Below are 46,110 nucleotides of genomic sequence, written 5' to 3' on the forward strand. Positions count from 1 at the left end.
TCGCCCGGAACAACAACAAGATCTTCGTGGCGGGCAGGGCCGCCGACGACATCGGCATCCAGAGCGGCGGCTGGACGATCACCTGGCAGGGCTCGCCGGGGAACATCACGCCCGGCACCACGATCCTGCAGGGCATCCGGCAGACGGCCGGGCCGTCCACCACCGTGGACTACAGCCGGGACGGCTCGGGCATCGACGGCTCCTACCGGGCGGCGGTCGCCGTCGTCGGCGAGCTGCCGTACGCCGAGGGCGAGGGCGACCGTCCCGACGGCATGGGGCTGGACGCCGGCGACCTGGCGACGATCGAGCGGCTGCGCGCCTCCGGCGTCCCGGTGATCGTCGTGCTGGTGTCCGGACGGCCGCTGGACGTCGCCGCGCAGCTGCCGGGCTGGAACGCGCTGGTGGCGTCCTGGCTGCCGGGCACCGAGGGACGCGGCGTCGCCGACGTGCTGTTCGGCGTCACCAGGCCGACCGGCAGGCTTCCGATGACGTGGATGCGAAGTGCCGACCAGCAGCCGATCAACCACGGGGACGGCAAGAAGCCGCTGTTCCCGTACGGCTACGGCCTCACCTACCGACGGTAACGTGGGCGGGTGCCGCCCGCAGCCTTCCTGCCGAGCCGCCGCGGCGTCCTGCGTCTGGGCGCCGCGGCGGCCGCGGCCGCGCTGGCGGCGGGCTGCTCGGACGGCTCCGGCGGCGGACGGCGGCGGCTGGTCCTGGCGGGCGGCCCGACCGACGGCCAGTACGAGCCGTTCGCGCGGCGGCTGGCCCAGGAGCTGCGGCGCCGCGTCAGCGGCCTGACCGTCGACGTGCTGACCACCTCGGCCAGCGTGGAGAACCTGCGGATGCTCGCGGCGGGCCGCGCCGACCTGGCGCTCGCGCTGAGCGACAGCGCCGCCGACGCCGTGGCGGGGCACGGCGCGTTCCGCGCGCCCCTGCCGGTGACCGCGCTGGCCCGCATCTACCTCAACTACACGCACCTGGTGGTGGCCGAGGACTCGCCGGTGCGGCGCGTCACCGACCTGGCGGGACGCCGCGTGTCGCTGGGCGCGGAGGGGTCGGGCACGGCCGTGGTGGGGGAGCGGGTGCTGGAGGCGGCCAAGCCGCCGCGTCCCGTCCGGGCCGTCAGGCTGGGCCTGGCCGAGTCGTGCGCGGCGCTGGCGGGCGGCGACGTGGAGGCCTTCTTCTGGTCCGGGGGCGTGCCGACCAAGGCGATCGCCGACCTGGCCGCCCGCACGCCGGTGCGGCTGGTGCCGCTGGACGGGCTGATCCTGGCGCTGCGCCGTGCGCACGGCCCGACGTACGTGGGGGTGTCGGTGCCCGCGGGGACGTACCGGCAGGCCGCGGAGGTGCCGACGGTGGGGGTGCCGAGCTATCTGGTGGCGCGCCGCGACCTGTCGCCCGGCCTGGCCGAGACGGTGACGCGCGTGATGTTCCACGCCCGCGACCGCCTGCCGGGGCCCGAGGTGCCCGGCAGCTACCTGGACGAGCGGTACGCGATCGGCACCGGCACCGTGCCGCTGCACCCGGGCGCCGTCCGTTACTACCGCTCCGTCTACGGCTGACCGAACGCGTCGAGCGGCAGGCGCAGCTCGACGACCAGGCCGTGCGGGTCGGCGGGCCGCAGCGCGAGGGTTCCGCCGCCCGCGCGGGCCAGCTCGTCGGCGATGGCGAGGCCGAGTCCGCTGCCCTCGACGTTGCCGTGGCGGGGCGACCGCCAGAACCGGCGCCGCGCGGCCTCCAGTTCGTCCGGGTCCAGGCCGGGGCCGTCGTCGGCGACGCGCAGCACGGCCGCGCCGTCGCAGGCCGACAGCGACACGGTGACGTGCCCGCCGTCCGGCACGAACTTGATCGCGTTGTCGATGGCGATGTCGGCGACGCGTCCGGCGGTGTCGGGCGGGCAGTGCGCCGTGAGGCGTTCCGGCAGGTCGGCGCGCAGGCCGACGGTACGGGCCGCGGCGACCTCGCCCCAGGCGTCGAGCCGGGGCGCCAGCTCGGCGACCAGGTCGACCGGCCCGGCCGCCGCCGCGCCCCTGCCGGACTCCAGGCGGGCCAGGGTGAGCAGGTCCTCCAGCATCGCGTCCAGCCGGTCGACCTCCTCCAGGGCCTGCCGGTGCTCGTCCGCGCCGGTGTCGCGCAGGTGCGGCTGCAGGTTCTCCAGCCGCAGCGACAGCACGGCCAGCGGTGTGCGCAGCTCGTGGGAGGCGTCGGCGACGAAGGCGCGCTGGCGTTCCAGCGCCGCCGACACCGCGTCGGCCATGGCGTTGAACCGCTCCTCCAGGCGGCGCAGCTCCGACGGGCCCGGCCCGCCGACGGCGGCGCGGGCGTGCATGCGGCCCGCCGCGATCGCCTCGGTGGCGGCGTCCAGTTCGGCCACCGGACGCAGCGTCCAGCGGGTCAGCCGCCGTGCCGCCACCACGGCGAGGGTGAACGCGGCGGCAGCGGCGGCGGCCAGGGTCAGCCACACCAGCGCGATGTCGCGGCGGGCGTCGATGGTCGGCGCCTCGACCAGCACCATGCCGACGACCTGGGCGTCGCGCCCGGCGGGCTCGGCCACCACCACGCGGTCGGGGCCGAACGGGGTGACCAGCGGCAGCCGCTCGGTCGTGCGCCCGGCCAGGGCGCGCCGCACCGCCACGGCGGCGGGCGGGTCCACGGTGCCGGAGCGGATCAGCACGGCGCGCGAGTCGTCGCGGACCTCCACGCCCGCCCCGTACAGGGAGGCGTACCGGCGCACCTCGCTGACGAGCACGGAGGTGTCGCCCTCGCGGACGGCCTGGTCGGTCAGCTCGGCCAGGCGGGTGGCGTCGGCGCGCCGGTCCAGCAGCAGCACGCCCGTGCGCTGCTGGGCGTACGCCCAGGCCAGCGGCAGTGCCAGCGCGAGCACCAGCCCGCCGATCAGCGCCAGGTAGGTCAGCAGCAGACGGCGGCGCATCAGTCCTCGACGCCCAGCCGGTAGCCGGTGCCGCGCAGCGTGCGCACCAGCCCCGGCCGGCCGGTCTTGGCCCGGATTCCGGCGATGTGCACGTCCAGCGACCGGGACGCCGCCAGGAACGCGTCGCCCCACACCGCGTCCAGGATCTCCTCGCGGCTGCGCACCACGCCCGGCTCGCGCGCCAGCAGCGCCAGCACGTCGAACTCGCGGCGGGTCAGGGTGACGGGGGCGCCGGCCACGGTGATCTCGCGGGCACGCAGGTCGATCCGCACGTCCCCGGCCTGGACGATCTCGGGTGCGGAGGCGGCCGGGTCGGCGGGCGCGGGGGGCCGGCCGGGCGGCGGGACGGAGCGGCGGGCCACCGCGTCCATCCGCGCCAGCAGCTCCATGATCCGGAACGGTTTGATCAGGTAGTCGTCGGCCCCGGCGCGCAGGCCGCGCAGCACGGCCCGCTCCTCGGTGCGCGCGGTGATCACGATGACCGGCACGGCCGACACCCGGCGCAGCCGCCGCAGCATGTCCAGGCCGTCCATGTCGGGCAGGCCGAGGTCCAGCAGGACGAAGTCGCAGCGGTCCTTCAGCCGCAGCCCGTCGTCGGCCCGCACGACCCGCTCGACGCGGTGGCCGCGCCCGGCCAGGGCCGTGGTGAGCGCGTCGGCGAGCCGGTCGTCGTCCTCGACCAACAGCACCCGCATGCCCACCCCGTCCGGCACAGACCTACCCTTGCCCCTTCCCGGAGCAAGGGTAGGTGCTCGCAGGCCGGCTTCGCGCCAGGTCAGCCGCGGCCCGCCAGTTCGGCGGCAGGGGCCTTGTCGGCGCGGGACAGGACGGCGTGCCGCGTCTCGCGCATCGTCACGTACACGACCAGCGACACCGCCGCGCAGCCCGAGACGTACCAGTAGAACCCGGACTCGATGCCGCCCTGCTTGAACCACAGCGCCACGTACTCGGCGGTCCCGCCGAACATGGCGTTGGCCAGCGCGTACGGCAGCGCCACGCCGAGCGCCCGCACGTGGGTGGGGAACAGTTCGGCCTTGACCACCGCGTTGATCGAGGTGTAGCCGGTGACGATGACCAGGCCGCCCAGCATCAGCGCCAGCGCGGGCCAGAACCCGCTGACGTCCCGCAGCGCCGTCATGATCGGCACGGTGCCCAGCATGGACCCCACGCCGAAGGAGATCAGCAGCGGCCGGCGGCCGATCCGGTCCGACAGCGCTCCGGCGGCGGGCTGCAGGAGCATGAACACCGTCAGCGCGCAGAAGCTGACCAGCGTGGCGTCGTCCTTGCTCATGCCCGCGGTGTTGGACAGGTACTTGGTCAGGTAGGTGGTGTAGGTGTAGTACGCCACCGTGCCGCCCATGGTCAGGGCGATGACCAGCGCGAACTCCCGGCGGTGCCGGAACAGGCCGCGCAGCGTGCCGCGTTCGGCGGGTTCGGCGGCGTCCTCCTCGGCCTCGTAGGCCTCGGTCTCCAGCAGGTTGCGGCGCAGGTAGAACACCACCGCCGCGCCCAGCGCGCCGACGATGAACGGGATCCGCCAGCCCCAGGAGTGCAGCGTGTCCTCCGACATGGTCCGCTGCAGCAGGATCTGCAGGCCGAGCCCGCAGAGCTGGCCGGCGGTCATCGACACGTACTGGAAGCTGGAGAAGAAGCCGCGCCGCCCGGGGGTGGACGCCTCGGTCAGGTACGTGGCGCTGGCCGCGTACTCGCCGCCGACCGACAGGCCCTGCAGCAGCCGCGCCACCAGCAGCACCACGGCGCCGAAGTAGCCGACGGTGTCGTAGGTGGGCGCGATGGCGATCAGCAGCGCGCTGACCGACATCAGCGTGACCGTGGCGGTCAGCGCGGCCTTGCGGCCGCGCCGGTCGCCGAGGCGCCCCAGCAGCCAGCCGCCGACCGGGCGCATGAAGAACCCGACGGCGAAGATGCCCATCGTGTTGAGCAGCTGCGCGGTCGAGTTCCCCTTGGGGAAGAACGAGGCCGCGAAGTAGACGGCGAAGCTGGAGTAGACGAACCAGTCGTACCACTCGACCAGGTTGCCGATCGAACCGCCGACCAGCGCCTTCCACGGGCGCCGAACGGGCCGGGACGGCGTGCCGCCGGACAACGTCGTCGTCACCGGGCACCTCCTCGCATCACGGGACGGGAACGGGGTGACCTGCGTCACCGCAGGCCCCCGAAGCGTCACCGATCCGCCGAACCCCGTTCAAGAACGAAGCCCCAGATCTAACGTCCGCTTAACAAAGAGGACATCCGCGCCGCCCTGGGCAGGCTCACGCGGGCTCAGGCCGCGCCCAGAGTCTGGGACAGGACGTCGTCCAGGGGCGTGGGCTTGAGCCCGAACGCCTCCTCCATCGCCGACGAGTCGACCAGGAACGGGCGGTGCGACATGTGCGTCGTCTCCCACAGCTCGTTCCAGAACGGGTCGCCCAGCCCGAGCAGGGCCAGCTCCCGGTCGGTCATCTGCTCCAGGTGCGGCGCGGGCGCCCCGGCGAGCTCGGCCAGCCGGGCGGCGACCTCGCGCACCGGGTGGTGGATTGCTCGGGCCCGGCGCCGCTGCGGCTGACGATCCGCACGCGGTCCCCGGACTCGGCGAGGCGGCGGGCGGTGGCGACGGCGGTTCCGCCGCGGCCGACGATGACGTGCAAGGACACGTGACTCCTCCGGAACACGGTCGGCGGCCGGGAAGATCCGGCCGCGTCGATCACTTGTCCTTCACGATGCGGCCTGCGCGGACGGTCCGGCAGGCATGCGATCGCCGACGATCCGGAGGTTCTGGCCATGCCCGACGGCCCTCACCGCATCGTGTTCGTGCTCGTACCGCCCGTGATGGCGTTCGACGTGTCGATCGCGCGGATGGTGTTCGGCGCCCTTCCCGATCGCTACCGCGTCGTGCAGAGCGCGGCCGAGCCGGGGCCGGTGGAGGACGCGCACGCCCGGATCAGCCCCCGGACCCTGACCCGGCGCTTCCACGCCGAGACGGGACAGAGCCCCTTGCAGTGGCTGCTGCACCACCAGATCGAACGGGCCCGGGAGCTGCTGGAGACCACCGACCTGGGCATGGACCAGGTCGCGTACCGCAGCGGGCTCGGCAGCGCCGACTCGCTGCGGGCGCACTTCGTCAGGCGCGTGGGGACGACCCCGCGCGCCTACCGCCTGCGCAGTCAGCGGGTGAAGACGCCCAGCGCGTCGTAGACGTGCCAGGAGCCGACCTGCTTGTCGATGGTCAGCGCGTTCTCGCCCGTGCGCAGCGCGGAGCGGGGCAGTTCCAGCTCCACGTAGGACGGCTTGAGCGGGGTGCCGGGCAGCGTCGCGTCGCCTTCCAGGGAGCCGCGGGTGCCGCCGTTCTCCAGCTTGACGTCCCGCACGGGGGTGCCGTTCAGCCCGAGGTTGATCGTGCCGGGGATGGACGCGTGCGTGTCCAGCAGCCAGATCGCCAGCCACACCTCGCCGTCCGGCACCGCGTCCAGCGCGAAGCGGAACGTGGTGCGGGTCGACTTGGGGTTGCCCGCCCAGGAGTCGGACGGCCCCGGCTGGATGTACGACCAGTCGGTCTTCGGGTCGCTCCTGCCGTGGGTGAAGTCCACGCCGCCCGGGAAGCGGGTGCGGTACTGGGCGTAGCCGTTGGGCGCCAGGGCCAGTTCCAGCGACTTGTGGTCGAACGTCCCGACGGTCGCCAGCGGCGTGCCCGACACGGTGACGGATTCGGTGCTGTGCGCGGCGATCTCCTCGGAGGGGCGGCTGCGGTTCCCGGCCGCGTCCACCACCACGACGCGGTAGTACCAGTCCTGGCGCCGGCCGCCCATGCGGTCGTGCAGGAAGCTGGTGTAGACGGTCTTACCGAGCAGAGTGTCGGGCCCGATCGCGAAGCCCTTGGTCCGCGACCCGTAGACGGCGTAGTGGTCGACGAGCGGCTTGTACGCCTCGCCCTCCCAGGTCAGGCGGATCCGGCCGATCTCGCCGGCGGCGCGCGGGCGGCGCACCGGCTTCGGCCGGGGGCCGGACGCGGCGGAGGCCTCGGCGGCGGACGGGGCGAACACGAGCGCGGCGGGGACGGCGGCGGCGCCGATGCCGAGCGCGGTGCGTCGAGCGACGTTTCCCTGGCTGCTCACGGGCTCACACCTCCCGGTTCAGGCCGGGACGTCCGGCCTCGGTGACGAATCGGGCCGCGGTCGCGACGGGCGCGCCGGGGCGGCTGACGTAGGCGACGGTCCTGTACTCCGACGTCAGCGTCTTCGGGGTCAGGGTGCAGCTCACGTAGCCGCGGCGGGCGTTGTAGAGCTTGACGTGCGGGTTGCTCAGCCACAGCGGGCCGGTGGAGTCGGTCTCGCCGCCGTCGCCGTCGGAGCCGATGGACCCGGTCACCAGCTCGGTGCCGATCGTGGCCGACCCCGGGTCCTTCCAGTCGGCCTTCAGCTCGGCGGCCACGTGCCGGTGGATGTCGCCGGACAGCACCACCGGGTTGGCGATGCCGTGCCGCCGGAACGCGGCGAACAGCCGGTCCCGGTTGGCGGGGAAGCCGTCCCACATGTCGTTGCTGTAGAGCTCGCCGGCACCGGTGTCGCGGTCGATCTGGGCCATGACGACGCCGCTGCCCAGCAGGTTCCACACCGCGTCGGAGCGGCGCAGCCCGTCGTACAGCCACCTCTCCTGCTCGGCGCCCAGGATGGAGCGGCGCGGGTCCAGGCGTTCGGGGGAGTTGTCGATGACGGCCCCGGCCGGATAGGTGTCGCGGTACTGCCGGTTGTCCAGCATGTCGATCTGCGCGAGCCGTCCCCAGTGCCGCCGGTGGTAGAGCGCCATGGCGGGGCCGTCCGGCAGCATCGCGCCGCGCAGCGGCAGGTGCTCGTAGAACGCCCGGTAGGCCACGGCGCGGCGGCGCAGGAAGTCGGCGGGCGGCACGCCGGTCTCCGACCAGTCGCCGGCGTGGTTGTTCTGCACCTCGTGGTCGTCGGTGGTGAACAGCCACGGGGCGAGGGCGTGCACGGCCTGCAGGTGCTCGTCGGTCTTGAACAGCGCGTACCGCAGCCGGTGCTGCTCCAGCGTGTTGATCTCCACGCCGTGTTCGGGGCCGAGCGGCAGCGGCTCCTGGCGCCACCAGTTGCTCTTGGTGATGCCGTACTCGTAGATGTAGTCGCCGAGGAACAGGACCAGGTCCAGGTCCTCGGCGGCCATGTGCTGGTAGGCGGTGAAATGCCCGTGGTACCACGCCTGGCAGGACGCGGTGGCGAACCGCAGCCGCGCGGGGGTGGAGCGCGGGTCGGGCGCGGTGCGGGTCCGGCCGGCCGGGCTCAGCTCGCCACCCGCCCGGAACCGGTAGAAGTACTCGCGGCCGGGGCGCAGCCCGTGCACCTCGACGTGCACCGAGTGCGCCAGCTCGGGCGTGGCGATGGCCTGGCCGCGCTTGACCACGCGGGTGAACGCCTCGTCCTCGGCGACCTCGTACCGCACCGTGTAGGGGCGCGGCGGCATGCCGCCGTGGCCGTCGGCCTCCAGCGGCCGGGGCGCCAGGCGCGTCCACAGCACGAACCCGTCCGGCTGCGGGTCGCCGGACGCGATGCCGAGGCCGAACGGGTCGGCGGGGACCTTGCCGCCGACGGTCTCGTCGGCGGCGGCGTGGCCGGTGCCGACCGCGAACGCGGCGGCGCTCACGCCGGTGAGCGTCAGGAACGACCGGCGCCCGGCGGCGGGCAGGGATGAGCTCATGCGCGGCTCCAGAGTGGGGGGATGGCCGTGAACGGCCTGACCAGGCACGATTAATGAAAGAGGGTTGCGAATGAAGGGCGATCGGGAGATGACGTCCCGCTCAACGGGAGGTGATCACTTGAGGCCGCCGGAGGTGAGCCCGGCCACGATGCGGCGCTGGAACAGCAGGACCACGACCACCAGCGGGACGGTCACGATCACCCCGGCCGCCATCTGGGTGCCGAACGGCTGGTCGTAGCCGTGCTGGCCGGTGAACTGGGCGACGATCACGTTGGCGGTCTTCATCCGCTGCTCGTTGACCATGCTCACCGCGATCAGGTACTCGTTCCAGGCCACCACGAACGTTATGATCGCGGTGGTGAACACGCCCGGCGCGGCCAGCGGCATGATGATCTTGCGGAACGCCTGGCCGGGGGTGCAGCCGTCCACCATGGCCGCCTTCTCCAGTTCGAACGGCAGCCGGCGGAAGAACGAGGTCAGGTTCCACACCGCCAGCGGCAGCGCGAACGACAGGTTCGGCACCACCATGGCCTGGTAGGTGTTGATCCAGCCGATGTCGGTGAACAGCCGCAGCAGCGGGACGATCAGCAGGCTGCCGGGGAACATCGAGGTCGACACCACCAGCGCCAGCACCAGCCGCTTGAACCGGAACCGCAGCCGGGCCAGCGCGTACGCCGCCGACACCCCGACGACCAGGGTGAGCACGGTGGTCGTCCCGGCGACGATCACGCTGTTGCCCAGCGCCCGCCAGAACCCGTTGCCCGGCTCGAACGCCGCCCGGTAGTTCTCCAGCGACACCGGGCTCGGGATCGGCGACCTGTCCAGGATGTCGCCGCTGCGGCGCAGGCTGGACACCACCATCCAGTAGAACGGGGCCAGGCAGAACACCGCCACCAGCACCGGCGACAGCCGGTCGGCGAGCCGCCTCATCGCGCCTCCTCCCCGTCGTCGCCGATCACGTCCGCGCCCAGCAGCCGCACGAACACGTACGCGGCCACCGCGATGTACAGGAACAGGACGGTCGCGACCGCCGCCGCGGGCCCGTACCGCAGGTTCATCGCCTCGTCCCAGGCCAGCTGCGACAGCGTCTCCACCGACGGCTTGCGGGTGCCGACCAGCACCTGCGGCAGGTCGAACATGCGCAGCGCGTCCATCATCCGGAACATCACCGCCACCAGCAGCGTCGGCTTGACCAGCGGCAGCGTGATCGACACGAACCGCTGCCAGGCCCCGGCGCCGTCCACCCGGGCCGCCTCGTACACCTCGTCGGGGACGATCTGCAGCCCGGCCAGCACCAGCAGCGCCACGAACGGCGCGGTCTTCCAGGTGTCGGCGACGATCACGGCGAGGCGGGCGGCGCCGCCGTCGGCGGTCCACAGCACCTCCCGGCCGAGCACCGCGTTGGCCACCCCGTCCGCGGAGAAGATCCACCGCCACAGCAGCGCGGAGATCGCGGTGGGGATCGCCCACGGCACCAGCACGCTGGCGCGGAACAGCCCGCGGCCGCGGAACGCCCGGTGCATCAGCAGCGCCATCGCCAGGCCCAGCACGGTCTCGATCGCCACGGTGACGACGGTGAACAGCGTGGTGTTGGCCATCGCGGTCCAGAACCGGTCGCTCAGCGGGCCGGTCAGCAGCGCGGTGTAGTTGTCCAGTCCGCTGAACCGCTCGGCCTCCACCACGAGCCCGTCGGCGTCCAGTTCCTCGCGGGTGGTGTGCAGGGAGTCCCACACGGCGGCCACGATCGGGAAGGCGATGACGACGGCCAGCACCGCGAAGGTGGGGGAGAGCAGGAGCGCGGCGAGCCGCCCCTGCCCGTCTCCCGTACGGCGGCGCGGGCGGCGCCGGCCCCGGCCGGGCCCCTCGTGGCCTTGGGGAGAAGGCCCGGCCGGAGACGTGCCCGACGGCGGCGCCGCCTGCCCGCGGCGCGCGTCGGTGGTGGTGTGGCCCATGGTGCTCAGTCGGCGAGGCCGGACAGGGCGTTCTGCAGGTCGGCCGCGGCCTGGTCGACCGTCTTCTTACCGGTGACGGCGGCGGTGACCTGGTCCTGGATCGCGGCGGTCACCTCGCTGTAGCGGACCGCGACGGGCCGCGGCCTGGCCGCGTCCAGGCTCTTCTTCAGCACCGGCAGGTACGGGTACTGCTTGATCATCGCGGCGTCGTCGTACAGCGCCGAGCGCGACAGCGGGAACGACTGCTCCTTGCCGTACTCGCGCTGCACGTCCAGGCTCACGATGTAGGCGATGAAGTCGCGCGCGGTGGCCTGGTGCTTGGAGAACGCCGACACCGCCAGGTTGTTGCCGCCCAGCGTGCCCGAGCCGAGCCCGTCCTTGCCGGGCAGCGGCGCCACGTCGAACTTGCCGTTCACCTTGGACGTGCCGTCCTCGGCGGACGCCAGCGCGTACACGTACGCCCAGTTGCGGTGGAAGACCAGCTTGCCGTCCTGGAACGCGCGCCGCCCCTCCTCCTCCTTGAACGTGACGGCCTTGGAGGGGATCACGCCCTGCTTGTAGGAGTCCACCAGGAACCGCAGCCCGTCCTTGGCCTGCGGGGTGTTCACCTGCGGCTTGCCGTTGGCGTCGAACACCTGCCCGCCCGCCGACTGCACGGCCTCGGAGTAGTTGACGGTCAGGCCCTCGAACTTGTCGAGCTGGCCCGCGTAACAGTCGACGCCCTTGCCCTCGGGCGTGCGGCCGACCTTGTCGCAGGCGTCCCGCAGCTGCGCCCAGGTGGTCGGCGGCTCCTTCACGCCCGCCGCCGACAGCAGGTCCTTGCGGTAGTAGAGGATGCCGGTGCCGGTCAGCCACGGCGCCGCGTACAGCTTCCCCCGGTACATCCCGGTCTGCAGCGCGGCCGGGACGAACGAGCCGGTGTCCAGCTTCTCCTGCGCCAGCGGCAGCACCCAGCGGCGCGCGGCGAACTCGGCGGTCCACACCGCGTCCAGCCGGATCACGTCGTAGGCGTCCGACTTGATCTGCGCGTTCTGCACCAGCTGCTGGCGCGTCTGGTCGCCGTCCTCCGGAAGCTCGATGATGCGCACCTGCTCCTTGGGGTGCGCGGCGTTCCACTTGCCGACCAGCTTCTGGATCGTTCCGGTGAGGTCCTTGCCGGTGGCGAACGTGATGTTCCCCCGGCCCTCGTTGGTGGACGGCGCCGACGACCCGCCGTCGCCGTCCCCGCCGCACGCGCCCAGCGCCAGGGTCAGGGACAGCGCCCCCGCCACACCGCCCGCCCAGCGTCGTCTCGTCGTCATCGGTTCGCTCTCCCTAGATCACGTTCCACACGTCACGTTCCACAGGTCACGTCGCACGCGGGTCGATCTCCACGACGGTCCCGGTGCGCCGCGCCCGCTCGGCCGCCCACACCACCCGGTGCGACGCCAGGCTCTCGCGGGCGTCGCTGGTGAGCGGGGTGTGGTCGCCGTCGGCGAGCGCGGCGATGAACGCGTCGGCCAGCGCGGCGTCGGCCTCGTCGTGCCGTCCGTCCTCGGCCCGGTTCGCCTCGCCGGTGTCGTAGGTCTCCACCTCGCCGGTGACGAAGTCGCGCAGCGAGATCCGAACGCCGTCGCCCTCGATGCAGCCGGCGGTGCCGAAGATCCGGGTCTGCCGCTGGGCGTACGGGGAGAAGGCGGTCACCGTGAACGAGGCGGTCGCCCCGGAGGGGAACTCCATGTTCACCACCTGGTGGTCGACCACGTCGTTGTCGCAGGCGTACACGCAGCGCCCGTAGGGGCCCTCGCGCAGCGCCCGCAGGACGCCCTGCTCGGTGAGGTCCTGCGTCACCGCGCCGAGCGGCCAGGTCTCCCGGTCGGGGTCGCCGAGGCAGGAGAGGTACAGGCGGGTCGCCGAGTAGGGGCACCGCTTCTCCACGGGGCAGTCCACGCAGCGGTCCGCGGCGCCCTCGGGCCGGTTCTCGGGACGGAAGTGCGACAGCCGCCCGAACGAACCCACCCGGGACGGGATCTCGCCCATCACGTGGACGAGCCAGTCGACGTCGTGGCAGGACTTGGTCAGCAGCATGGGGCCGGACTCGTCCTCGCGCCGCCAGTTGCCGCGCACGTAGGAGTGGGCGTGGTGCCACCAGCCGACCGGCTCCAGGTGCTGCACGCTGATCGGGGTGCCGATCCGGCCGCTCTCGACCAGCTCTCTGATCATCCGGGTGTAGGGCGTATAACGGAGCACGTGACACACGGCCAGCATCGAGCCGCTCCGCTCGACGGCCTCCAGCACCCGGACCGCGTCGGCCTCGCTGGTGGCCATCGGCTTCTCCAGCAGGATGTGGTAGCCCAGTGCGGCGAACCGCACCGCGGGCTCGGCGTGCTCGGCGTCCTGCGTCGCGATGATCACGCCGTCGGCGACGCGGCCGGCGGCGGCCAGGTCCCGCCAGTCGGCGAAGGCGCGCTCGGGCGGGATGCCGTGCCGCTCGGCGAACCGGCGGCGGCGCTCCGGGTCCGGCTCGGCCACCGCGACCACCCGGGCCCGCCCGGTCTCCAGGGCCCGCCGGGCGTAGGTGGCGCCCCGCAGACCCGCCCCCGCAACCGCGAGCGTGGGCCCCGTCCTCTGCATGCCTCGTGCCTCCTGACCTGGACCCGCGCCGCGCACGGCGCACGCCGGCGGCCGCCCGTCCGGACCGTCCCGGCCGCGCTCCGCGACTTACGCAAGGTCATTTCGTAAGAAGTTTTGCAATAATGTCCTCGGTCCGCCGACCCCTGTCAAGAGGTGCCGTGTCCCAATCCGCCCATCCCGGCCGGCCCGGCGGCTCGCCGGGCGATCCCGCCCGTCCGGCCGCGACCGGCCGCCCCGCGGGCGCGCCCCTGCACGGGGGCGACCCGTCGGTGCTGCGCCGGCTCAACTCCGCCGCCGTCCTGCGCGCCCTGCGCGACGGCGGCGAGCCCACGCTCAGCGAGCTGGCCAAGCGGGTCGGGCTGTCGCGCCCCACCACCGAGGGCGTCCTCGGCGAGCTGGCCGAGCGCGGCCTGGTGGCCGAGGTGGCGCCCCGCGCCGGGCACGGCCTGGGGCGTCCGGCGCGGCGCTACCGGTTCCGCGGCGAGGCCGGGTACGCGCTGGGCGTGGAGATCGACGCGCACTGGACCCAGATGTTCCTGGCCGACCTGACCGGCCGGGTCGTCGGCTCGCACCGGCTGGACCTGGACGTGTCGCTGGCCGCGTCCGACCGCCTGGCCGCGGTGCGCGCCGCCGTCAAGACGTGCCTGGCCGAGGCGGGCGTCGCGCGGTCGCTGCTGTGGGCGGTCGGCGTCGGCACCCCCGGTGTCATCGACCCGGACGGCACCATCGCGTTCTGCACCGTCGTGCCCGGCTGGCAGGGGCTCGGCCTGGGCCGCGAGCTGGGCCGCTCGTTCAGCTGCCCGGTCCTGGTGGAGAACGACGCCAACCTGGCGGTGATGGCCGAACGCTGGCGCGGCGTGGCCCGCGACGTCGACGACGTGGTGGCCGTGCAGGCGGGCCTGCACACCGGCGCCGGCGCGATCCTCGGCGGCCGGCTGCACCGGGGCCGCTGGGGCGCGGCGGCCGAGGTCGGCATGCTGCCCGAGCTGGGCTGGCGCGACACCACCGCCGGGTTGATCGGCGAGTCCCATCCCGAGATCGGCACCGGCCGCGCCGCCGAACGCGTGCTGACCGCCGCCGCGCAGGGCGACCCGCGCGCCGCCGCCCTGGTGCGGCAGCTGGCCCGCCGCATGGCCAGGGGCGTGGCCGTCATGGTGCTCGCGCTCGACCCCGAGATGGTCGTGGTGGGCGGCGCCCTGGCCGGCGACCGCCTGGTCGCCGAGCTGCGCGAGCAGGTGCGGCCGCTGACCCTGAGCCCGACCCGCATCGAGGTCTCCACCCTCGGCGACGAGGCGGTCGGCCTCGGCGCGGTCCGGCTGGCCCTCGACCGCATCGACGAGGACCTCTTCCGCATCGACTGACCGGATTCCGGCCCGCCTGTTTCCGGCGCGGGGGAGGGGGCGCAACCCGGTCGCCTGGCGAATTCCGCCACGTCCCGGTGACATCTGTGGCGTCTGTCGCCACACTCCGGCACGTTCGTTGACGTGATCACCCGCGGCGCCTAGCGTCCCAGAACGAGGGCTTCACCTCATCCGTCAGAACGCCGTTTCGGGCGTTGTCAGGGGGCTGCGCCCGGCCAGAGGAGGCACCGCGACCCATGCCCCCACCCCTGCTCCCACCCCTGGGCACCCTCGTCCGCTCCCGACTGCTGCTCGTCCTGGCCGTCGTGCTCGCCGCCACCGGGCTGGCGACCGTCCCGGCCGCCGCGCGCAGCGCACCGTCCGGGCCGCCGCCCGACGTCTACACCTACCTCGACGACCCCCAGATGACCGCCGAGGGGCAGGAGCCCCCGCACTCGGTGCTGCGCCCGTACGACGACCGCGACGACGCCGCCGCCTCGCGCGGGTCGCGATGGGAGCGCTCACTCGACGGGGAGTGGCGCCTCGCCATGGCCGACCGTCCCGCCGAGGTCCCCGAGGGCTTCTACCGCGAGGGGTACGACACCTCCCGCTGGACCAAGGTGAAGGTGCCGCACACCTGGCAGAGCGACCGGCTCGACCACCCGATCTTCCGCAACATCCCCACCGAGATGGTGCCGGACGACCCGCCCCGCACGCCCAAGGACGTCAACCCGACGGGCGCGTACGTGAAGCGCTTCGACGTTCCCTCAAGCTGGGACGGCCGCCGCGTCTTCCTGCGGTTCGAGGGCGTCACCAGCGCCTACCTCCTGTGGGTGAACGGCCGGTACGTCGGCTACGACCAGGGCGGCTACACGCCCGCCGAGTTCGACGTCACCGACCACGTGCGCAAGGGCGCCAACACCGTCGCCGTCCAGGTGCACCGGTGGAGCTCCGGGTCGTACCTGGAGGACGTCGACCAGTGGCGTTACAGCGGCATCTTCCGGTCGGTGTGGGCCTACTCCACGCCCAAGACCTACGTGCGCGACGCCTACGTCACCACCGACCTGGACGCCTCGTACCGCGACGCCACCCTCAACGCCACGCTGACACTCGCCAGCAAGCAGGGCGAGCAGGGCGAGCACACCGTCAAGGCCACCCTCGTCGACCCCCGGGGCCGCCGCGTGCAGACCTTCTCCGGGACGACGACGGTCACCGGCGACACCGCGACGCTCAAGCTCAGCGCGCCCGTCGCCGACCCCGCCAAGTGGACCGACGAGACACCGAACCTCTACACGCTCGTCCTGGAACTGGCCGGGCCCGACGGCCGCGTCACGCACACCACCAGCGAGACGATCGGCTTCCGCGAGATCGAGGTCAGGAACCGGCAGCTGCTGGTCAACGGCAGGCGGATCCTCATCAAGGGCGTCAACCGCCCCGAGACCGACCCCGACACCGGACGCCACCAGACCCGCGAGCGGATGGACGCGGACGTCGCGCTGATGAAGCGGCTCAACATCAACGCGATCCGCACCGCGCACTACCCGTCCGACCCGTACCTGTACGACCTGGCCGACCGGCGCGGCGTCTGGATCGACGACGAGGTCGACATCGAGACCCACAACTGGGAGAACTGCAACCGGGCCGCGCCCAACGACTGCCTGGCCGACCGTCCCGAATGGCAGAAGGCGTTCGCGGAGCGCTTCCAGGCGATGGTCGCCCGCGACAAGAACCACCCCAGCGTGCTGATGTGGGACACCGGCAACGAGGCCGGGCTCGGCGTCGCGCACACCAGGATGGCCGAGTACGCCACCGCGACCGACCCGACGCGGCCGCTGTACCACCAGTCCAACTCGCCCGACGGGGACGCGCCGTTCGCGCACGTGTGGGGGCCGCGCTACCCGACCCCGGCGCGGCTGGAGCAGCAGGCGAACTCCACCACCAAGCCGATCATCATGGGGGAGTACGCCCACGCGATGGGCAACAGCCTCGGCAACTTCCGCGAGTTCTGGGAGGTCGTCCGCAAGTATCCGCAGGTGCAGGGCGGCTTCATCTGGGACTGGGCGGAGGCCAACATGCGGCACCCCCTGACCACCACGCCCGACTCGTCCGGGAACAAGATAAAGAGTTGGCTGCAGGGCATCCCGAAGGTCGTCGACGGACATGAGGGGAAAGCGCTTTACTTCTCCGGCCTGGATGACTTCGTCGAGGTCTACCGGGATCGCCGGCTCGACATCACCGGCACCGCCGTCACCCTGGACGCGTGGGTCAAGCCGGTGCGGCCCTGGACCGGCGACTTCACGATGATCGCCAAGGGCGACCACCAGTGGGCGCTGAAGATGAGCAACGAGAACACCCTGGAGTTCTTCGTGCACAGCGGCACGTGGCGCACCGTCCGCGCGCCCGTCCCCGCCGACTGGTACGACCGCTGGCACCGCGTCACCGGCACCTACGACGGCACCGCCGTCCGCCTCTACGTGGACGGACGCGAGGCCGCGCGGGTCCCGTTCACCGGGGCCGTCGACTGGTCGTCAGCCGACCTGAACATCGCCCGCAACCCCGAGACCATGCAGGACAACGACCACGGCCGGTTCGCCAAGGGCACCATCGACCAGGTCCGCGTCTACCCCCGCGCCCTGACGGCCGAGGAGCTGGCGTCCGGCGCCGACCCGAAGAAGGACGCGGCGCTGGCGCTCGACTTCGACCAGTTCGACACCACAGGCTCGTTCCTGTCCAACGGGCAGAGCCTGTCGGGCGTCGACGGCCTGGTCGGCTCCGACCGCTTCGTCCAGCCCGAGACCGCCCAGCTCGCCTGGGTGCACTCGCCGATCCGCATCACCCGCTCCGGCGAGACCGTCACCGTGGCCAGCGAGCGGACCTTCGCCGGCACCTCCGACCTGGAACTGCGCTGGCGCTACACCGAGGGCGACCGGGTGCTGCGCTCCGGCCGCGAGCCGCTGAGGCTCGACCCGGGCGGCTCGACGCGGGCGTCCATCCCGGCGCCGCCCGCCAACCCGTCCGACACCGAACGGTGGCTGACCGTCGAGGCCGTCCTGAAGGACCGCGAGTGGTACGCGAGGCCCGGCCACGTCGTCGGGTTCGGTCAGTTCCCGGCGGGCGGGACGAAGGTGCCGCACGTCCGCAGGCCCGCCACCGGAACCGTCGAGACCGCCCAGAACGACAAGGAGGTCATCGTCACCGGACGCGACTTCCGGTACGTCTTCGACAAGGCCGAGGGCACCCTGACCTCGATGCGGTACAAGGGCACCGAGCTCGTCGAGACGGGCCCCGAACTGGACGTGTGGCGTCCCCCGATCAGCAACGAGACCTACACGTGGGGCAACGCCGAAGGCGAGAACTGGCGCCGCGCGGGCCTCGACCGCCTCGTCACGACGCCGACGTCCGTCACCGCCACGCCCGGCGCCACGGCCAGGGTGCAGATCACCAGCCGCGCCCAGGCGCCCGGCCACAACGCCTGGTTCGACCAGACCACCACCTACACGGTGGACGGCTCGGGCCAGATCGAGCTGAGCCACCACGTCAGTCCCCAGGGCGACGCGCGCACCCTGCCCTACCTGGCCCGCGTCGGCTACACGGTGAAGACGCCCGAACGCTTCGAACGCTTCGCCTGGTACGGACGCGGCCCCGTGGAGAACTACAACGACCGCAAGGACGGCACCCCCATGGGCGTGTGGTCCACCACGGCGGACGAGCAGTACGTCGACTACTACCGGCCTCAGGACCACGGCAACCACGACGACGTGCGCTGGGCCATGCTGTCCGACGGCCGCGCGGGGCTGCTGGTGGGCGGCGACCTGGAGGTCAGCGTCACCCCGTACGACGACCTGGACCGCGCCCTGTACCCGTTCGCGCTCAAACGCAACCCGGGGTGGAACACCCTGCACGTCAACCACGCCGTCACCGGCGTGGGCGACACCCCCAACCCGGTCCGCCCCGAGTACCAGGTGCGCCCTGACCGCGACTACACCTACACCACGATCCTGCGTCCCCTGACCCCCAAGGAGGCCCGCACCGGCACCTTGAACTGACCCCTCGCCGACCGGCCGGCCGGGCCCCTTCACGGGACCCGGCCGGCCGCACGCGAGAATTCCCTTTTCGGCGGCATTTCCGACTTGCGGCCGAAAGTCATGTGAAACGCGGCCGGGTGTTTTTCAGGTGATCACTCGATGGGCGGGGTGGGACGGTTCTCGGGATGCAGGAGGCGGGGCGCGGCGGGGCCGAGATGCCTGCGGACGATCCGCTCCCAGCGGCCGTCCCGGATCATCTGGTTCAGCGTCCGGTTGATCAACGCGCGGTCGGCCGGATCGCCCTTGCGCATGCCGATGCCGTACTTCTCGCGGTGGCTGGAGAACGGCTGGCCGAGCAGCCGCACCCGGCCCCGGTAGCGCGGGTCGCGGGCGAATCCCGCCAGGATCGAGTCGTCGGTGGACATCGCGTCGACGGTGCCGTCCAGCAGCAGGGGGAGGCAGTCGCCGAAGCCGTCGACGAGGCGCAGGTGCCGCCTGGCCCACGCGTTGCCGATGTCCTGGGACCCGCCGAACCGGATGGCCAGCCGCAGCGGTGAGCTGGAGCCCTGCGCCCCGCAGGTGATCTTGTCCTTGAGGTCGTCCAGCCCCGTGATGCTCTGGTCGTCCGAGCGGATCAGGGTGTCCTGCGCCGAGATCAGGTAGGGCCCGGCGAAGTCGATCACCTTCAGGCGTTCCTCGCTGATGGAGTAGCTGGCGATCACCAGGTCGACGCCGCCGTTCAGCAGCAGCCGCTCGCGGTTGCCGGAGACGACGGGCTGGAAGACCGGCTCGACGCGCAGCGCCTTGGCGATCTCGGTCGCGATGTCGACGTCCAGCCCGGTGCACTGGCTGCCCGCCGCGTTGCACAGCCCGATGCCCGGCTGGTCGGCCTTGATGCCGACGCGCAGCGCCCGGTTCATCGCGTACAGCGGGCCGTGGGACGCGCTGGGCACGGGCTCGGGCGTGGCCTGGCGGCACGCGGCGGCGGTGAACAGGGGCAGCAGCGCGGCGACGGCGGCCAGGCGGAAAACGGAGCGGTGCGGCATCGTGGTCCTCGTTCAGCCGGGCGCCGTCGCCCGCGACCCCGCCGGGTCCAGGCGAAGCGTGCACTGGGGGTCGGTGACCAGGCGGGTGACGACCAGGCGCAGCTCCCGGCCGCCGAGTCCGCCGAGGCGCACCACCTGGGTGATGTCGGTCTGCCCGGGACGGGAGGTGAACGAGGGCAGCGGCCGCCCGTCGGCCTCGGCGTGCGCGGTGATCCGCATCCCGAACGTGCAGGCCGAGACGGGGTCGGTGGGGGTCACGGTGAGCCGGACGCGCAGCGTCCAGTCGGTGCCCGCCGGCAGGCCCCGGCTGAGGGTGAACACCGGGCGCTGGGACGCGGTGACCTCCTGGGCGGGCGCGGCGAACTCGACCGTGTGGGCCGGCGGACCGGCGAGGAGCAGCCGGTCGGCCGCGACGCCGGCGAACGCCGCGAGACCGGCCGAGGCCATGGCCAGGGCCGCCGCCCGCCTCCGCAGCCGGTCGGCGCGCCGGCGCGCCTCGTCCCGCTCGTCCCGTGCTTGTTGCCGTGCCCGCGCCTCCTCCCGCGCCCTGGCCGTGGCCTCGTCCGCCCTGGCCGTGGCCTCGTCCGCCCGGGCCGTGGCTTCGTCGGCCCGGGCCGCGGCGTCGTCGGCCCTGGCCCTGGCCTCGTCGAGCAGCTTCTCGGCCTGCCGCGCCCGTTCCAGCGCCTGGTCGCGTTCGGTCAGCAGGCCGGAGAGGTCGGCGGGCGCGGGCTCCTCGGCCCGCACGCTGGCGCCGGCGTGGACGCCGGCCTGGCGCAGCTGCTCCAGCGCGGTGGTCAGATAGCCCCAGACGGTCAGCGACCCGTCCCCGATGTCGGGCTCCTGCCCCTGGTCGGCCTGCCGCCACCATTCCAGCCACGACCTGCGGGTCCCGTACTCTCCGGCGGCGAAACCGTCCGGGTCGTTCTCCGCCAGGAACTCCAGGAGCACGGCGACGCACACCTCGACGCGGCGCCGCGGCGGCGTCCGGCCCGCCGGGAACTTCCCGGAGACCAGCTCGCCGATCCGCTGCCCGCCCGCCTTGGCCCGGCGGCCGTCGGTGCGGGCCAGGCCGCTCTGCTCGACGTCGTTCTTCCGGGCGACCAGGGTGGTCAGCCGCTCCCGGTCCGCGCCTCCCGGGCTTTCCCGCAGCCGCGACTCGGCCTGCTGGCCCTCCGCCATCCAGTCGCACAGCCGCCGTTCCAGCTGCGCGTGCGACACGCCGTGGGAGTTCACCGCCAGATCCAGCGCGCGCAGCATCGCGATGAAACGCACCGTCGACGGCTTGATCTCCCGTTTCGGCCTGGGCACGGCCGCCAGCACCTCCCGACCCCTCCCGGATTTCCCGATCATTGGGAAACCCCGGGAATCATTACCTGCCTGGGAGGATAACCGGGAGTACTCGGATGTGGCGGGAACATCTCGTCCGGCAGGCCGAATGTGCACAAGTAAGTAGAACGGCGGGAGATCATGTGGAACGCATGAGGCGTCCGCCGCCGTCGCGTCGCTATTGACGGATAACGGCGTCCATATTCGGGGAAGCGCGTCCGGATGTGTAAGGGGATTGCTCTCCCCCCGCGCGGGACCGGCGGACTAACGTCGCATTCGACGGCGAGATCAGGCACGGGCGATCCCCTGACGACCTGACCGAAACAGCCGGGCGACGACCCGCCATCGCGGGCCCGGCCCCGGCGGCCGCGCGGCGCACCGGATCCGCACGCCGCGCCACCGGCTCTTCCTGAGGACCCGGCGGACGGAGGGCCGTCGCCGCCTCCGGCGCCGCCGCGCCCCGGCGGACGACGCCGGCCCGGCACGCGGCGGCCCCCGCCCGCCCAGGGGCAATCTCGCAGGCAGGAGGTCGACTCCATGACTTACGAACAACCCCCGGCGTACCAGCCCATGCCGGCGCACCGGAACGACGCCGACGTGTCCGGCACGTACTGCCCCATCCTGTTCTTCGACGTGGCGAGCTTCGGCCGTCCCGACCGTGACGCCGACATCCAGCTGGCCGTGCGGCGCGGGCTCTACCAGATCGTCTTCGGCGCCCTCGACCGCGTCGCCGTGCCCCGCACCGTCTACTACCGGCAGGACCACGGCGACGGCGTGCTCGCCGTCCTCCCGCCCACCGTCCCCGCCCGCGCCCTCGCCGAGGGCCTGCCGATCTGGCTGCACCTGGAGATCCGGCGGCACAACAAGTGCGCCAGCCCCGCCGCCCGCATCCAGTTGCGCGGCGCCCTGCACATCGGCCCGGTGTACCGGGACGAGCAGGGCGTCAGCGGCCGCGCCCTGATCCACGCCGCCCGGCTCATCGACGCCCCGCCCGTCCGGCGCGCCCTGGCCGACTCGTGCGCCGACCTGGTGTTCGCCGCCTCCGACCGGGTGTACGACGAGGTGATCCGCCATCACCCGACGCCGGTCGACGTCGAGTACCGCGAGTTCGCCGCACGGGTGAAGGAGGACGAGTTCACCGCGTGGCTCACCGTCCTCGGCCGCCACGCGGACCCCCTCCAGGAGACCCGGCCGCCGCTGCGCGCCGTCCCCGACCACCCCTGATCTCCGGGATGCGGACGTCGTCGGCGCGGCGCGTTGAGTGCCCGGGACGCCGGCTGATACGGCATGGGGGAAGATGTCGGCGTGCTGCTGTAGCGTCTCGGGGGAGACGGGACGCGGCGAGACGGGAGTGGCATGAGCGCACAGCCTGAGGGGCCCGGCCGGGCCGGGCGGGTGCGGCCGGTCCCGCGCACGATCAAGGCCATCGGCGAGGCGCTGACCAGGGAGAAACGCGCCAGGTTCTACGGCGAGGTGCTGACCGCCGAGCAGGGCCCCGAGCTGGACGGCGTGCTGGAGCGCTGGTGGATGGACGCCGTCCTCGACCAGGTGCCCGGCCGACGGCGCCGCCACGCCGACGGGGTGGCGGGGCGCAACCTCGTACCGCTGCCGGAGCCGCGCGGCGAATCCGAACGGTGACCGCGCCCCGGCGCGGCTGGACCGTCTTCTGCACCGAGGACGCCGCGGGGGAGATCGAGGCGATGCCGACCCCGCTGCACGACACGGTGGTCGAGCACTTCAAGGATCTCGCGCGGCGCGGCGGCGCCGCCATCGACGGGGGACGGCCGCCGCCGGGGCACTCCATGGACGGCGACGCCGTGGCCTACAGCGCGACCGTGCCCGGCCACCCCGTGATCTACGAGTACGTCGTCCTGGACGACATCCGCGAGTTCCGCATCACCACCATCGCCTGGCTCCCGTGACCCGCCGCCGGTCACCGCGGGGGACCGGGCGGCGGCCTTGCCGCGGTGCGGACTTCACCCGATCCGGCGCAGGGTGAGCAGGCCGCCGATTCCCGGGACGACGGAGCGCCATCTGGCCCCCGGTACGGCGGTCTCCGGGGTCAGCCAGGTGGCCGCGATGACGGCGAGGTAGGCCGTGCCGTGCAGCGGGCCGACGAGGGAGCTGATCGCCTCGGTGTGCACGGTGACCAGGTTGGCCAGCAGGACCGCCAGCGAGACCGCCTCGGCGGCGGCGATCCGCAGCGCGCGCACGGCGGTCACGCTCCCGTGGTGGAGCCGGGCCGCACGATCATCAGCACGACGACGACCGCCCACAGCAGGTTGAAGATCCCGGTGGCCATCGCCAGCCGCGCGGCGCCCCGCGCGGCGGTCGCGTCCGCGGCCTCTCCCTCCACGGCCAGCAGGCGTCGCTGGACGGGCAGGATGACCGCCGCGAGCAGGACCGCGGCGATCGCGGTGAGGACGATCGAGACGACCAGCCAGGCGTCGGTGAGGACGCCCATCTGGGCGCCGGTGGCCAGCCCGAAGGCCGGCACCGCGACGCCGACGACGGTGTAGCCGCGGCAGATCCGGTGCAGGAACGCGGTCACCCCCGGCGAGCGTTCGCCGGCGGCCGCCTCGCGGGCGTAGCGGGGGAACAGCGAGGCGGCGACGGCGACCGGCCCGATGGTCAGGATCGCCGCGAGGACGTGCACCGACAGCAGCAGTTTGGTCACTGCGCTTCCCTTTCAGTAGGGCATCTACGTATTGGCTACCAATACATAGCACGCCTACACGTCGAGCTGTAGGCTGCCTACCTATGAAGGGCGACGCGGTACGGGGACACCTGGACGGACTGCTGCTGGCCGTGCTGGAGTCCGGCCCGCTCCACGGCTACGCGATCATCGCCGCCGTCCAGGAGCGCAGCGGCGGAGCGCTGGAGCTGCGCACGGGCACGATGTATCCCGCGCTGAACCGGCTGGAGCGGCTGGGGCTGCTGCGCAGCAGCTGGCAGTCGGTCGGCGAACGGCGCCGACGCTGCTACGAGCTCACCGACGCGGGACGGCGCACCCTGGCCGAGGAGCGCACGGCGTGGGACGAGTTCACCAGGGCGATCGGCGCGGTGCTGAACCCGGCGCCCGCTCCGGGACGGGCCACGTGATCGACACCGTGACGGACGAGCACGGACCCGATCCGGTCGAGGAATACGTCGCGTCCCTGGCGGCGATACTGCGCGGACCCGCCCGCGCCAAGAACCGGATGGTCCAGGAGATCCGCGACGGCCTCACCGACGCGGCCGACGCCCACGCCGGCGAGGGGATGCCGCGGCGGCGCGCCGTCCGCGAGGCGGTGCGCGAGTTCGGCACCCCCGAGGAGATCGCGCCGAGCTGCCAGCGCGAGCTGACCATCGCGCAGGCCCGGCACACCGCCCGCGTGGTGGCCCTCACCGTGCCGTGCCTGCTCGCCTGCTGGTACCTGCTGCGCAGCGGCGGCCCCGGGGACGGCTGGCAACCGCCCCGCGCGGTGCAGATGCTGGCGGCCCAGCTGGCGGGCGTCGCGACCGGCGCGGCGCTGCCGGCGGCCGCGACGCTGGCGGTCACCGGCGTCCTCGCCCGGCGCCTGCCCACGCCGCACCGGCTGCTCGTCGCGGTGGCGTGGGCGGGGACCACGGCCGCCGTGGTGATGGGCGTCGCCGCGATGGCGCTCGCCGTCGCGTCGCTGCTGGCCGCCGACTGGCCGCTCGTCGCCCTCGCGGGCGTGCTCGCCGCCGCCTCCCATGCCGCGGTCGCCTCGTCCGCCCGCGCCTGCCGCCAGTGCGTCCGCCTGGCCCCCGCCTGACCGGCCACGTCGAGACGCCGGCGACGCCCGCGGTGAACGGGTCAGGCGGGGAAGGCCGGGCTGGGGAGGCCCTGGCCGGCGTCGGGCAGGACGAACAGGGAACCGGCGTGGGCGTCGTCGGCGGGTGCGCCGACGGTGGCGGTGGTGATGTAGAGGTCGCGCAGGCCGGGGCCGCCGAACGCGCACGCCGTGGTCTGGCGGGCGGGTACCTCGACGGCGCGGTCCAGCACCCCGGCGGGGGTGTAGCGCAGGACGCGGCCGCCGCCCCACAACGCCACCCACACGCACCCGTCCGCGTCCACGGTCAGGCCGTCGGGCAGGCCGGGGACGTGGGCGAACACGCGGCGGTCGTCGCCCTGGAACACGTCGACGCGGCGCGTCGGCGTGTCCACGTAGTACATCAGGCGGCCGTCGGGGCTCCAGGCGAGGCCGTTGCTGACGGTCACGTCGTTCAGGACGGTGGTGACCTTCCCCTCGGGCGTCACACGGCGCAGGCGCCCCCCGCCGGGGGCCTCGTCGTAGCGCATGGTGCCCGCCCACAGGACGCCGTCGGGGGCGACGGCGGCGTCGTTGCCCCGGCAGCCGTCCTCGGGCCATTCGGCCAGCCAGCGGAACGAGCCGTCCGGCGCGTACAGGCCGACGCCGTCGCGCAGGTTGACGACCAGGCCGCCCGAGGCGCGCGGCTTGGCGGCGCCGACGTGCTGCGGGGTGGGCCGGACGGTGTCCGTGCCGGTGGACGGGTCGTAGGCGTGCACCTCGGAGGCGAGGATGTCCACCCACAGCAGGCGGCCGGCGGCGGGGTCCCAGGTGGGGCCCTCGCCCAGCGCGGCGCGCCGGGCGAGGGCGATCTCGACGTCTGTCATCGGGTGGAGAAGGAGTAGACGGTGGTGGTGTCGTAGCTCTGGCTGGGCCGCAGCACCGTGGACGGGAACCGCGGCTGGTTGGGGGAGTCCGGGAAGTGCTGCGTCTCCAGGCAGAAGCCGTCGCCCTGCCGGTAGGCGCGGCCGCCGGTGCCGACCAGGCGGCCGGTCAGGAAGTTGCCGGAGTAGAACTGGACGCCCGGCTCGGTGGTGCGCACGTCCATGACCCGGCCGGACACCGGCTCGGTGACGCGGGCGGCGTGCCGCAGTCCCCGGCCGTCCAGGACGAAGTTGTGGTCGTAGCCGCGGCCGATCACCAGCTGCGGGTGGCCGTCCCGGATGCGCTCGCCGATCGTGTGCGGGCGGGTGAAGTCGAACGGGGTGCCGCGCACGGACGCCAGCTCCCCGGTGGGGATCAGCGTCGAGTCGACCGGCGTGTACCGGCCGGCGTTGATCTGGAGGCTGTGGTCGAGGACGCTGCCGGAGCCCTCACCGGCCAGGTTGAAGTAGGTGTGGTTGGTCAGGTTGACGACGGTGGGTTTGTCGGTCGTCGCCCGGTAGCCGATGCGCAGCTCGTTCTTGGGCGTGACGGTGTAGGTGACGGTCGTCTCCAGCGTGCCCGGGTAGCCCTCCTCGCCGTCCCGGCTGGTGTAGGACAGCCGCAGCGACACCTCGTCGCCGTCGCGGGCGGGTGCGGCCCTCCAGACCTTCTCGTCGAAGCCCTTGTCGCCGCCGTGCAGGCTGTTGTCCCCGTCGTTGGCGCCGAGCCGGTACGTCTTGCCGTCCAGCGTGAAGCGGGCCTTGCCGATGCGGTTGCCGTACCGGCCGATGAGGGCGCCGAAGTAGGGGTTCTCGTCCTGGTACGTCGGCGACAGGTAGCCCGCCAGGCTGCCGAAGCCCAGGGCGACGTTGCCGGTGCGGCCGCGCCGGTCGGGCACCTCCAGCGACTGGACGATCCCGCCGTAGGTCAGCACGCGCACGGTCATGCCGCGGCCGTTGGACAGCGTGTACCGCTCGACCGCCGTGCCGTCCGGCAGCTTCCCGAACGGCTCCTTGGTGATCTTCGGGGCGGTGCGCGCCGGGGCGGCGGCGCCGGGGGACGCCGACGCCGGGCCCGTCGCCGCCACCAGGGCGGCGACCAGCAGTGAGGCCCCCGTGAGGGGCGGAAGGAACCTCATGACTCTCCTCTCAGGTGATGCGTTGACCCCCCGAGGACATGGATCCGGCGCCGCGGCTCCGGCGGCGCCGCGCGGTGCGGGCGCGGCTAGCGCAGCAGCGGGCTGCCGGAGCGGCGCTTGGTCCAGACGTCGAACGCGACGGCCGCCAGCAGCACCAGGCCCTTGACGAGCATCACCCGCTCGCTCGGCGCGCCCATCAGCGACATCCCGTTGTTGATCACGCCCATGATCAGGCCGCCGGTGATCGCGCCGACCACCTTGCCGACGCCGCCCTGCACGGCCGCGCCGCCGATGAACGCCGCCGCGATGGCGTCCAGCTCGAAGGTGTTGCCCGCGGTCGGGCCCGCCTGGTTGAGCCGCCCGGCGAAGATCACCCCGGCCAGCGCGGCCAGCACGCCCATGTTCACGAAAAGCCAGAACACGATCGACTTGACCTTGACGCCGGACAGCTGCGCCGCCTGCAGGTTGCCGCCGACCGCGTAGATGCGGCGGCCGAACACCGTCCGGGTGGTCAGCACCGTGTAGCCCAGCACCAGCGCCGCCAGCAGCACCAGCACCCACGGCAGGTTGTGGAAGCGGGCCAGCTGCACGGTCACCGCCATGATCAGCGCACCGGCGGCGGCGATCTTCAGCACGAACACCGGGAACGGGTCGACCGTCTGCCGGTAGCCCAGGCGCGCCGTGCGGGTGCGCCACTGCGCCACCGCCAGCCCGGCGACGACGCCGATCCCGACCAGCAGGCTGAACAGGTCAGCGCCGCCCAGCACACCGAGCCCGATGTTGCCGAGGTAACCCTCGGTGAACCCGTTGGACAGCGTGCGGACCTCGTCGGGGAACGGGCCGATGCCCTGGTTGCCCAGCACGGTCAGGGTCAGCGCGCGGAACAGCAGCATCCCCGCCAGCGTCACGATGAACGACGGGATGCCGAAGTAGGCGATCCAGTAGCCCTGCCAGGCCCCGATCGCGGCGCCCGCGGCCAGCGTGAGCAGCAGCGCCAGCGGCCACGCCACGTCGTGGTTGACCATCAGCACGGCCGCGATCCCGCCGGTCACGCCGACCACCGATCCCACCGACAGGTCGATGTGCCCGGAGATGATGATCAGGATCATCCCGATCGCCAGGATCAGGATGTAGGAGTTCTGCACGATGATGTTGGAGATGTTCTGCGGCTGCAGCAGGTCCCCGCCGGTCAGCACCGTGAACAGCACGACGATCAGGGCGAAGGCGATGTAGATGCCGCTCTGCCGGACGTTGATCGTCAGCTGGGACAGCGGCCTGCCGTTGCCGGGCCCGGACGCCGCCGGGCCGGTCTTGCTCGCGGCTGCGCCGGCGTCGGCGCTCGCGGGCGCGGTGCGGCTCATCCCTGCCCCCCGCTCGCCTCCGGGGCGCCGGGAAGGCGCCGCCTTCCCTCCTCGCTCGTCCCTCGCTCGTCAGTCCAGGCGACGCCGCGCCCCTCCGGCTCGCTCATTGAACCGTCTCCTGTTCCTTGTCCTTGGTCATCAGGTACATGAGGCGTTCCTGGGTGGCCTCCGCGCGCGGCACCTCACCGGTGATCCGGCCCGCCGCCATCGTGTAGACGCGGTCGCACATGCCCAGCAGCTCGGGCAGCTCGGAGGAGATCAGCAGGATCGCCTTGCCCTCTCCGGCCAGCCGGTTGATGATCGAGTAGATCTCGTACTTGGCGCCCACGTCGATGCCGCGGGTCGGCTCGTCCAGGATCAGCACGTCCGGATCGGTGAAGATCCACTTGGACAGCACGACCTTCTGCTGGTTGCCGCCGCTGAGCTTGCCGGTGACCGCGCCGACGTCCGGCGCCTTGATGTTCATGCTCGCGCGGAACTCGTCGGCGACCCGGTACTCCTCGTTGCCGTCCACCCAGCCGCGGCTGGCCAGGCGCGACAGCCCGGCGGCCGAGACGTTGCGCTTGATGTCCTCGATCAGGTTGAGGCCGTAGCGCTTGCGGTCCTCGGTGGCGTAGGCGATGCCGTGCCGGATGGCGTCCCGCACCGTGCGCACGTCGATCTGCCGGCCGTCCTTCAGGACGCGCCCGGACGTGCCGACCCCGTACGAGCGGCCGAACACGCTCATCGCCAGCTCGGTGCGGCCCGCGCCCATCAGTCCCGCCAGCCCGACGATCTCGCCGCGGCGCAGCGTCAGCGACGCCCCGTCCACCACCTTGCGGTCGTGCTGGGACGGGCTGTGCACCGTCCAGTCCTCGATCCGCAGCACCTCCTCCCCGATCCGCGGTTCCCGCGGCGGGTAGCGGTGCTCCAGGTCGCGGCCCACCATCCCGGTGATGATCCGGTCCTCGGTGACGTCGTCGGCGGCGGCGTCCAGCGTCTCGATCATCCGCCCGTCGCGCAGGATGCTGATCGAGTCGGCGATCGCCAGCACCTCGTTGAGCTTGTGCGAGATGATCACGCTGGTGATGCCGTCGTCGCGCAGGCCGCGCACCAGGTCCAGCAGGTGCGCGGAGTCCTCGTCGTTGAGCGCGGCCGTGGGCTCGTCCAGGATCAGCAGCTTCACCCGCTTGGACAGCGCCTTGGCGATCTCGACGAGCTGCTGCTTGCCCACGCCGAGATCGGCGATCGGGGTGACCGGGTTCTCCGGCAGCCCCACCCGCTCCAGCAGCTCGGCGGCCTCGTGGTTGGTGTGGTTCCAGTCGATGAACCCGCCGAGCAGGCCGCGCCGGCGGGCGCGCTCGTTGCCGAGGAAGATGTTCTCGGCGATCGACAGCTGCGGGCACAGCGCCAGCTCCTGGTGGATGATGACGATCCCGCGGTCCTCGCTGTCGCGGATGCCGGAGAACCGGCACGGCTCGCCGTCGAAGAGGATCTCTCCGTCGTACGAGCCGTGCGGGTACACCCCCGACAGCACCTTCATCAGCGTGGACTTGCCCGCGCCGTTCTCCCCGCAGATCGCGTGGATCTCACCGCGCCGCACCGTCAGGTCGACGCCGGTGAGGGCGTTGACGCCGGGGAACGTCTTGGTGATGCCGTGCATCCGGAGGATGTCGTCGGTCATGTCGGTGTCCTGTCGGTCGCGCCGGTCACTTCAGGCCGACTTTGTCCGCGGTGTAGTAGCCGGTGTCGACCAGCGCCGTCTTGACGTTGTCCTTGGTGACGATGACCGGCTCCAGCAGCTGGGACGGCACCACCTTGTTGCCGTTGTTGTAGTCCTTGGTGTTGTTCACCGTCGGCTTGCCGCCCTTGAGCACGGTGTCGGCCATCTTCACGGTCTCGGCCGCCAGCTGCCGGGTGTCCTTGAAGATCGTGGAGTACTGCTCGCCGCCCAGGATCGACTTCACCGAGGCGACCTCGGCGTCCTGCCCGGTCACGATCGGGTACGGCTGGCCGGAGGTGCCGTAGCCGTTGCTCTTGAGCGCCGACAGGATGCCGATGGACAGCCCGTCGTACGGCGACAGCACGCCGTTCACCTTGGCGCCGTCGCGGTAGGCGTTGGTGAGCAGGTCCTCCATGCGCTTCTGCGCGGTGGCCGGGTCCCAGCGCAGGATCGCGATGGTCTTGAAGTCGGTCTGGCCGCTCTTGACCTTCAGCACGCCCCTGTCGATGTACGGCTTGAGCACCGACATGGCGCCGTTGTAGAAGAACGTGGCGTTGTTGTCGTCGGGCGAGCCGGCGAACAGCTCGATGTTGAACGGGCCCTTGGCGGTGCCCTCCGAGCCGTCGGCGTTCTTGACCTTCAGCCCCACCAGCAGCGAGGTCGCCTGCTGCACGCCGACCTTGTAGTTGTCGAACGTGGCGTAGTAGTCGACGTTCGGGCTGTTGCGGATCAGCCGGTCGTAGGCGATGACCTTGATGCCGTTGTCGGCGGCCTGCTGCAGCTGGGTGGTCAGCGTGGTCCCGTCGATGGAGGCGACGACCAGCAGCTTGGCGCCCTTGGTGATCTGGTTCTCCAGCTGGTTGACCTGCGTGGGGATGTTGTCCTCGGCGTACTGCAGGTCGACCTTGTAGCCGAGCTTCTCCAGCCCCTTCTTGAGGTTGTCGCCGTCGGCGATCCAGCGCTCGGACGAGCGGGTCGGCATGGTGACGCCGATCAGCGCGCCGGAGTTGTCGGCGGACCTGGCCTCCTTGTCGATCGTCTTCTCGCTGGACCCGCAGGCGGCCAGCGACGCGGTGAGGGCGAAGGCGGAGAGGACCGTAGCGATGCGCCCGATTCTCATGGGTTACTCCTCCGGGGTGGGGGGCCGCCCGTCGCGCCGGATGCGCGCGGAGCGGTGCTCGGGGGGTGGGGTCGGGGGAGGGCGGGTCTCAGGGGGCAGGAGTCAGGGGGCGGTGAGTGACGCGGCGGCGCCGGTGACCGGGAACCGCTCCAGCGGCCCCGGGTCCCGGGAGCCGAGGGGCGACATCCCGGCGTCGGCACCGAGCCGGGCGAGGGTGTCGAGGACCAGGCGGCCGCGCCGCACCCGCTCCCGGCCGCTCTCCACCGCCAGCGGCAGCAGGTGACGGCCGACCGGGTAGATCGGGGCGGCGTTGCGCAGCCCGAACTTCAGATAGATGGGGGCGCCGCAGCGGATCAGCTCCGCCGCGTCGTACAGGCGGACGAACCCGCCGAGGTCGTCGGGCGCCTCGACGTAGAAGTCCATGGGCGCGGCGCTGAGCGCGCGGATCTCGGCGATCTGCGCGAGCGTCAGGTCGCTGGGTACGTTGACCGAGTCGGCGCCCAGGTGCTCCCACACCTGGTAGGACGCCGGGTTCACCGGCCCCACCAGCGCCGACACCTTGAACGTGACGTCGGCGGGCAGGCGCCCGGCGGCGCGCATGCGGTGCAGCGTCCACAGCACGCCCTCGTCGGCGACCAGCAGCGACGGCACGCCGAGCGCGACGGCCCGCTCGGCCTCCTCCACGCACTGGGCGAGCTGGTCGCGGCCCCGGGCGCGCGGCCCCGCCGTCGGGTAGGTGCGCGCCCCGCCGCCCGCCTCCCACGAGCCGCGCGGGCCGAGGAACAGGCACAGCTCGATGTTCCGTTCGCGGCAGGCGGCGACCATCTCGGAGATCTCGGCGTCGGTCAGCATCCACACGCCCGAGCCCTGGCTGATGCGGTGCAGCGGCACGTCCAGGCGCTCGCTCTCGTCCAGCACCGCCGCCAGCACGGCCGGTCCCTCGCACGACGGCAGCTCGGTGCGCCACGCGCCGCCGTCGGGGAAGGCGCGGGCCGAGCCCGGCACGGTCTCGGGACGCGCCGGGAAGCCCAGCTCGCCGAGCGCGTGCTCGCCGGGCAGCCGCGGGCGGGCGTCGGGTCCGTCCATCGGGGGGTTCACCTCTGCAAATGCTCGAAAGCGGACATCGGACGTGTCATTCGGCGTGTCATCGGGCGTGTCATTCGGTGTCGGGGCGGAGCAGCACCTTGCCCGCGCCGGGCGACGCGCTCAGCGCGAGCGCCTTCTCGAACTCGGCCAGCGGCAGCTCGTGGGTGACCAGGCCGGCGGGCCGCAGCACGCCGGTGTCGAACGCGCGCACCGCGTACGCCCAGTCGGCCGGGCCCGCGCCGAACACCGTGTGCAGGGTGAGGGCGCGGGTGACCAGCAGCGCGGTCGGCACGGCGTCGGACGGGTCGCCGGGAATGCCGGTGACCACCACCCGCCCGCCGCGGCGGGCCAGCGCCACCGCCGCGTGCGCGGTGCCGGGCGCGCCCGCCGTCTCCACGACCACGTCGTAGGCCTCCTCGGCGGCCTCGCCCGGCCGGTAGAAGACGGTGGCGCCCGCCGACAGCGCGGGCTCGCCGCGTTCGGCGCGCGGGTCGATCGCCGCCAGCCCGGACGGGGACGCGGCCGCCAGCAGCTGCAGCGCCAGCATGCCGAGCGTGCCGGCGCCGACCACCGCGGCCGTCTCGCCGGGCCGCAGCGCCGCGTGCCGGACCGCCGCGGCGATCACCGCGGCCGGTTCCAGCAGGGCCGCGGCGCGCAGGTCGGCACCGGGCGCCAGCACGTGCAGCAGCCGCGCGGGCACCACCAGGTGGTCGGCGAACGCGCCCGGACGGGTGAACCCGGTCTCGTCGTACCCGGCCGCGCACAGATTCGGCGCGCCGTTGCGGCACGGCCCGCACACCAGGCAGCCGCGATACCCCTCGCCGACGACCCGGGCGCCGACGAGCGCCTCGTCCACGTCCGGGCCGACCCCCGCGACCGTGCCCGACCACTCGTGGCCGGGGACGATCGGGTAGGCGCAGAAGCCGGCCGGGCGGGCGCCGTCGAACAGCTCGCGGTCGCTGCCGCACAGCCCGGCCGCGGCCACCCGGACCAGCGCCTCGCCCGGTCCGGGCTCGGGGGCGTCGCCGACGAGCAGGCGCGAGCGGCCCGGCTCGTCGACCACCAGCGATCTGCTCATCGGCGCGCCTTCTGCGAGTCGGGGCCGGTGCCCCGGCGCAGGTGCCAGTCCTCGGCGAACAGGTCGAAGTCGGCGTGCTGGCGGGGGAACTCGGCGACCGCGTCCAGGTCGAGCTCGACGCCCAGCCCTGGCCTGTCCGGCAGCGGGAAGTAGCCGTCGACCACCTCGGGCGCGCCGGTCGCCACCTTCTTGATCGGGGCGTCGGCGAAGTCGTTGAAGTGCTCCAGGATCTTGAAGTTGGGCACGCAGACGCCCAGCTGCAGGGTCGCCGCGGTGAGCACCGGCCCGCCCACGTTGTGCGGCGCGACCTGCACGTAGTGCGTCTCGGCGGTGGCGGCCAGCTTGCGCACCTCGGCGATGCCGCCGAAGTGGCCCACGTCCGGCTGCACGATGTCGGCCGCCTGCAGCTCGAACAGCTCGCGGAACTCGAACCGGTCGTGGATGCGCTCGCCGGTGGCGATCGGCAGCCCGGTGTGCGCGGAGACCTTGGCCAGGGCCTTGAGGTTCTCCGGCGGGGTGGGCTCCTCCAGCCAGCTCGGCGCGTACGGCTCCAGCAGCCCGGCCAGCCGGATCGCGGTCGCGGGGGAGAAGCGTCCGTGCATCTCCACCAGCAGTTCGCACTCGGGGCCGATGGCGTCGCGCACCGCCTCCACCAGCGCGATCGACCGCATCGTCTCCTCGTGGTCGAGTTCCATGCGGCCCGCGCCGAACGGGTCGAGCTTGAGCGCCCGGTAGCCGCGGTCGACGACCTTCTTGGCGGCGGCGTGGAACTCGTCGGGGGACCGGTCGACGGTGTACCAGCCGTTGGCGTACGCCTTGACGCGGTCGCGGACCCGGCCGCCCAGCAGCCGCCAGACCGGCTGGCCGAGGGCCTTGCCGACGATGTCCCAGCACGCCATCTCGACGCAGGCGATGCCGGACATCACGATCTCACCGGCCCGGCCGTAGTCGCCGTACTTCATCCGGTGGACCAGATCCTCCAGGTCGAAGGGGTCGGTGCCGACGATGTGCCGGCGTTCGGCCTCGGCCAGGTAGCCCAGCAGGGCGTCGGTGTGGCCGAGCATGCGGGTCTCGCCCACTCCGGTGAGGCCCTCGTCGGTGTGAACGGTCACGAACGTCAGGTTCCGCCACGGGGTGCCCACGACATGGGTCCCGATCTTGGTGATGCGCACGGCCTGTCTTCCTGTGTCTCGGCGATCTTGGTCAAGCGCTTGCTGGTGGTAGCGCTAACATCATGCCCGGCACCGGTCTCCCGTTCGTCGCGTCGTTCCTCGTCAGCGCCCCGGCGGCGCGGCGGTGCTCTCCCGGACCACCAGCTCGGGCTCCACGGTGCGGCGCGGGAAGCCCTTGCCCTCCGGCGGCGGGGTCCCGTCGATGCGTTCCAGCAGGAGCTGGAACGCGTGCCGTCCCACCTCGCCGAACGGCTGGCGGACGCTGGTCAGCGGGGGCGCGAAGTAGGGCGCCTCCGGCACGTCGTCGAAGCCCACCACGCTCACCTCCTCGGGGACGCGCCGGCCCGCCTCGCGCAGCGCGCGCAGCAGGCCGAGCGCCATGGGGTCGTTGGCGGCGAACACCGCGGTCACGTCCGGGTCGGCGGCCAGCCGCCGGCCCTGCTCGTAGCCGGACCGGGCGCTCCAGTCGCCGCCCAGCGGCTCGGGCGCCTCCCGGCCGTGCTCGGCCAGCACCGCGCGCCAGCCGTCGACGCGCGCGCTGGCGTCGATCCAGTCGGCCGGCCCGGCGATGTGCCACACCGTCTCGTGGCCGAGGCTGAGCAGGTGCCGCACGACCCGCACCGCGCCCGCCCGGTGGTCCACCACCGTCACCGGCGCCGGCACGTCGTCGCCCACGCCCACCACGACCACCGGGAAGTCCGGCGGCAGCCGCCGCAGCCCCTCGGCCGCCGACTGGTGCGGCGCGATGATCACGACGCCGTCCACCGACTGCCCGCGCAGCCGCTCCACCCCGTCCTCGATGGCGCGCGGGGTCAGCGTGCTCAGGCTGGCGATGTTGACCGAGTACTCGGCGGCGCGGGCCGCCCGCTCGATGCTGTAGAGCATGGACGCCGGCCCGTACAGGGTGGTGTCGAAGCTGACCACGCCCAGCACCCCGGACCGCCCGGTGGCCAGCACGCGCGCGGCGGAGTTGGGCCGGTAGTCCAGCTCCCGCATGGCCGCCAGCACCCTGGCCCGGGTCTGCGGCCGCACCTTCTCGGGGGAGTTGAGCACCCGCGACACCGTCATGGCCGACACGCCCGCCAGGGCTGCCACGTCCTCCATCACCGCGGCGCGGGACCGGGCGGGCGGGGGTGTGGCGGCGGTCACGTGACCTCCTTCACGTCGGCGTGCCCTGAATGTTTGCGCTAACGAAACGAACTGTCAATACCCCTGAAAAAACCGGTGATAGCGCGAACATCCGGACGCGGAGGGTCACGGCGCGAGGGGCGCGGCGAACGACCAGCCCGCGGCCAGCAGCCCGTCGACGGCCGCGACGGCGCGGGCCAGGCGTTCCTCGTGCGTCCCGGTCGCCACCACATGCGGCAGGCCGCGCCGCTCAAGCTCATCACGGAAGCGCCCCGACATCCACCCGCGTATCCGCTCGCCGTCACGCCAGCCGTCCTGCTCGAACGGGACGCCGTCGGTGTCGGTGAGGATCCACAGGTGGTGGTGCGGCGGCCGTTCGTGCAGCCTTTCCACGTCCGGCGCGGGCGACCCCAGGTAGCGCTCGTGCCACAGCGCGGTGGCGAACGCGTCGGTGTCGCACACCAGCAGCGGCGAGCCCGCGCGGGCCGCCGCGTCCTCCAGCGCCAGCTGACGCTCGGCGATCTCGGTGAACTCCGCGGACTCCCAGGTCAGATCGTCCAGCCACAGCCCGGGGTCGGCGGCGGCGCGGCGCGCCGCCGCCAGCTTCTCCTCGCAGTACGTGCGCCCGTACTCGGGCACCCACCGCGTCGCCGCCCACACGCCGCCGCGCCCGGCGTAGTGCGCCGCCAGCGCGCGCGCCAGCGTGGTGGTGCCGGACGACTCCGCGCCCACCACCACGACCCGGCGCGCCAGGTACGCCCGGACCGGCGGCGCGAGCCACGGCCACGCGGCGACCGGGTCCTCGCGGACGGCGGTGCCGCTGACCGGGAGGCGCTCGCGTGGCGGGTCCACCGGGACGTGGACGGCGCCGAAACGGCGCGCCAGCTCGTCCCCGTACGCCTCGGAGGAGAACACCGCGTCGACCGGGGGAGCGTCCGGTTCCAGCGCCAGCCCGGAGCGGAAGGCGTCGACGTGCAGCGCCCAGACCTCGTCCGACCCGTAGTCGATCTCGGCGTCGTCCACCACCGGCGCCACCCGCACGTGCGGCTGCGGATGCGTCTCCCGCAACCACGCCGTGCGCAGCGCCAGCGGGATGCTCTCCACGGTCGACGCGGCCACGACCACGGTGAGCCGCGCGCACGCCGCCGCCGCGGTGTCGATCAGATGGTGATGGCCGGCGTGCGGCGGATAGAACTTGCCGATCACCAGCCCGTGCCCGAACGTCATGCCGTGCCCGGGACGGCCCGCGCGGTCCTCCAGTCGCGCTGCCAGGAGGCCAGCCCCGCCACGCACAGCGACAGGAACACCACGTACAGGGCGCTGGTGAGCTTGAGGTCCTTGTACCAGTACAGCGGGATGTACACCAGGTCGGCGGCGATCCAGATCCACCACGACTCCAGCAGCTTGCGCGACTGCCCGTACACCGCCATCAGCGACAGCGCGGTCGTGAGCGCGTCCCAGAACGGCACCGTCGAGTCGGTCCAGGCGGTGAGCACCCACACCAGCAGCGCCGTGCCCGCCGCGCCCGCCGCCAGCAGGGCGACCCACTCCTCGCGGGACGTGCGGGTGACCGGCAGCGCGTCGCGGCCCTCCCCGCCGTACAGCCACATCCACCAGCCGTACGCCTGCAACCCCACGTAGACGATCTGCAGCCCGGCGTCGGCGTACAGCCCGCCGTCCAGGAACACCAGCCCGAGCAGGACCACGTTGGCGATGCCGATCGGCCAGTTGAGGATGTTCTGCCGGACGACCAGCCACACGTTGACCGCGCCGGTGGCGAAGCCCAGCAGCTCGGCCCACGTGGTGGGCACCGAGCCCAGATGGAACGCGGGCTCCAGCAACGGCCCCAGCGGAACGTGCACGGTCACGGCGCCTCCCTGGCGATTCAAATGGTCGCGACGACGATAATGCGCGGCGCCCGTTCCGGTGAACACGATGATCGTCACACACGTCGAAACCGGCATGAGCGATGACGGCGGGGCGCCCGTGGAGACGATCAGCAGGCCGGAGGCGGCCGCCGGGCGGGCCGGTGGACGCCGGTGGTGGGTGAGCGCCGTGTTGTGGGCGGCGTGGGCGCCGTTCGCGGTGTGGGCCGTCCTGCGGTGGGGCGGCTGGCAACCCGCGTTCAGGTGGGGGCAGCTGGTGGCCTTCACCCCGTACGTGGCCGCCGCCTCACCCGTCGTGCCGGTGCTCGCGTTCGTGCTCCGCCGCCGGTGGACGGCGGTGGCCGGGGTCCTGGTCGCGTGCGCGTTCGCGGTGGCCGTGGTGCCGCGCGCCGTGCCCGACGGAGACCCGGGCGCGCGCGGCCCGGTGGTGCGTGTGCTCGCCGCCAACGTGCTGTACGGGCGGGCGTCCCCCCAGCACGTCGTGGACCTGGCGCGACGCACCCGCGCCGACGTGCTCACGGTCCAGGAGCTGACGCCCCAGGCGATGGCCGCGCTCGACCGGGCGGGCCTGGCACGGGTGCTGCCGCACAGGGTGGTCGCACCGCTCCCGGGCGGGGCGGGCTCGGGGCTGTACTCGCGTTTCCCGCTCAGCGGCCGGTCGGCGATCACCGTCGGGTTCCGCCAGGTCAGGGCCGTGGTCCAGGTGCCGGGCGGGCCGCCGGTGGAGGTCGTGTCGGTGCATCCGTGCGCGCCGGTCCATCCCGGACTGGCGCGCTGCTGGCGGGACGGGCTGCGCGCGCTGCCCCGGGCGTCCGAACGGGGCCCGGTGCGCGTCCTGGCCGGGGACTTCAACGCCACGCTCGACCACGCCGAGCTGCGGCGGCTGTTGCGCTCCGGCTACCGGGACGCGGCCGACGCCACCGGCGACGGCCTGCGGTGGACCTGGCCGGCGATCGGCCCGCATCCGCCCGGAATGCCGCCCGTGACGCTGGACCATGTGCTGGCCGACGAGCGCGTCGGGGTGCGTGCGTCGGGCGTCCACCGCGTGCCGGGCACCGACCACCGGGCGGTGTCGGCGGTGCTCGTGCTGCCGCCCCGGTGACCGCCCGCGGCGCGGCCGCCGTCCAAAGCGAGCACATTGGCCGTTCTTCGGAAGACGGCGCGATATTCGGTGGGGCAGGCGAAAGTTTCGCATGCCGGCGAAACTTTCGCCGTCTCCGAAACTTTCGCCGTTTCCCGAAAGTTTCGGAGACATCTTTCCGGAGTAATGTGAGCCAGCGTACCGGCGCTTTGCGGGCGTAATGAGCAGGAAAGTTTCAGCGCCCTGTTGACGTATTTGGCGGCGGAATTCAGAATGAGCCTCCCCGGGTAGGGCCGGTCCGTTTCGGAGCCCGGGTGTTCCCGCCCCCACCCCGTTCCAGAAGGGAACGCACATGAAGAGAGGCGTCATCCGAAACGCGCTCGCGACAGGCGTCGCGGGCGTCCTGGCGATGGGCGTCGCGGCGGCGTTGTCCTCGTCCGCCGACGCGGCGGCGAGCACGCTCGGCGAGGCGGCCGCGCAGAGCGGCCGCTACTTCGGCGCCGCGGTCGCCGCCAACCACCTCGGCGAGTCCCAGTACGTCACCGTGCTCAACCGCGAGTTCAACTCCGTCACCCCCGAGAACGAGATGAAATGGGACGCCACCGAGCCGTCCCGGGGATCGTTCAGCTTCGGCAACGCCGACCGCATCGTCAGCCACGCGCAGGGCCGCGGCATGAAGATCCGCGGGCACACGCTGGTGTGGCATTCGCAGCTGCCCGGCTGGGTGAGCGGCCTGTCGTCGGCGAACGACGTGCGTTCGGCGATGAACAACCACATCAACCAGGTGATGGGCCACTACCGGGGCAAGATCCATTCCTGGGACGTGGTGAACGAGGCGTTCCAGGACGGCGGCAGCGGCGCACGGCGCCAGTCGGTCTTCCAGCAGCGCCTCGGCGACGGGTACATCGAGGAGGCGTTCCGCACCGCCCGCGCCGCCGACTCCGGCGCCAAACTCTGCTACAACGACTACAACATCGACGACGCCAACGCCGCCAAGACCCGGGCCGTCTACAACATGGTCCGCGACTTCAAGTCGCGCGGGGTGCCGATCGACTGCGTGGGCCTGCAGTCGCACTTCAACTCCCAGTCCCCCGTGCCGTCCAACTACCAGCAGAACATCCAGCAGTTCGCCGCGCTCGGGGTGGACGTGCAGATCACCGAGCTGGACATCGAGGGCTCCGGCAGCGCGCAGGCCGACAACTACCGCCGGGTCGTGCAGGCGTGCCTGGCGGTGTCCCGCTGCACGGGCATCACCGTGTGGGGCATCCCGGACCACTACTCCTGGCGCTCCAGCGGCACCCCGCTGCTGTTCGACAGGAACTACAACAAGAAGCCCGCCTACGACGCCGTCCTGGCGGCCCTGAACGGCTCCACCGGAAACCCGCCCGGCGGCGGCGACCCCACCACGCCGCCCGGCGAAAGCTGCACTGCGACGATCAGCGCCGGCCAGCAGTGGAGCGACCGCTTCAACCTGTCGGTCGCGGTGTCGGGAACGAGCAACTGGGTCGTCACGGTCCGCGTGCAGAGCCCACAGAAGGTCATCGCGACCTGGAACGGTTCCCCCACCTGGGACTCCAGCGGCAACGTGATGACGATGCGGCCCAACGGCAACGGCAACACCTTCGGCTTCACCATCCAGCACAACGGCAACTGGAACTGGCCGTCGGTGAGCTGCGCGGTCGGCTGACCCACCGCACCAGGGAGAACGGACGCCGATGAGCGAGAACATCGCACGCCGGTACGCGCGGGCCGTCGCCGTCCTCGGCGCCGGGCTGGCGGTGGCCGCCACGACGGCCGCCACCGCCGGCCCGGCCACCGCCGGGACGGTCGCCGACTGCGCCGCCGGGTACGTGGGGCTGACGTTCGACGACGGCCCCAATCCGAGCAACACCACCACGCTGCTGAACGCGCTGCGGACCAACGGCCTGCGCGCCACGATGTTCAACATCGGGCAGAACGCGCAGAACAACCCGGCCCTGGTCCGGGCGCAGCGGGACGCGGGCATGTGGGTCGGCAACCACACCTACACCCACCCGCATCTCGGGCAGATGAGCGACCCGCAGATCCAGTCCGAGCTGCAGCGCACCCAGCAGGCCGTCCAGCAGGCCACCGGCACCGCGCCGGTGCTGTTCCGGCCGCCGTACGGCGAGACCAACGCCACGGTGGCGGGCGTCGCGCGGAGGCTCGGCCTCACCCAGGTGCTGTGGGACGTCGACTCCCGCGACTGGGCGGGCGCGAGCACCGCGCAGATCGTCCAGGTGGCCGCGCAACTGCGGAACGGCCAGGTCATCCTCATGCACGACGCGTACGCGACCACGGTCGCGGCGATCCCGCAGATCGCCGCGAACCTGCGCGGCCGCGGCCTGTGCGCCGGGATGATCTCGCCGTCCACCGGCCGGGCCGTGGCCCCGGCCTGACCCCGGGCCGGAGTCCGGCCCCCGCCCGGCTCCGGGACGCCGCCGGCACGCGGGTGACTCTCGGGGAGGCGTGCCCGCGGCGGTCCCGGAAACGAGGATCGCCTGACCCCTCGGCCCCGGGGTCAGGCGATCCTCTCGCGTCCGTCCGTCAGGCGACGATCAGCAGCGGGTTCTCCAGCAGCTCGACCAGGCGGGCGAGGAAGCGGGCGCCCGTCGCGCCGTCGCAGGCGCGGTGGTCCACCGACAGCGTCACCGCCATGCGCTTGCCCGGCACGATCTGCCCGTCGCGCACCACCGGCTCGTCCCGCACCGCGCCGACCGCCAGGATCGCGGCCTCCGGCGGGTTGATGACGGCCGAGAAGCTGTCCACGCCGAACATGCCCAGGTTGCTGACGCTGAACGTGCCGCCGCTCATCTCCTGCGGGGTCAGCCTGCCCTCGCGGGCCCGGCCCGCCAGCTCGCGGGTCTCGGCGCCGATCTGCGAGACGCTCTTGCGGTCGGCGTCCCGGATCACCGGGACGACCAGGCCGTCGTCCACCGCCACCGCGACGCCGACGTGCACCCGCTTGTGCACCAGCAGGTTCTCCTCGGTGAACGACACGTTCACCTCGGGGAACTCGCGCAGCGCGGTGGCGCACGCCTTGACCACCAGGTCGTTCACGCTGACCTTGGCGGGGGCCAGCGCCTCGTTCAGCGTGGCGCGGAACTCCACCAGCTTGGCCGCGTCCACCTCGCGGTTGAGGTAGAAGTGCGGCGCGTTGCGCTTGCTCTCGGTGAGCCTGCGGGCCGCGACCTTGCGGAACCGGTTGAGCGGGACGACCTCGACGTCCTCGCTGTCGGCCTGCGGCCCGGCCTGGGCGGGCGCCGCCTGCTGCGCGGCCGCCGGGGCGGCCTGCTGGGCGGGGGCCTGCTGCGCCGGGGCCTGCGCGGTCCCGCCCGCGCGGATCGCGGCCTCGATGTCGGCGCGGACGATCCGGCCGCCCGGACCGCTGCCCGACAGCGTGGCCAGGTCGATGCCGTGGTCGCGGGCCAGCCTGCGCGCCAGCGGCGAGGACGGCGGACGCTTGGACTGCGCCGCCGGGGCCTCCGCGCGCGCCGGCGCGGCGGCGGGCCGCTCGGCCTCCGGCTCCGGCTCGGCCGCGGCGGCGGGCTTCGCGGGCTCGGGCGCGGGCTCGGCGGCGGGTTCAGGCGCGGGCTCGGCGGCGGGCGCCGAGCCGCCGGCCGGGACGAGCACGGCGATCGGCGCGCCGATCGTGGCGGTCTGCCCCTCCTCGACGAGGATCTTCTCGAGCACGCCGGCCTCGTACGCCTCGTACTCCATGATCGCCTTGTCGGTCTCGATGTCGCACAGGACGTCGCCGACGGCGATCTCGTCTCCCGGCTTCTTGTGCCAGGAGCTGATCACGCCCTCCTCCATGGTGTCGGACAGGCGCGGCATGAGGATGTCGGTCATCGAGCGGTCTCCAGGGACAGGCGGCCGGTCGCGCGCAGCGTTTCGCGGACGGCGGTGACGAGGGAGTCGGCCGACGGCAGCGCGGCCAGCTCCAGCGGCTTGGCGTAGGGGAGCGGCACCTCGGCCATCGCCACCCGCCGCACGGGGGCGTCCAGCCAGTCGAAGGCGCCCTCCTGGATGGTCGCGGCGATCTCGGCGCCGATCCCGTAGGTCAGCCAGTCGTCCTCGGCGATCACCGCGCAGCCGGTGCGGCGCACCGACTCCACGATCGTCTCCCGGTCCAGCGGCCGCAGGCTGCGCAGGTCGACGACCTCGGCGGAGATCCCGTCGGCGGCCAGCTTCTCGGCGACCTCCAGCGCGACGTGCGCCATCCGCGAGTAGCCGACGATGGTGATGTCGGTGCCCGGACGGGTCACCGCGGCCCGGCCGATCTCGGCGGGCTCGACCTCGGCGATGTCGTCGGGCACCTCGCCCTTGGTGTTGTAGAGGGCCAGGTTCTCCAGGAACAGCACCGGGTCGTCGTCGCGGATCGCGGCCTTGAGCATGGCCGACGCCTCCAGCGGCGTGCTGGGCGCCACCACCTTCAGGCCCGGGACGAACGAGTAGTACAGCTCGACGTTCTGCGAGTGGGTGGCGCCGAGCTGCTGCCCGCCGCCGCCCGGGGTGCGGATGACCAGCGGCACGCTGCACTGGCCGCCGAACATCCCGTAGATCTTGGCGGCGTGGTTGACGATCTGGTCCAGCGCCAGCAGCGAGAAGTTGATCGTCATGATCTCCACGACCGGCCGCAGGCCGAGCATGGCAGCGCCGATCGCGGCGCCGACGAAGCCCTCCTCGGCGATCGGGGTGTCGCGCACCCGGCGCTCCCCGAACTCCTTGAGCAGTCCCTCGGTGATCTTGTAGGAGCCCTCGAAGACGCCGATCTCCTCACCCATCAGGAACACGTTCTCGTCGCGGAGCATCTCCGCGCGCAGCGTGTCCCGGAGGGCCTGGCGGTAGGTGACGGTTGCCATCGGTCGGGTCTCCTCAGGAGCGGAACACGGGGTCGGCGGGCAGGCGGCGCAGCTCGCCCGGGACGGGCGTGGCGTAGGTGTAGTCGAACAGCGTGGACACGTCCGGGTGCGGGCTGTCGTCGGCGAACGCGGCGGCGTCCTCCACCTCGGCGGTCACCTCGGCGTCGAGCTTGTCGCGCGCCTCGGCGTCCAGGATCCCGGCCTCCTCCAGCTCCAGCGCCATCCTGGCGAGGGGGTCGGCGGCCTTGAGGGCCTCCTTCTCCTCGCTGGAGCGGTAGCGGGCCGGGTCGACGACCGAGTGGCCGCGCAGCCGGGGGCTGGTCGTCTCCAGCAGGTAGGGCTTGCTCTCGGCGCGGGCGCGCTCGACGGCGATCCGGGCGGCCTCGCGGACGGCCAGCACGTCGGTGCCGTCGACCCGGGCCGACTCCATCCGGTAGGCGGCGCCGCGCCGCCACAGCTCGGGCTCGGCCGCCGACTTCTCCACGGTCGTCCCCATGCCGAGCCCGTTGTTGATCACAACGAAGATCACCGGGAGGTTCCACAGCGCGGCGATGTTCAGCGACTCGTGGAACGCCCCGATCGCGGCGGTGCCGTCGCCCATGTGGCACATGACGACCTCGTCGCCGCCCTTGTAGGACACCGCCAGCCCGGCGCCGGTGGCCAGCGGGAGCTGCCCGCCGACGATGCCGTACCCGCCGAGCAGCCGCGTCTTGACGTCGAACATGTGCATCGAGCCGCCCCACCCCTTGGACACGCCGGTGGTGCGCCCGTACAGCTCGGCCATGACGCTGCGCGCGTCGATGCCCTTGGCCAGGGCGTAGCCGTGCTCGCGGTAGTTGGTGAACAGGTAGTCGGTGGGACGCAGCGCCGCCATCAGCCCGACGATGGTGGCCTCCTCGCCCAGGTTGAGGTGGCAGTAGCCACCGATCTTGGCCTGGGTGTAGGCGCGGGCGGCGCGCTCCTCGAACCGGCGGATGAGCAGCATCTGCCGGTAGTAGGCGACCAGCGTCTCGGCGTCGGCGTGCGCGCCGCCGGCGGTGCCCGCGGGCGCCACCGCGCTCGTGGCGCCCTCGGCGTCCGCGGCGCCGGCGCCCGCGTCCTGGGCGGTGGCCTCGGACACGGCGCCGGACGCGCCCTTGCCCTGGCCCGCGGCACCGCGCGTCCGCCGGGAGCGGGTGGCCTTGGTGGTCTCAGCCATCGGCGTTCTACCTCCGTCGGGGAGCGTGCCGCGGGGTCGCCGCGGCGCTTCACCGATCATCATTGATCAATGATCGATCATACCGGCACATTGCCCGAAAGGGGACCCCCGGAACGTCGCGGACCAGCGGGGACGCCCGCCGGGACGCCGAAGAACCGAGATCCCCGGTACCGAAGGGGCTGCCGGCCCGCCGTGCCCCCGTGGCCGAGCCCGCTTCTGCCGGCCCGCCGGAGACCGCCGCCGAGCCCCCGCAACCCGTCTCCGACGCCGACGGACTCCTCGTGATGGTCATCACGCACATCGGCGCCCGCCGCGTCCACTCCTGCGAATTACTAGCCCAAAACCGGGCGAACCGCCTCGCCGTCGTGACGTCCGGCGCGGCGTCCGCCCAGGCGGCCGAAAGGTCTGGACCACCGGCCCATCTACCATTGCTTCCGTGAACTCACCGTCCACCGCGACCTCGGGCCCGGCGCTGCGGCGCACGGGGCTGGCCGACCAGATCCGCGAGTTCATCGTCGAGGGCATCAGCGCCGGCCGCTGGCAGCCCGGCGAGAGGATCGTCGAACGGCGCATCGCCACCGAGCTGGGCGTCAGCCAGGGCCCGGTGCGGGAGGCCCTGCGCCAGCTGGAGGCGCTGCGGCTGATCGAGTCGCTGCCCAACCGCGGCGCGCGCGTGCGCCCGTTCACCGAGCGCGACATGGTGGAGATCTTCCCCGTGCGGGCCGGGCTGGAGCGCACCGCCGTCGAACTGGCCCTGCCCCGCCTGGCCGACCGGCTGGACGTGCTGGAGAAGGAGAACAGGCGCCTGGCCGAGGCCGCCGAGTCCGGCGACCTGGACGCCCAGATCCGCCTCAGCATCGGCTTCCACCGCGTGGTCGTGGAGTCGTCGGGCAACCGGCTGCTGATGTCGGTGTGGGAGTCGCTCGGCATCGAACTGTGGACGACGCTGTCGCTCCGCCTGCACGAGACCGAGATCTACTCCAAGTCCGCCGAGCACGCCGCCCTGATCGAGGCGTTCCGCCGTCAGGACCCCGAGGCCCCGCGCATGCTCCACGACCACGTCATGAACTACGCCCCCCACAGCACTCCGTAGCCCCCGCCCCGCTCACCGGCGTTACCCGTCCCGGGCCGCAGCCGACGTGAGTGCCACCAAGACGCCCCTCGGCCCCATCGCCCGCGTCGCGCCACCAATCCCCTCAGCACCCTCCCCGCCGCCTCCTGCACAACCATCCGCACCACCACACACCCCCGAGCTTCCACGACGGCGCATGCCTGTCCCCCCGTCTGGACCCGCCGAGCGGAAGGCACGGTTCCCGCCGCACAACCTCGCGAATCAGCGCACGGCGACCGCCGGCGCCGCTTCGCCATCAGCCGGTCGCGGCGCCACCCGAAACACCACCACATGGCACCGGGTTCCGCACGGCGCAACCCTGTCCGCCCGGTTTGAATCAATGGATTTGACCGGTTGCTCGGCATCGCAGATCGCCACCGCGGACGGCCGGTGTGCTCTCGGCGGCGTCCGTACCGCACGTCGGCCGGGTCGCGGCGTCGACCGGCACCGGGTCTGTCCAGTTAACGGTGTAACTGGATCTTGTTCGGGTTAGTTTCGGGCTGCGGCCAAGCGGCCTTCGAAGGCGATGTCGAAGGCGTTCAGG

Annotated in this window: 42 protein-coding genes (1 of these 42 cut by a window edge); 14 read left to right on the forward strand and 28 right to left on the reverse strand. The window is 72.9% G+C overall.

Translation table 11 applies throughout. The annotated features are described in order from the left end of the window. Both ABZ801_RS23255 and ABZ801_RS23260 read left to right on the forward strand, forming a co-directional pair. Positions 1–584 carry the end of a glycoside hydrolase family 3 N-terminal domain-containing protein gene (locus ABZ801_RS23255; protein WP_360701103.1) on the forward strand. 1,294 nt of this gene lie to the left of the window's left edge, so the window shows 584 of its 1,878 coding nt (coding positions 1,295–1,878); the start codon falls outside the window, past its left edge; it ends in the stop codon at positions 582–584. Between the two features lie 9 nt (positions 585–593). Beyond that, complete coding sequence (locus tag ABZ801_RS23260) at positions 594–1,565, forward strand: TAXI family TRAP transporter solute-binding subunit (protein ID WP_360701105.1); 972 nt, start codon at positions 594–596, stop codon at positions 1,563–1,565. On the opposite strand, the gene ABZ801_RS23265 is transcribed toward ABZ801_RS23260, so the two are convergent. The 4 genes from ABZ801_RS23265 to ABZ801_RS23280 form a co-directional block, all read right to left on the reverse strand. Next, complete coding sequence (locus ABZ801_RS23265; protein ID WP_360701108.1) at positions 1,556–2,935, reverse strand: HAMP domain-containing sensor histidine kinase; 1,380 nt, start codon at positions 2,933–2,935, stop codon at positions 1,556–1,558. The two genes, ABZ801_RS23260 and ABZ801_RS23265, sit on opposite strands and share 10 nt — an antisense overlap. Continuing rightward, positions 2,935–3,630 carry a response regulator transcription factor gene (locus ABZ801_RS23270; protein WP_360701111.1) on the reverse strand — a complete coding sequence of 232 codons (696 nt, stop codon included), beginning with the start codon at positions 3,628–3,630 and terminating at the stop codon, positions 2,935–2,937. The genes ABZ801_RS23265 and ABZ801_RS23270 overlap by 1 nt, the downstream gene beginning before the upstream one ends. A gap of 80 nt (positions 3,631–3,710) precedes the next feature. Further along, complete coding sequence (locus ABZ801_RS23275; RefSeq protein WP_344959337.1) at positions 3,711–5,054, reverse strand: MFS transporter; 1,344 nt, start codon at positions 5,052–5,054, stop codon at positions 3,711–3,713. Positions 5,055–5,218: 164 nt separating this feature from the next. Further along, on the reverse strand, positions 5,219–5,461 hold the full coding sequence (locus ABZ801_RS23280; protein ID WP_360701114.1) for a hypothetical protein: 243 nt from the start codon (positions 5,459–5,461) through the stop codon (positions 5,219–5,221). Between the two features lie 255 nt (positions 5,462–5,716). On the opposite strand from ABZ801_RS23280, the gene ABZ801_RS23285 reads away from it, so the two are divergent. After that, positions 5,717–6,130, forward strand: coding sequence for a helix-turn-helix domain-containing protein (locus ABZ801_RS23285; protein ID WP_360701117.1), 414 nt, complete (start codon positions 5,717–5,719; stop codon positions 6,128–6,130). Here the strand turns inward: ABZ801_RS23285 and ABZ801_RS23290 are convergent. From ABZ801_RS23290 to ABZ801_RS23315, 6 genes are all read right to left on the reverse strand, one after another. Continuing rightward, complete coding sequence (locus tag ABZ801_RS23290) at positions 6,100–7,047, reverse strand: polysaccharide lyase family protein (protein ID WP_360701119.1); 948 nt, start codon at positions 7,045–7,047, stop codon at positions 6,100–6,102. The two genes, ABZ801_RS23285 and ABZ801_RS23290, sit on opposite strands and share 31 nt — an antisense overlap. A 4-nt stretch (positions 7,048–7,051) precedes the next feature. Beyond that, complete coding sequence (locus ABZ801_RS23295) at positions 7,052–8,641, reverse strand: alkaline phosphatase D family protein (RefSeq protein WP_360701121.1); 1,590 nt, start codon at positions 8,639–8,641, stop codon at positions 7,052–7,054. A gap of 114 nt (positions 8,642–8,755) precedes the next feature. After that, positions 8,756–9,571: a carbohydrate ABC transporter permease gene (locus ABZ801_RS23300; RefSeq protein ID WP_360701124.1), complete on the reverse strand. Its 816-nt coding sequence runs from the start codon at positions 9,569–9,571 to the stop codon at positions 8,756–8,758. Next, the gene (locus ABZ801_RS23305; protein ID WP_360701127.1) at positions 9,568–10,593 is read right to left on the reverse strand and encodes a sugar ABC transporter permease; all 1,026 of its coding nucleotides are present in this window, start codon (positions 10,591–10,593) and stop codon (positions 9,568–9,570) included. The genes ABZ801_RS23300 and ABZ801_RS23305 overlap by 4 nt, the downstream gene beginning before the upstream one ends. 5 nt (positions 10,594–10,598) lie before the next feature. After that, positions 10,599–11,894, reverse strand: a complete 1,296-nt coding sequence (locus ABZ801_RS23310; protein WP_360701130.1) for an ABC transporter substrate-binding protein — start codon at positions 11,892–11,894, stop codon at positions 10,599–10,601. 46 nt (positions 11,895–11,940) lie between these two features. Further along, on the reverse strand, positions 11,941–13,206 hold the full coding sequence (locus ABZ801_RS23315; protein WP_360701133.1) for a Gfo/Idh/MocA family oxidoreductase: 1,266 nt from the start codon (positions 13,204–13,206) through the stop codon (positions 11,941–11,943). Between the two features lie 158 nt (positions 13,207–13,364). Between ABZ801_RS23315 and ABZ801_RS23320 the strand changes: the two genes are divergently transcribed. Both ABZ801_RS23320 and ABZ801_RS23325 read left to right on the forward strand, forming a co-directional pair. Further along, positions 13,365–14,567: an ROK family protein gene (locus ABZ801_RS23320; protein WP_360701135.1), complete on the forward strand. Its 1,203-nt coding sequence runs from the start codon at positions 13,365–13,367 to the stop codon at positions 14,565–14,567. Between the two features lie 236 nt (positions 14,568–14,803). Beyond that, complete coding sequence (locus ABZ801_RS23325; protein ID WP_360701138.1) at positions 14,804–18,592, forward strand: glycoside hydrolase family 2 TIM barrel-domain containing protein; 3,789 nt, start codon at positions 14,804–14,806, stop codon at positions 18,590–18,592. A gap of 131 nt (positions 18,593–18,723) precedes the next feature. Here the strand turns inward: ABZ801_RS23325 and ABZ801_RS23330 are convergent, their stop codons facing one another. Together ABZ801_RS23330 and ABZ801_RS23335 are read right to left on the reverse strand one after the other, a co-directional pair. Continuing rightward, a complete protein-coding gene (locus ABZ801_RS23330; protein ID WP_360701141.1) occupies positions 18,724–19,617 on the reverse strand; it encodes a transporter substrate-binding domain-containing protein in 894 nt (297 codons plus the stop codon). Positions 19,618–19,629: 12 nt separating this feature from the next. Further along, positions 19,630–20,925 (reverse strand): hypothetical protein, encoded by a 1,296-nt coding sequence (locus ABZ801_RS23335; protein ID WP_360701144.1) that lies wholly within the window; start codon positions 20,923–20,925, stop codon positions 19,630–19,632. A 555-nt stretch (positions 20,926–21,480) separates the two neighbouring features. On the opposite strand from ABZ801_RS23335, the gene ABZ801_RS23340 reads away from it, so the two are divergent. The 3 genes from ABZ801_RS23340 (at position 21,481) to ABZ801_RS23350 (ending at position 22,865) form a co-directional block, all read left to right on the forward strand. Beyond that, positions 21,481–22,167, forward strand: coding sequence for a hypothetical protein (locus ABZ801_RS23340; RefSeq protein ID WP_360701147.1), 687 nt, complete (start codon positions 21,481–21,483; stop codon positions 22,165–22,167). Positions 22,168–22,299: 132 nt separating this feature from the next. Beyond that, a complete protein-coding gene (locus tag ABZ801_RS23345; RefSeq protein WP_344959360.1) occupies positions 22,300–22,581 on the forward strand; it encodes a hypothetical protein in 282 nt (93 codons plus the stop codon). Next, a complete protein-coding gene (locus tag ABZ801_RS23350) occupies positions 22,578–22,865 on the forward strand; it encodes a hypothetical protein (RefSeq protein WP_344959362.1) in 288 nt (95 codons plus the stop codon). The genes ABZ801_RS23345 and ABZ801_RS23350 overlap by 4 nt, the downstream gene beginning before the upstream one ends. 54 nt (positions 22,866–22,919) lie before the next feature. Here the strand turns inward: ABZ801_RS23350 and ABZ801_RS23355 are convergent, their stop codons facing one another. Together ABZ801_RS23355 and ABZ801_RS23360 are read right to left on the reverse strand one after the other, a co-directional pair. Next, positions 22,920–23,165, reverse strand: coding sequence for a hypothetical protein (locus tag ABZ801_RS23355; RefSeq protein ID WP_360701151.1), 246 nt, complete (start codon positions 23,163–23,165; stop codon positions 22,920–22,922). Continuing rightward, a complete protein-coding gene (locus ABZ801_RS23360; protein WP_360701154.1) occupies positions 23,162–23,620 on the reverse strand; it encodes a DUF2269 family protein in 459 nt (152 codons plus the stop codon). Before ABZ801_RS23360 ends, ABZ801_RS23355 begins: the two co-directional genes overlap by 4 nt. An 83-nt stretch (positions 23,621–23,703) precedes the next feature. On the opposite strand from ABZ801_RS23360, the gene ABZ801_RS23365 reads away from it, so the two are divergent. Together ABZ801_RS23365 and ABZ801_RS23370 are read left to right on the forward strand one after the other, a co-directional pair. Continuing rightward, a complete protein-coding gene (locus tag ABZ801_RS23365; protein ID WP_344959369.1) occupies positions 23,704–24,045 on the forward strand; it encodes a helix-turn-helix transcriptional regulator in 342 nt (113 codons plus the stop codon). Then, positions 24,042–24,722 carry a permease prefix domain 1-containing protein gene (locus ABZ801_RS23370; protein WP_360701158.1) on the forward strand — a complete coding sequence of 227 codons (681 nt, stop codon included), beginning with the start codon at positions 24,042–24,044 and terminating at the stop codon, positions 24,720–24,722. The genes ABZ801_RS23365 and ABZ801_RS23370 overlap by 4 nt, the downstream gene beginning before the upstream one ends. Before the next feature lie 41 nt (positions 24,723–24,763). Here ABZ801_RS23370 and ABZ801_RS23375 read toward each other — a convergent pair whose 3' ends face one another. From ABZ801_RS23375 to pnuC, 11 genes are all read right to left on the reverse strand, one after another. Beyond that, the gene (locus tag ABZ801_RS23375) at positions 24,764–25,585 is read right to left on the reverse strand and encodes an SMP-30/gluconolactonase/LRE family protein (protein ID WP_360701161.1); all 822 of its coding nucleotides are present in this window, start codon (positions 25,583–25,585) and stop codon (positions 24,764–24,766) included. Continuing rightward, positions 25,582–26,760, reverse strand: a complete 1,179-nt coding sequence (locus ABZ801_RS23380; RefSeq protein WP_360701164.1) for an aldose epimerase family protein — start codon at positions 26,758–26,760, stop codon at positions 25,582–25,584. The genes ABZ801_RS23375 and ABZ801_RS23380 overlap by 4 nt, the downstream gene beginning before the upstream one ends. A gap of 86 nt (positions 26,761–26,846) precedes the next feature. Beyond that, positions 26,847–28,121 carry a multiple monosaccharide ABC transporter permease gene (gene mmsB / locus ABZ801_RS23385; RefSeq protein ID WP_360701167.1) on the reverse strand — a complete coding sequence of 425 codons (1,275 nt, stop codon included), beginning with the start codon at positions 28,119–28,121 and terminating at the stop codon, positions 26,847–26,849. A 103-nt stretch (positions 28,122–28,224) separates the two neighbouring features. After that, positions 28,225–29,784, reverse strand: coding sequence for a multiple monosaccharide ABC transporter ATP-binding protein (gene mmsA / locus ABZ801_RS23390; RefSeq protein ID WP_344959379.1), 1,560 nt, complete (start codon positions 29,782–29,784; stop codon positions 28,225–28,227). A gap of 25 nt (positions 29,785–29,809) precedes the next feature. Then, positions 29,810–30,943 carry a multiple monosaccharide ABC transporter substrate-binding protein gene (gene chvE / locus ABZ801_RS23395; RefSeq protein ID WP_344959381.1) on the reverse strand — a complete coding sequence of 378 codons (1,134 nt, stop codon included), beginning with the start codon at positions 30,941–30,943 and terminating at the stop codon, positions 29,810–29,812. A gap of 102 nt (positions 30,944–31,045) precedes the next feature. Continuing rightward, the gene (locus ABZ801_RS23400; protein WP_360701171.1) at positions 31,046–32,029 is read right to left on the reverse strand and encodes a hypothetical protein; all 984 of its coding nucleotides are present in this window, start codon (positions 32,027–32,029) and stop codon (positions 31,046–31,048) included. A 70-nt stretch (positions 32,030–32,099) separates the two neighbouring features. After that, positions 32,100–33,107, reverse strand: coding sequence for an alcohol dehydrogenase catalytic domain-containing protein (locus ABZ801_RS23405; protein WP_360701173.1), 1,008 nt, complete (start codon positions 33,105–33,107; stop codon positions 32,100–32,102). Further along, positions 33,104–34,279 (reverse strand): mandelate racemase/muconate lactonizing enzyme family protein, encoded by a 1,176-nt coding sequence (locus ABZ801_RS23410; protein ID WP_360701176.1) that lies wholly within the window; start codon positions 34,277–34,279, stop codon positions 33,104–33,106. The genes ABZ801_RS23405 and ABZ801_RS23410 overlap by 4 nt, the downstream gene beginning before the upstream one ends. Positions 34,280–34,381: 102 nt before the next feature. Continuing rightward, complete coding sequence (locus ABZ801_RS23415) at positions 34,382–35,428, reverse strand: LacI family DNA-binding transcriptional regulator (RefSeq protein WP_344959389.1); 1,047 nt, start codon at positions 35,426–35,428, stop codon at positions 34,382–34,384. Positions 35,429–35,533: 105 nt separating this feature from the next. After that, positions 35,534–36,634: an AAA family ATPase gene (locus ABZ801_RS23420; protein WP_360701179.1), complete on the reverse strand. Its 1,101-nt coding sequence runs from the start codon at positions 36,632–36,634 to the stop codon at positions 35,534–35,536. Further along, the gene (pnuC, locus tag ABZ801_RS23425) at positions 36,631–37,275 is read right to left on the reverse strand and encodes a nicotinamide riboside transporter PnuC (RefSeq protein WP_344959393.1); all 645 of its coding nucleotides are present in this window, start codon (positions 37,273–37,275) and stop codon (positions 36,631–36,633) included. The genes ABZ801_RS23420 and pnuC overlap by 4 nt, the downstream gene beginning before the upstream one ends. A 67-nt stretch (positions 37,276–37,342) precedes the next feature. Here pnuC and ABZ801_RS23430 point away from each other — a divergent pair, with 67 nt between their 5' ends. From ABZ801_RS23430 to ABZ801_RS23440, 3 genes are all read left to right on the forward strand, one after another. Next, entirely contained in the window at positions 37,343–38,395 is a 1,053-nt protein-coding gene (locus ABZ801_RS23430) for an endonuclease/exonuclease/phosphatase family protein (protein ID WP_360701181.1), read from the forward strand. Between the two features lie 331 nt (positions 38,396–38,726). Then, positions 38,727–40,061, forward strand: coding sequence for an endo-1,4-beta-xylanase (locus ABZ801_RS23435; protein ID WP_360701183.1), 1,335 nt, complete (start codon positions 38,727–38,729; stop codon positions 40,059–40,061). A 28-nt stretch (positions 40,062–40,089) separates the two neighbouring features. Continuing rightward, entirely contained in the window at positions 40,090–40,791 is a 702-nt protein-coding gene (locus ABZ801_RS23440) for a polysaccharide deacetylase family protein (RefSeq protein WP_360701186.1), read from the forward strand. A gap of 148 nt (positions 40,792–40,939) precedes the next feature. Here ABZ801_RS23440 and ABZ801_RS23445 read toward each other — a convergent pair whose 3' ends face one another. The 3 genes from ABZ801_RS23445 to pdhA are packed head-to-tail and all read right to left on the reverse strand — an operon-like array spanning position 40,940 to position 44,455. Beyond that, positions 40,940–42,244 carry a dihydrolipoamide acetyltransferase family protein gene (locus ABZ801_RS23445; RefSeq protein ID WP_360701188.1) on the reverse strand — a complete coding sequence of 435 codons (1,305 nt, stop codon included), beginning with the start codon at positions 42,242–42,244 and terminating at the stop codon, positions 40,940–40,942. After that, positions 42,241–43,257: an alpha-ketoacid dehydrogenase subunit beta gene (locus ABZ801_RS23450; RefSeq protein ID WP_344956094.1), complete on the reverse strand. Its 1,017-nt coding sequence runs from the start codon at positions 43,255–43,257 to the stop codon at positions 42,241–42,243. Before ABZ801_RS23450 ends, ABZ801_RS23445 begins: the two co-directional genes overlap by 4 nt. Positions 43,258–43,270: 13 nt before the next feature. Beyond that, positions 43,271–44,455, reverse strand: coding sequence for a pyruvate dehydrogenase (acetyl-transferring) E1 component subunit alpha (pdhA, locus tag ABZ801_RS23455; RefSeq protein WP_360701192.1), 1,185 nt, complete (start codon positions 44,453–44,455; stop codon positions 43,271–43,273). 436 nt (positions 44,456–44,891) lie between these two features. On the opposite strand from pdhA, the gene ABZ801_RS23460 reads away from it, so the two are divergent. Then, the gene (locus ABZ801_RS23460; RefSeq protein ID WP_344956090.1) at positions 44,892–45,548 is read left to right on the forward strand and encodes a GntR family transcriptional regulator; all 657 of its coding nucleotides are present in this window, start codon (positions 44,892–44,894) and stop codon (positions 45,546–45,548) included. Positions 45,549–46,110: the final 562 nt, after the last annotated feature.

Source organism: Actinomadura sp. NPDC047616 (assembly GCF_040642915.1).
GTDB classification, from domain to species: domain Bacteria; phylum Actinomycetota; class Actinomycetes; order Streptosporangiales; family Streptosporangiaceae; genus Spirillospora; species Spirillospora miaoliensis.

What these genes read in the sequence shown, in the direction of transcription:
- ABZ801_RS23265 (WP_360701108.1), bottom strand. Translation starts at nt 2,935, where the DNA reads ATGCGCCGCCGTCTGCTGCTGACCTACCTGGCGCTGATCGGCGGGCTG.
- ABZ801_RS23270 (WP_360701111.1), bottom strand. Translation starts at nt 3,630, where the DNA reads ATGCGGGTGCTGTTGGTCGAGGACGACGACCGGCTCGCCGACGCGCTC.
- ABZ801_RS23285 (WP_360701117.1), top strand. Translation starts at nt 5,717, where the DNA reads ATGCCCGACGGCCCTCACCGCATCGTGTTCGTGCTCGTACCGCCCGTG.
- ABZ801_RS23295 (WP_360701121.1), bottom strand. Translation starts at nt 8,641, where the DNA reads ATGAGCTCATCCCTGCCCGCCGCCGGGCGCCGGTCGTTCCTGACGCTC.
- ABZ801_RS23300 (WP_360701124.1), bottom strand. Translation starts at nt 9,571, where the DNA reads ATGAGGCGGCTCGCCGACCGGCTGTCGCCGGTGCTGGTGGCGGTGTTC.
- ABZ801_RS23305 (WP_360701127.1), bottom strand. Translation starts at nt 10,593, where the DNA reads ATGGGCCACACCACCACCGACGCGCGCCGCGGGCAGGCGGCGCCGCCG.
- ABZ801_RS23310 (WP_360701130.1), bottom strand. Translation starts at nt 11,894, where the DNA reads ATGACGACGAGACGACGCTGGGCGGGCGGTGTGGCGGGGGCGCTGTCC.
- ABZ801_RS23315 (WP_360701133.1), bottom strand. Translation starts at nt 13,206, where the DNA reads ATGCAGAGGACGGGGCCCACGCTCGCGGTTGCGGGGGCGGGTCTGCGG.
- ABZ801_RS23325 (WP_360701138.1), top strand. Translation starts at nt 14,804, where the DNA reads ATGCCCCCACCCCTGCTCCCACCCCTGGGCACCCTCGTCCGCTCCCGA.
- ABZ801_RS23330 (WP_360701141.1), bottom strand. Translation starts at nt 19,617, where the DNA reads ATGCCGCACCGCTCCGTTTTCCGCCTGGCCGCCGTCGCCGCGCTGCTG.
- ABZ801_RS23340 (WP_360701147.1), top strand. Translation starts at nt 21,481, where the DNA reads ATGACTTACGAACAACCCCCGGCGTACCAGCCCATGCCGGCGCACCGG.
- ABZ801_RS23345 (WP_344959360.1), top strand. Translation starts at nt 22,300, where the DNA reads ATGAGCGCACAGCCTGAGGGGCCCGGCCGGGCCGGGCGGGTGCGGCCG.
- ABZ801_RS23365 (WP_344959369.1), top strand. Translation starts at nt 23,704, where the DNA reads ATGAAGGGCGACGCGGTACGGGGACACCTGGACGGACTGCTGCTGGCC.
- ABZ801_RS23375 (WP_360701161.1), bottom strand. Translation starts at nt 25,585, where the DNA reads ATGACAGACGTCGAGATCGCCCTCGCCCGGCGCGCCGCGCTGGGCGAG.
- ABZ801_RS23380 (WP_360701164.1), bottom strand. Translation starts at nt 26,760, where the DNA reads ATGAGGTTCCTTCCGCCCCTCACGGGGGCCTCACTGCTGGTCGCCGCC.
- mmsB (WP_360701167.1), bottom strand. Translation starts at nt 28,121, where the DNA reads ATGAGCCGCACCGCGCCCGCGAGCGCCGACGCCGGCGCAGCCGCGAGC.
- mmsA (WP_344959379.1), bottom strand. Translation starts at nt 29,784, where the DNA reads ATGACCGACGACATCCTCCGGATGCACGGCATCACCAAGACGTTCCCC.
- chvE (WP_344959381.1), bottom strand. Translation starts at nt 30,943, where the DNA reads ATGAGAATCGGGCGCATCGCTACGGTCCTCTCCGCCTTCGCCCTCACC.
- ABZ801_RS23400 (WP_360701171.1), bottom strand. Translation starts at nt 32,029, where the DNA reads ATGGACGGACCCGACGCCCGCCCGCGGCTGCCCGGCGAGCACGCGCTC.
- ABZ801_RS23405 (WP_360701173.1), bottom strand. Translation starts at nt 33,107, where the DNA reads ATGAGCAGATCGCTGGTGGTCGACGAGCCGGGCCGCTCGCGCCTGCTC.
- ABZ801_RS23420 (WP_360701179.1), bottom strand. Translation starts at nt 36,634, where the DNA reads ATGACGTTCGGGCACGGGCTGGTGATCGGCAAGTTCTATCCGCCGCAC.
- ABZ801_RS23430 (WP_360701181.1), top strand. Translation starts at nt 37,343, where the DNA reads ATGATCGTCACACACGTCGAAACCGGCATGAGCGATGACGGCGGGGCG.
- ABZ801_RS23435 (WP_360701183.1), top strand. Translation starts at nt 38,727, where the DNA reads ATGAAGAGAGGCGTCATCCGAAACGCGCTCGCGACAGGCGTCGCGGGC.
- ABZ801_RS23440 (WP_360701186.1), top strand. Translation starts at nt 40,090, where the DNA reads ATGAGCGAGAACATCGCACGCCGGTACGCGCGGGCCGTCGCCGTCCTC.
- ABZ801_RS23445 (WP_360701188.1), bottom strand. Translation starts at nt 42,244, where the DNA reads ATGACCGACATCCTCATGCCGCGCCTGTCCGACACCATGGAGGAGGGC.
- ABZ801_RS23450 (WP_344956094.1), bottom strand. Translation starts at nt 43,257, where the DNA reads ATGGCAACCGTCACCTACCGCCAGGCCCTCCGGGACACGCTGCGCGCG.
- pdhA (WP_360701192.1), bottom strand. Translation starts at nt 44,455, where the DNA reads ATGGCTGAGACCACCAAGGCCACCCGCTCCCGGCGGACGCGCGGTGCC.